Origin of the sequence: Amycolatopsis rubida (genome assembly GCF_900115345.1) — a bacterium.
Classification (GTDB): Bacteria; Actinomycetota; Actinomycetes; order Mycobacteriales; family Pseudonocardiaceae; genus Amycolatopsis; species Amycolatopsis rubida.
In genome coordinates this window covers 1-56,270 of the sequence record NZ_FOWC01000004.1, presented here as the reverse complement: position 1 = coordinate 56,270, position 56,270 = coordinate 1, and the positions used below count along the sequence as shown (strand labels likewise).

General features: G+C 67.7%; 57 protein-coding genes, 1 pseudogene and 1 riboswitch (1 of these 59 running past the window's edge). Of the genes and pseudogenes, 33 read left to right on the top strand and 25 right to left on the bottom strand.

The features are described 5' to 3' along the window. Positions 1-2,520, top strand: the 3' portion of a protein-coding gene (locus BM362_RS17910; RefSeq protein WP_093573913.1) for a pyruvate carboxylase. Its footprint begins 858 nt before the window's first position; the window shows 2,520 of its 3,378 coding nt (coding positions 859-3,378); its start codon lies off the left edge, out of view; the stop codon is at positions 2,518-2,520. Between the two features lie 119 nt (positions 2,521-2,639). Next, positions 2,640-3,437, top strand: coding sequence for an arginase family protein (locus BM362_RS17905; RefSeq protein WP_093573912.1), 798 nt, complete (start codon positions 2,640-2,642; stop codon positions 3,435-3,437). A 146-nt stretch (positions 3,438-3,583) separates the two neighbouring features. Here BM362_RS17905 and BM362_RS17900 read toward each other — a convergent pair whose 3' ends face one another. Further along, the gene (locus BM362_RS17900; protein WP_093573911.1) at positions 3,584-3,970 is read right to left on the bottom strand and encodes a GntR family transcriptional regulator; all 387 of its coding nucleotides are present in this window, start codon (positions 3,968-3,970) and stop codon (positions 3,584-3,586) included. Then, the gene (locus BM362_RS17895; RefSeq protein WP_093573910.1) at positions 3,971-4,696 is read right to left on the bottom strand and encodes a hypothetical protein; all 726 of its coding nucleotides are present in this window, start codon (positions 4,694-4,696) and stop codon (positions 3,971-3,973) included. Positions 4,697-5,046: 350 nt separating this feature from the next. Here BM362_RS17895 and BM362_RS17890 point away from each other — a divergent pair, with 350 nt between their 5' ends. After that, a complete protein-coding gene (locus tag BM362_RS17890; RefSeq protein ID WP_093573909.1) occupies positions 5,047-6,345 on the top strand; it encodes a PucR family transcriptional regulator in 1,299 nt (432 codons plus the stop codon). A gap of 461 nt (positions 6,346-6,806) precedes the next feature. Here the strand turns inward: BM362_RS17890 and BM362_RS17885 are convergent, their stop codons facing one another. Beyond that, on the bottom strand, positions 6,807-8,255 hold the full coding sequence (locus tag BM362_RS17885; protein ID WP_093573908.1) for a DUF6801 domain-containing protein: 1,449 nt from the start codon (positions 8,253-8,255) through the stop codon (positions 6,807-6,809). Between the two features lie 243 nt (positions 8,256-8,498). On the opposite strand from BM362_RS17885, the gene BM362_RS17880 reads away from it, so the two are divergent. After that, positions 8,499-9,524, top strand: coding sequence for an RCC1 domain-containing protein (locus BM362_RS17880; RefSeq protein WP_093573907.1), 1,026 nt, complete (start codon positions 8,499-8,501; stop codon positions 9,522-9,524). Positions 9,525-10,057: 533 nt separating this feature from the next. Here BM362_RS17880 and BM362_RS17875 read toward each other — a convergent pair. The 13 genes from BM362_RS17875 to BM362_RS17815 all read right to left on the bottom strand — a co-directional run bounded on the left by BM362_RS17875 (position 10,058) and on the right by BM362_RS17815 (position 22,183). Beyond that, a complete protein-coding gene (locus BM362_RS17875) occupies positions 10,058-10,669 on the bottom strand; it encodes a DUF6801 domain-containing protein (protein ID WP_093573906.1) in 612 nt (203 codons plus the stop codon). 331 nt (positions 10,670-11,000) lie between these two features. Further along, positions 11,001-11,636, bottom strand: coding sequence for a hypothetical protein (locus tag BM362_RS17870; protein ID WP_093573905.1), 636 nt, complete (start codon positions 11,634-11,636; stop codon positions 11,001-11,003). Positions 11,637-11,670: 34 nt separating this feature from the next. Beyond that, complete coding sequence (locus BM362_RS49025) at positions 11,671-12,693, bottom strand: hypothetical protein (RefSeq protein WP_244287196.1); 1,023 nt, start codon at positions 12,691-12,693, stop codon at positions 11,671-11,673. Further along, positions 12,690-13,628 (bottom strand): hypothetical protein, encoded by a 939-nt coding sequence (locus BM362_RS49020; protein WP_244287195.1) that lies wholly within the window; start codon positions 13,626-13,628, stop codon positions 12,690-12,692. The genes BM362_RS49025 and BM362_RS49020 overlap by 4 nt, the downstream gene beginning before the upstream one ends. Beyond that, positions 13,607-14,812 (bottom strand): MCE family protein, encoded by a 1,206-nt coding sequence (locus BM362_RS17855; RefSeq protein ID WP_067589483.1) that lies wholly within the window; start codon positions 14,810-14,812, stop codon positions 13,607-13,609. Before BM362_RS17855 ends, BM362_RS49020 begins: the two co-directional genes overlap by 22 nt. Next, a complete protein-coding gene (locus tag BM362_RS17850) occupies positions 14,812-15,864 on the bottom strand; it encodes an MCE family protein (RefSeq protein ID WP_067589480.1) in 1,053 nt (350 codons plus the stop codon). Before BM362_RS17850 ends, BM362_RS17855 begins: the two co-directional genes overlap by 1 nt. Beyond that, positions 15,861-16,859: an MCE family protein gene (locus BM362_RS17845; protein ID WP_093573904.1), complete on the bottom strand. Its 999-nt coding sequence runs from the start codon at positions 16,857-16,859 to the stop codon at positions 15,861-15,863. The genes BM362_RS17850 and BM362_RS17845 overlap by 4 nt, the downstream gene beginning before the upstream one ends. Further along, complete coding sequence (locus BM362_RS17840; protein ID WP_093574203.1) at positions 16,856-17,839, bottom strand: MCE family protein; 984 nt, start codon at positions 17,837-17,839, stop codon at positions 16,856-16,858. The genes BM362_RS17845 and BM362_RS17840 overlap by 4 nt, the downstream gene beginning before the upstream one ends. Continuing rightward, positions 17,836-18,837 (bottom strand): MCE family protein, encoded by a 1,002-nt coding sequence (locus BM362_RS17835; RefSeq protein WP_067589474.1) that lies wholly within the window; start codon positions 18,835-18,837, stop codon positions 17,836-17,838. Before BM362_RS17835 ends, BM362_RS17840 begins: the two co-directional genes overlap by 4 nt. Beyond that, entirely contained in the window at positions 18,834-20,075 is a 1,242-nt protein-coding gene (locus BM362_RS17830) for an MCE family protein (RefSeq protein ID WP_093573903.1), read from the bottom strand. Before BM362_RS17830 ends, BM362_RS17835 begins: the two co-directional genes overlap by 4 nt. Next, entirely contained in the window at positions 20,072-20,914 is an 843-nt protein-coding gene (locus BM362_RS17825; protein WP_067589468.1) for an MlaE family ABC transporter permease, read from the bottom strand. The genes BM362_RS17830 and BM362_RS17825 overlap by 4 nt, the downstream gene beginning before the upstream one ends. Continuing rightward, positions 20,914-21,687, bottom strand: coding sequence for an MlaE family ABC transporter permease (locus BM362_RS17820; RefSeq protein WP_037811666.1), 774 nt, complete (start codon positions 21,685-21,687; stop codon positions 20,914-20,916). The genes BM362_RS17825 and BM362_RS17820 overlap by 1 nt, the downstream gene beginning before the upstream one ends. Before the next feature lie 289 nt (positions 21,688-21,976). Then, complete coding sequence (locus tag BM362_RS17815) at positions 21,977-22,183, bottom strand: alpha/beta fold hydrolase (protein ID WP_280142736.1); 207 nt, start codon at positions 22,181-22,183, stop codon at positions 21,977-21,979. A gap of 72 nt (positions 22,184-22,255) precedes the next feature. Between BM362_RS17815 and BM362_RS47515 the strand changes: the two genes are divergently transcribed. The 9 genes from BM362_RS47515 to BM362_RS17780 all read left to right on the top strand — a co-directional run bounded on the left by BM362_RS47515 (position 22,256) and on the right by BM362_RS17780 (position 27,111). Then, positions 22,256-22,420 (top strand): hypothetical protein, encoded by a 165-nt coding sequence (locus BM362_RS47515; RefSeq protein ID WP_167545357.1) that lies wholly within the window; start codon positions 22,256-22,258, stop codon positions 22,418-22,420. After that, positions 22,417-22,668, top strand: a complete 252-nt coding sequence (locus tag BM362_RS17810; RefSeq protein ID WP_093573902.1) for a hypothetical protein — start codon at positions 22,417-22,419, stop codon at positions 22,666-22,668. The genes BM362_RS47515 and BM362_RS17810 overlap by 4 nt, the downstream gene beginning before the upstream one ends. Continuing rightward, positions 22,665-22,946: a hypothetical protein gene (locus BM362_RS17805; protein ID WP_093573901.1), complete on the top strand. Its 282-nt coding sequence runs from the start codon at positions 22,665-22,667 to the stop codon at positions 22,944-22,946. The genes BM362_RS17810 and BM362_RS17805 overlap by 4 nt, the downstream gene beginning before the upstream one ends. Positions 22,947-23,323: 377 nt before the next feature. Further along, positions 23,324-23,506: a helix-turn-helix domain-containing protein gene (locus tag BM362_RS46870; protein ID WP_143132448.1), complete on the top strand. Its 183-nt coding sequence runs from the start codon at positions 23,324-23,326 to the stop codon at positions 23,504-23,506. A gap of 195 nt (positions 23,507-23,701) precedes the next feature. Continuing rightward, positions 23,702-24,556 (top strand): hypothetical protein, encoded by an 855-nt coding sequence (locus tag BM362_RS17800; protein ID WP_093573900.1) that lies wholly within the window; start codon positions 23,702-23,704, stop codon positions 24,554-24,556. Position 24,557: 1 nt separating this feature from the next. After that, entirely contained in the window at positions 24,558-24,737 is a 180-nt protein-coding gene (locus BM362_RS17795) for a hypothetical protein (RefSeq protein WP_093573899.1), read from the top strand. A gap of 22 nt (positions 24,738-24,759) precedes the next feature. Further along, a complete protein-coding gene (locus BM362_RS47510; protein WP_167545356.1) occupies positions 24,760-24,933 on the top strand; it encodes a hypothetical protein in 174 nt (57 codons plus the stop codon). Positions 24,934-25,067: 134 nt separating this feature from the next. Continuing rightward, complete coding sequence (locus BM362_RS46865; protein WP_143132447.1) at positions 25,068-25,340, top strand: hypothetical protein; 273 nt, start codon at positions 25,068-25,070, stop codon at positions 25,338-25,340. Between the two features lie 760 nt (positions 25,341-26,100). Continuing rightward, positions 26,101-27,111 carry an AAA family ATPase gene (locus BM362_RS17780; protein ID WP_093573896.1) on the top strand — a complete coding sequence of 337 codons (1,011 nt, stop codon included), beginning with the start codon at positions 26,101-26,103 and terminating at the stop codon, positions 27,109-27,111. Between the two features lie 688 nt (positions 27,112-27,799). Here BM362_RS17780 and BM362_RS17775 read toward each other — a convergent pair. Continuing rightward, positions 27,800-28,030, bottom strand: coding sequence for a hypothetical protein (locus BM362_RS17775; RefSeq protein WP_143132445.1), 231 nt, complete (start codon positions 28,028-28,030; stop codon positions 27,800-27,802). 212 nt (positions 28,031-28,242) lie between these two features. Beyond that, positions 28,243-28,434 carry a hypothetical protein gene (locus BM362_RS17770; protein WP_093573894.1) on the bottom strand — a complete coding sequence of 64 codons (192 nt, stop codon included), beginning with the start codon at positions 28,432-28,434 and terminating at the stop codon, positions 28,243-28,245. A 521-nt stretch (positions 28,435-28,955) separates the two neighbouring features. Between BM362_RS17770 and BM362_RS17765 the strand changes: the two genes are divergently transcribed. Continuing rightward, positions 28,956-29,990: an NsdA family TPR-like regulatory protein gene (locus BM362_RS17765; RefSeq protein ID WP_244287193.1), complete on the top strand. Its 1,035-nt coding sequence runs from the start codon at positions 28,956-28,958 to the stop codon at positions 29,988-29,990. Here BM362_RS17765 and BM362_RS17760 read toward each other — a convergent pair. The 4 genes from BM362_RS17760 to BM362_RS17745 all read right to left on the bottom strand — a co-directional run bounded on the left by BM362_RS17760 (position 29,987) and on the right by BM362_RS17745 (position 35,535). Beyond that, entirely contained in the window at positions 29,987-31,732 is a 1,746-nt protein-coding gene (locus BM362_RS17760) for a recombinase family protein (RefSeq protein WP_167545354.1), read from the bottom strand. The two genes, BM362_RS17765 and BM362_RS17760, sit on opposite strands and share 4 nt — an antisense overlap. Next, a complete protein-coding gene (locus BM362_RS17755; protein ID WP_244287192.1) occupies positions 31,717-32,334 on the bottom strand; it encodes an alpha/beta fold hydrolase in 618 nt (205 codons plus the stop codon). The genes BM362_RS17760 and BM362_RS17755 overlap by 16 nt, the downstream gene beginning before the upstream one ends. Beyond that, the gene (locus BM362_RS17750) at positions 32,334-33,329 is read right to left on the bottom strand and encodes an LLM class flavin-dependent oxidoreductase (protein WP_208865248.1); all 996 of its coding nucleotides are present in this window, start codon (positions 33,327-33,329) and stop codon (positions 32,334-32,336) included. Before BM362_RS17750 ends, BM362_RS17755 begins: the two co-directional genes overlap by 1 nt. Before the next feature lie 82 nt (positions 33,330-33,411). Next, positions 33,412-35,535 carry a HelD family protein gene (locus BM362_RS17745; RefSeq protein ID WP_093573892.1) on the bottom strand — a complete coding sequence of 708 codons (2,124 nt, stop codon included), beginning with the start codon at positions 35,533-35,535 and terminating at the stop codon, positions 33,412-33,414. Positions 35,536-35,660: 125 nt separating this feature from the next. On the opposite strand from BM362_RS17745, the gene rsmD reads away from it, so the two are divergent. The 8 genes from rsmD (at position 35,661) to mutM (ending at position 41,352) form a co-directional block, all read left to right on the top strand. Further along, positions 35,661-36,227, top strand: coding sequence for a 16S rRNA (guanine(966)-N(2))-methyltransferase RsmD (rsmD, locus tag BM362_RS17740; protein WP_198545531.1), 567 nt, complete (start codon positions 35,661-35,663; stop codon positions 36,225-36,227). 52 nt (positions 36,228-36,279) lie between these two features. After that, entirely contained in the window at positions 36,280-36,762 is a 483-nt protein-coding gene (gene coaD / locus BM362_RS17735) for a pantetheine-phosphate adenylyltransferase (RefSeq protein ID WP_067589456.1), read from the top strand. A gap of 141 nt (positions 36,763-36,903) precedes the next feature. Next, complete coding sequence (locus BM362_RS17730) at positions 36,904-37,623, top strand: ribonuclease domain-containing protein (protein ID WP_093573891.1); 720 nt, start codon at positions 36,904-36,906, stop codon at positions 37,621-37,623. Between the two features lie 155 nt (positions 37,624-37,778). Continuing rightward, the gene (locus BM362_RS17725; protein WP_067589532.1) at positions 37,779-38,504 is read left to right on the top strand and encodes a DivIVA domain-containing protein; all 726 of its coding nucleotides are present in this window, start codon (positions 37,779-37,781) and stop codon (positions 38,502-38,504) included. A 128-nt stretch (positions 38,505-38,632) separates the two neighbouring features. Beyond that, entirely contained in the window at positions 38,633-39,250 is a 618-nt protein-coding gene (locus BM362_RS17720; protein WP_093573890.1) for a YceD family protein, read from the top strand. Positions 39,251-39,324: 74 nt separating this feature from the next. Further along, complete coding sequence (gene rpmF / locus BM362_RS17715) at positions 39,325-39,507, top strand: 50S ribosomal protein L32 (protein ID WP_009074209.1); 183 nt, start codon at positions 39,325-39,327, stop codon at positions 39,505-39,507. Between the two features lie 14 nt (positions 39,508-39,521). Continuing rightward, positions 39,522-40,262, top strand: a complete 741-nt coding sequence (gene rnc, locus BM362_RS17710) for a ribonuclease III (protein ID WP_182892148.1) — start codon at positions 39,522-39,524, stop codon at positions 40,260-40,262. A 229-nt stretch (positions 40,263-40,491) separates the two neighbouring features. Next, positions 40,492-41,352 carry a bifunctional DNA-formamidopyrimidine glycosylase/DNA-(apurinic or apyrimidinic site) lyase gene (gene mutM, locus BM362_RS17705; protein ID WP_093573889.1) on the top strand — a complete coding sequence of 287 codons (861 nt, stop codon included), beginning with the start codon at positions 40,492-40,494 and terminating at the stop codon, positions 41,350-41,352. On the opposite strand, the gene BM362_RS17700 is transcribed toward mutM, so the two are convergent. Further along, positions 41,294-42,784, bottom strand: a complete 1,491-nt coding sequence (locus BM362_RS17700) for a nitrilase-related carbon-nitrogen hydrolase (RefSeq protein ID WP_093573888.1) — start codon at positions 42,782-42,784, stop codon at positions 41,294-41,296. The genes mutM and BM362_RS17700 overlap by 59 nt on opposite strands. After that, on the bottom strand, positions 42,768-43,349 hold the full coding sequence (locus BM362_RS17695) for a TetR/AcrR family transcriptional regulator (RefSeq protein ID WP_067589439.1): 582 nt from the start codon (positions 43,347-43,349) through the stop codon (positions 42,768-42,770). Before BM362_RS17695 ends, BM362_RS17700 begins: the two co-directional genes overlap by 17 nt. A 160-nt stretch (positions 43,350-43,509) precedes the next feature. On the opposite strand from BM362_RS17695, the gene BM362_RS17690 reads away from it, so the two are divergent. Beyond that, a complete protein-coding gene (locus tag BM362_RS17690) occupies positions 43,510-43,833 on the top strand; it encodes a PadR family transcriptional regulator (protein ID WP_037811647.1) in 324 nt (107 codons plus the stop codon). Positions 43,834-43,878: 45 nt separating this feature from the next. Continuing rightward, positions 43,879-45,075 (top strand): DUF1700 domain-containing protein, encoded by a 1,197-nt coding sequence (locus tag BM362_RS17685; protein WP_093573887.1) that lies wholly within the window; start codon positions 43,879-43,881, stop codon positions 45,073-45,075. Between the two features lie 123 nt (positions 45,076-45,198). On the opposite strand, the gene BM362_RS17680 is transcribed toward BM362_RS17685, so the two are convergent. Then, complete coding sequence (locus BM362_RS17680) at positions 45,199-45,720, bottom strand: YflT domain-containing protein (RefSeq protein ID WP_067589432.1); 522 nt, start codon at positions 45,718-45,720, stop codon at positions 45,199-45,201. Between the two features lie 238 nt (positions 45,721-45,958). On the opposite strand from BM362_RS17680, the gene BM362_RS17675 reads away from it, so the two are divergent. The 9 genes and pseudogenes from BM362_RS17675 to BM362_RS46275 form a co-directional block, all read left to right on the top strand. Next, positions 45,959-47,323, top strand: a complete 1,365-nt coding sequence (locus tag BM362_RS17675; RefSeq protein ID WP_208865247.1) for a glutamine synthetase family protein — start codon at positions 45,959-45,961, stop codon at positions 47,321-47,323. Further along, positions 47,304-48,017, top strand: a complete 714-nt coding sequence (locus BM362_RS17670; protein WP_093573885.1) for a gamma-glutamyl-gamma-aminobutyrate hydrolase family protein — start codon at positions 47,304-47,306, stop codon at positions 48,015-48,017. The genes BM362_RS17675 and BM362_RS17670 overlap by 20 nt, the downstream gene beginning before the upstream one ends. Further along, the gene (locus tag BM362_RS17665; RefSeq protein ID WP_067589424.1) at positions 48,014-49,387 is read left to right on the top strand and encodes an aldehyde dehydrogenase family protein; all 1,374 of its coding nucleotides are present in this window, start codon (positions 48,014-48,016) and stop codon (positions 49,385-49,387) included. The genes BM362_RS17670 and BM362_RS17665 overlap by 4 nt, the downstream gene beginning before the upstream one ends. After that, positions 49,388-50,155, top strand: a complete 768-nt coding sequence (locus BM362_RS17660; RefSeq protein WP_093573884.1) for a 3-oxoacyl-ACP reductase — start codon at positions 49,388-49,390, stop codon at positions 50,153-50,155. Positions 50,156-50,397: 242 nt separating this feature from the next. After that, positions 50,398-50,499: riboswitch (glycine riboswitch) on the top strand. Between the two features lie 43 nt (positions 50,500-50,542). Beyond that, positions 50,543-53,374, top strand: a complete 2,832-nt coding sequence (gcvP, locus tag BM362_RS17655) for an aminomethyl-transferring glycine dehydrogenase (RefSeq protein WP_093574200.1) — start codon at positions 50,543-50,545, stop codon at positions 53,372-53,374. A gap of 35 nt (positions 53,375-53,409) precedes the next feature. After that, on the top strand, positions 53,410-54,498 hold the full coding sequence (gene gcvT, locus BM362_RS17650; protein WP_093573883.1) for a glycine cleavage system aminomethyltransferase GcvT: 1,089 nt from the start codon (positions 53,410-53,412) through the stop codon (positions 54,496-54,498). Positions 54,499-54,512: 14 nt separating this feature from the next. Next, positions 54,513-54,890: a glycine cleavage system protein GcvH gene (gene gcvH / locus BM362_RS17645; RefSeq protein ID WP_067589411.1), complete on the top strand. Its 378-nt coding sequence runs from the start codon at positions 54,513-54,515 to the stop codon at positions 54,888-54,890. Then, on the top strand, positions 54,890-56,167 hold the full coding sequence (glyA, locus tag BM362_RS17640; RefSeq protein ID WP_093573882.1) for a serine hydroxymethyltransferase: 1,278 nt from the start codon (positions 54,890-54,892) through the stop codon (positions 56,165-56,167). The genes gcvH and glyA overlap by 1 nt, the downstream gene beginning before the upstream one ends. After that, positions 56,164-56,270: pseudogene (locus tag BM362_RS46275) on the top strand (lipoyl synthase); the annotation flags it as partial. The gene glyA and the pseudogene BM362_RS46275, both read left to right, overlap by 4 nt.

Below are 56,270 nucleotides of genomic sequence, written 5' to 3'. Positions count from 1 at the left end.
ATCGAGATGAACCCGCGCATCCAGGTCGAGCACACGGTCACCGAAGAGGTCACCGACGTCGACCTCGTGCAGTCCCAGCTGCGGATCGCCTCCGGGGAAACCCTCGCCGACCTCGGCCTGTCGCAGGACAAGATCTACCTGCGCGGCGCCGCACTCCAGTGCCGCATCACGACCGAGGACCCGGCCAACGGTTTCCGGCCGGACATCGGCATGATCAGCGCCTACCGCTCGCCGGGCGGGTCGGGGATCCGGCTCGACGGCGGAACCGCGTTCTCCGGCACCGAGATCAGCGCCCACTTCGACTCGCTGCTGGTGAAACTCACCTGCCGCGGCCGCGATTTCCGCACCGCGGTCGGCCGCGCCCGCCGCGCGGTCGCCGAGTTCCGGATCCGCGGCGTGGCGACGAACATCCCGTTCCTCCAGGCAGTGCTGGACGACCCGGACTTCCGGCAGGGCAACGTCACCACCTCATTCATTGAGGAACGGCCGCACCTGCTGACCGCACGGCACTCCGCCGACCGCGGCACGCGCCTGCTGACCTACCTCGCCGACCAGACGGTGAACCGGCCGAACGGCGAGCGTCCGCGCACGCCCGAGGCCGTGACGAAGCTGCCGAAGCTGCCCGCGGATCTCACTCCTCCGGACGGCTCCAAGCAGAAGCTGACCGAACTCGGCCCGGAGGGATTCGCGCGCTGGCTGCGGGAAACTCCGCAGCTCGGCGTTACCGACACCACCTTCCGCGACGCGCACCAGTCGCTGCTCGCGACGCGCGTCCGGACGAAGGACCTGCTCGCCGTCGCCCCGGTCGTCGCCGCGACGGTGCCGCAGCTGCTGTCCCTTGAGTGCTGGGGCGGCGCGACCTACGACGTCGCGCTGCGGTTCCTCGCCGAGGACCCGTGGGAACGGCTGGAGCAGCTGCGCAAGGCCGTGCCGAACATCTGTCTGCAGATGCTTTTGCGCGGGCGCAACACCGTGGGCTACACGCCTTACCCGACCGAGGTCACCACGGCCTTCGTCGAGGAGGCCACCGCGACCGGCATCGACATCTTCCGCATCTTCGACGCCCTCAACGACGTCGAGCAGATGCGGCCTGCCATCGAAGCCGTTCGCGCCACCGGCACCGCGGTCGCCGAAGTCGCACTCTGCTACACCTCCGATCTGTCGGATCCGAACGAAAAGCTCTACACGCTCGACTACTACCTCAAGCTCGCCGAACAGATCGTCGGAGCAGGGGCGCACGTCCTGGCCATCAAGGACATGGCCGGTCTGCTCCGCGCGCCCGCCGCGGCTCGCCTGGTGACCGCACTGCGCAAGGAATTCGACCTTCCGGTGCACATCCACACGCACGACACCGCCGGCGGTCAGCTCGCCACCTACCTGGCCGCCATCCAGGCGGGCGCCGACGCAGTGGACGGTGCCGTGTCGTCGATGGCGGGCACCACGTCGCAGCCGTCGCTCGGTTCGATCGTCGCGGCCACTGACCACTCGGACCGCAGCACCGGCCTCGACCTGCACGCGATCGGCGACCTGGAGCCGTACTGGGAGAGCGTCCGCAAGATCTACGCCCCGTTCGAGGCTGGTCTCGCGTCGCCCACCGGGCGCGTCTACGACCACGAGATCCCCGGCGGCCAGCTCTCCAACCTGCGCACGCAAGCGATCGCTCTGGGCCTCGGCGACCGGTTCGAGGACATCGAGGCCATGTACGCCGCGGCGGACAAGATCCTCGGCCACCTCGTGAAGGTCACGCCTTCGTCCAAAGTGGTCGGCGACCTCGCGCTGCACCTCGTCGGAGCCGGCGTTTCCCCGGCTGACTTCGAGGCGGAGCCGAACAAGTTCGACATCCCGGACTCGGTGATCGGCTTCCTGCGCGGCGAACTGGGCGACCCGCCCGGCGGCTGGCCGGAACCGTTCCGCACCAAGGCGCTCGAAGGCCGTTCGGCGGCCAAACCGGTCGCCGAACTGTCCGAAGAGGACCACAAGGAACTCGCCGACAACCGCCGCGGCGCGCTGAACCGGCTGCTGTTCCCCGGTCCCACCAAGGAATTCCTCGCCCACCGCGACGCCTACGGCGACACCAGCGTGCTCCCGAGCAAGGACTTCTTCTACGGTCTGCGCCCGGGCGAGGAGTACTCGGTGGACCTCGAGCCCGGCGTCCGGCTGCTCATTGAGCTGGAAGCCATCGGCGAGGCCGACGAACGCGGCATGCGGACCGTCATGTCCACCCTCAACGGCCAGCTCCGGCCGATCCAGATCCGGGACCGGGCCATCGCCTCGGACATCCCGGCCACCGAAAAGGCCGAGAAGGGCAACCCGAAGCAGATCGCCGCGCCGTTCGCGGGCGTGGTGACGCTGCAAGTGGCCGAAGGCGACCAGGTGGCGGCAGGATCGACCGTGGCGACGATCGAGGCCATGAAGATGGAAGCGTCGATCACCGCTTCGGCGGCGGGCAAAGTCGGTCGGCTGGCAATCACCTCCGTTCAGCAGGTCGAGGGCGGAGACCTTCTCATCGTGCTCGAATAACCCGCTCTCGCGCCACTTTTTCCCGTGCGAGGGGTCCCTTCGCTCCAAAACGGAGCGAGGGGACCCCTCGCGCCATTTACGGCTCGCTTTTTCCGGGGTGTTCGCGCTAGCGTCGAAGCATGCTGATCAACGCGGTGCCGCAATGGCAGGGCGCGATCAGTCCCAGAGCCAAGGGGCTGGTCGAGGGCTGCCGCGCACTTTCCGAACTGGCCGGGCACGTGCTCGGCAAGCCGGTGCACCACGTACGTCAGGACGCAGCGACGTCCGACGTCGTCGCCGGGATAGCCAACCGGTCCGTGCTCACGGGCACGAACCGGCAGTTGCAGCTCGCCGCGCTCGAAGCGCCGGAAGGCCCGGTGCTCACGATCGGCGGCGACTGCGGCGTCGAGCTGGTCCCGGTCGGTGTCGCGCGTTTCCGTTACGGCGCAACGCTTGGCGTCGCGTGGTTCGACGCGCACGCGGACTTGAACACGGCGGATTCCTCGCCTTCGGGCGCGTATCACGGCATGGTGCTGCGGTCGTTGCTCGGCGAGGGCGACAAGGAGTTCGCCGCGAGCCCGGCGATCGAACGAGGCCGGGCAGCGCTGTTCGGCACTCGCTCGCTCGATTCCGCGGAAGAGGAAGCCATTGCCAGCGGACTCGCCGTGCGCTCCGGCGATGTCGCCGGAGCGCTGAACGCCGCCGGTGCCGACCGCGTTTATCTGCATGTGGATGTGGACATTCTTGATCCCGAAGAGTTCCCCGGAGTGAATTATCCGGAGCCCAGCGGGATCACGATCGCTGAATTGGCCGAAGCAATCGACGGGCTTTCCGGAATGGAGGTCGTCGGTGCGGGCATCACGGAATGTGTCGGCACGGAAGTCGCCGCGCTGGAACCCGTGCTGGCCGCGGTGGGGAGGGTGCTGATGGAGGGCTGAACCTCCGCGCCGAGGCGGTGAGATCCGCGCCTCGTCCGGTGAGTGGACCACAGGAACGCACGGGCAAGAAGGAGGTGTGCCCGAGACCGTGCGGAAGACGGTTCACCGAACGGCGAAAACCGCGCCGGCCGGACGATCCCCCGGATTCACTGCCACGGTGCGTCCAGGCTCGCCAATGCCACGCGCACGGCGTCGACGGCTTCGTCCGGCGCGACCCCGAGTTCCCGGCTGTACCGGGCGTATTCGGCGGCCGCGTTGCGAAGCGTCGCGCCCGGATCCGGTCGCTCGACCGGGCCGGTCACGACGGTTCCGCGTGCTCGTGCGGTGGTGACCCAGCCGGTGGCCTCGAGCTCGCGGTACACGCGGGCGACGGTCCCGGAGGCGAGCCCGAGGTCCCTCGAAAGCTGACGGATCGGCGGCAGACGGGCATCCCGGGCGAGGGAGCCGGTCGTGATCGCGCGGACTATCTGGTCGTGCACCTGGCGCCAGGGCGGAACCCCGTTTCCGGCGTCGACCACAACTCGCAGCGGCATCTACCGCGCTGCCGTGATCTTCGCGCGCTGTTTCGGCGGCGGGCCGACGATCGCGAGAAACGCGGCGACGGTGACCACGAACGCGAGGAACGAGGTGAAGTCGCCGACCGTCCAGCCGAGCGTGGCAGCCGTTCCGGTGCCGAGCCCGAGAGCGACGCGAGCGCTGCGCACGCGCAGTGCCTGGTCGACTTCCGGGTCGCCGGCGGCCGGACGCCGCACCGCGAGGAGCACGATGATCCACGACACCGCCGCCGCGCCGACAGTCACCGCCAGCGGGCCCCATTGCCGCAAAACGGCGAGATGCACGAGAGCGGCGAGAGTAGCCAGCCCGGAGACGATGATCGTCCACAACGGAGCGAAATCGAGCACGCCGCGGGGTGCCAGCACGGCTTCCCTGCGGGGTTCCCGCGAGGGACGCTGAGCGAGGATTTCGGCGGCGAGCCCGCCGAGCAGCACCACGAACACCAGCGAGTTCGCGGTCCGTTCTCCGACGAGATTCGTCGCGCCCGGGATGAGGGGCAGGCCGAGGAACAGCCACGGATACCAGAATCGCCGACGGCGCAGATAGCGCACGGCCACCGGCACCTGGTCGGCGGTCGGGTTCCGCACGCCCCATTTCGCGAGCAGCCGCGCGCCTTGTTTCTCGCCTGGCCACAACACGACGAGGATGATCAGCCCGAACAGGCCGGTAATGCCCGCGACGGCGAGAGCCGAGTCGAGTTGCATCGTGGATCCCTCCCTCTTGTATCAAGCACATGCTACAAGAGGGCCGCGTGGCCTGCCGGGTGACGCTTTGTGGTCGCTTTCGCTGCCCGCTGCGTCGCCGCTGAAGGCAGGCGCCCGGGTTCGCCCGTTTGTACGCACGGGATGGCGCGCCTGGTGGTGTGTTGTCGCTATGTGCCCCGCTGACCTCGTGAACTTGTCACAAACGTGACAAGAAATCGGTTTCTTCGGCGAGCGGTGACACGTTTGGCGTTGCTTTTTCGATGTGTCGGGTGTCACCCCTCAACGGTTGCGGGGGCATCCGGCGGCGCTGCGGCGCGGCCGGGGAGCCGGGGCGGAGCGAAGGAGCTGCGATGTCGGTGGAGCGCGGACTCGATCACGCTGTGCCGTCGGTTGCGCTGCCGCGCAAACTCGCCGAGATCCTGCGGCCCGAGCTGGCGAGCCTGTCCGCCGAGATCGTCGACGAAATCCGCGCGACGATTCCCGCCTATGCGCGGCCGCTCGACGGCCCGTACGGGAGATCGATCCGCGCGGGCGTCGAGTATGCGATCACGCTGTTCGTCGCGCAGATCGCCGATCCGCGGGCGTCGAAGGAACAGTCGCACGAGGTGCACCATCGGCTCGGGCAGAACGAGATGCGGGAAGGGCGGAGCCTCGACACTCTGCAGTCGGCCTACCGGGTCGGCGCGCGCGTGTCGTGGCGCCGGATCATGCGCGTCGGACGGCGAGCTGGCCTTTCGTCGGCGGTGATGTCGCAGCTGGCCGATGCGATGTTGGCGTTCATGGACGAATTGGCGTCGGTCGCGCTGGATGGCTATTTAGAGGCGAAAGCCCGCACCGCCGGCGCATTGGACACTTGGCGGCGACGGCTGCTCGGCGTCCTGCTGGAGGTCCCCGCCGCTCCGCCGAAGGCGATCGCGGAGCTGGCCCAGTTGACCGGTTGGGCCGTGCCGGAGCAGGCGTCGCCGATTGCCGTCCAATCGCCGCTGAACGGCAGGGCCCGCCGGCACGCGACGTTGGACTCGGACGTCCTGGCGGAACTGGACTCCGCCGAGCCGTGCATCGTCGTACCCGGCGCGGTCAATGGTGCCCGGCTGGCGACGCTTCAGGCAGCGCTGCCGAACTGCCGGCTGTCCGTCGGGCCGTGTGTCCCGTTGGCCAGCCTCGCCGATTCCCTGCGCTGGGCACGTCGGACACTGGTTCTCGCCGATCGGGGGCGAATCCCTGGTGAGCGGGTCCTCCGCGCGGAGGAACATCTCGCTGCCTTGCTGGTGCATTCGGACGGCGCACTCACCGAACTCCTCCGCACCCGCCTTTTCGCCCCCTTGGCGGACATGACCGACAAGCAGCAGGATCGCCTGCTCGAAACGCTGCGCGCCTGGCTCGACAGCCAGGGGAACGTGGTCGAAATCGCCGAGCGACTGCAAGTCCATCCGCAGACGGTGCGGTACCGCATGCGCCAATTGCAGGCGACATTCGGCGAACTGCTGCGCGATCCGGCCGCGCGGTTCGAAATGGAACTGGTCTTGCGTGCGGCCGCGGACGACCGGCCACGTTCGGGACAGTCTTGGCCGCCTCCTCTCAACGCGGCGAACATGGTGCCCGCCAGCCGTAGACCGACTTCGCTCGAGGATTCGCGAAGTCGCCGCTGAGCGGCAGAAGGTCGTGGTCCGTCGGGGGTTAGACCTGCGCGCAACGAATGCCAGCGCGTGTTTGCGCGCAAGGTGGTCGACACCTCCTGGGTGCCGGCCGTCCCGCGCCCCTTCCCGGCGTTATGAGACGGTCATGTTCGGAGAAAAGCCGGGTACTTCGCTCGACGAATTGCACTAGACGACAAGAGGTCGCCAGCCGAACTCTTTGTGATGACTTTCTAAAGCCAAGGGTAAGGCTGGAATATTTAGTGTCGCTCTTGCTGATGGAAAACGAGACGCTTCCTGAGGTTGCGGGGGCGGTGCAGGAGATGACTGACAAAGGTGTCGCATCGACCGCGGGCGGGGCCGGGTTTGTGGGCCAGGTCGGAGACCGCAGCGTGACAGGGCGGGGCGAAGCTCGTCCGCCGGTGATGGTCCGTCGCCAGCTGCTGCCAGGGGCTGAACTGGCGCGGTGGTCGCATTCACTGGGGAAACGGCGTGTCCGGGATCGGCGGGCACTTCGTGTGGTCCGGGTACTTGGTCGAGGCGCATTCGGCGAAGTTGACGTTGACGACCTTGGCCTGGTTGACGTTCGTCGTGGTGGAGGCCATGCCGGTGAGCAACGGGCTGAGCGGTTCAGCGGTGCCGCAATGGACGAACGGCGGCAAGGCGAAACCGCGGTAGTCGGGGTCGGGCGAATTCGGGTCCGTGCTGAGGATGCCGCCCGTCGTGGCCTTGTACTTGCCGGACAGGTTGAGGGAGATCGGCTTGGCGGTGACGCAGTCCGGGCCGAGGTCTAGCGGCACGCCGTTGACTTTCGCGTTGCTCATCCGGGCCATGACCTGGATGTGCGTAGTCAGGAAATCGCCGGTGAGGACGAGCTTGCCGTTGAACTCGATCAGCTTGGTGTGGTGGTAGTCGACGGGCAGGAACTCGACGGTCGCGGTCACCGGCACGAAGCCGAAGCCGAGAAAAGTCGCGGCGGTCGGGCGGAAGCCAACGGTTCCGCTGATCGTGCTCGGGTCGTGCTGAACGTAGTCCGGGGGGACCAGCATGATCGTCCAGGTTCCGTTGAGCACCCCGGTCGGGGAACTCGCGACGGTCGCGCCCAGCCGGTAGACCGATGAAGTCGCCGCGACCTGGATGTAGTTGAGCGGGGTGATCAGCGGGAAGTCGGGGTCGGCCTTCGGCGAGACCGCGTCGGGGCGGGCCGCGGGCGGCGGCGGTGCCGGGGGAGTGTCCGGCTTGTCCGGCCTCGGGACGGCAGTGGGCGCCCCGGTGGCGATGACCGACGCCAGGGTGGTGGTCTGGTCCGGGAGAAGGGTGCAGGCGACCGGGGCGGGCCCGGCAGCGCCGTCGGCAGCCGGTTTCACGGCGATGGCCGGGGCTCCGATGTCGAAACTGACCTTGCCGGGCACGGTGATCGCCTGCTCCGGCAGGTCCGCGGTCGCGGTGAGCCGGACGTCGCCGGTTGGCGGCAACGGTGTCTCGGCGATGGTGAACGGCACCGGGATGGCGGTGCTCTTGCTGCCTTGCCGCGCGGTCAGGTCGAGGGTCAGCCCGCCGCGGATGCTGTCCGCGGGGGCTGGCGCGAGTTGGTCAGCGACGGCACGGGGAAGCGCGAAAGACGCCGTCAGGGAGCGGAATTTCAGTCCGGACCCGACCTGCACCGTCGCGGGTACGGTCGCGGAGGCGGTAAGGGTGATCTGCTGGGGGCCGGCGGGGGCCGCGAACGGACAGTCGAGGACGACGTCCTTGCTGACCTGCCGTTCGCCGGCTGACAGCGGAGGCGGAGCGGTGGGGGTGGGCGTCTCGGTCGAGGCGGAGCTGACGCCGGTGAGCGCACCAGTGCCGATCGAGAGGGCACCGAGGATTGCGAGGGCGGCGAAAGCCGGACGGCGGCGGGCGGAGCGTCCGCGTGATCGCGGCATCGTGCGCCTCCTCGCCCGGCGGTCCGGAAAATGGGTTCCGAGCGAAGTTACCGGTGGGTTTCACCGGTGCGCAAGCATTGGCGAGAGCCAGCGAATTTCGTTTGGCACAAAAGGGTTTTCTTATGTTCGAGAGCTAGTTCGGAGATGGTTTTTCATCGGATTCTGACAAAGAATCCGCGCCTTCGCCGCAGCGGCCGCCGAGCTGGGAACATCGCTGCAGGACCTTCGGAGGAGGGAGCTGCGATGGCGGCCGGACACCGGCGATGGGGCAAGGTCGCGGCGGCGGTCGGCGCGGTCGTCGTGGTGGGGGCTGGGGTCGCGTCGAGCGGTCCGGCCGTCGCGGTGAATTCGCTGCCGCCGAGGACAGGGGATCTGCTGAGAGAAGCGGGAAGTGCGGCTGGTGCGGCGAGCGTGCCGCAGCTGACGGCGGCGGGAGGCCTTTACGAGTGGGGGACCCGGGGCATGCCGTCGCCAGTGCCGCCGGCTCTCACTTCGGGTCTCTCCGTGGTTTCGGCCGGAGGATTGTTCGGGCTGGCGCTCAAGGACGGTGCCGTGCTCGCGTGGGGCGACAACAACTTCGGCGAAAGCGAGGTGCCTGCGGATCTCTCGTCCGGTACCGCCCAGATCGCCGCCGGCTGGACCCATGGCCTTGGCCTCAAGAACGGCAGGGTGTACGCGTGGGGAAACGATTGGTACGGCCAAACGGAACTTCCGGCATCGGTGTCCAGCGGGGTCACGGCGATCGCGACCAGCGCGGTGCACAATCTCGCGTTGCTGTCGAACGGCCAGGTGGTGAGCTGGGGCAGCCGGGCAGACGTTCCGGACTTCGCGCAGTCCGGCGTCAGCGCGATCTCGGCGGGCGGGGACTACAACTTGGTGCTGAAGAACGGCACCGTGCTCGCTTGGGGCAGCAACACCTACGGCCAGACGACGGTGCCCGCGGCGGCGCAGTCCGGGGTGACGGCGATTTCGGCCGGGTATGAGCACGGCCTCGCGCTGAAAGACGGCGGAGTGCTCGCCTGGGGGCACGACAACGACGGCCAGACCGAGGTGCCCGCGGCGGCCAAGAGCGGGGTCGTGGCCATCGACGCGGGATGGAACCACAACCTGGCGGTCAAGGCGGACGGGTCGCTGGTCGCTTGGGGCAACAACACCTACAGCCAGGCGACGGTGCCGAAGCCGCCGGTGTGCGGACCGGTCACCGATGCGTCGGCGGGCTACGAGTTCAACCTGGTGATCACGGACCGGTCGGTGCCCTGCCAGCACTGACGCCGGTTCCTGGGGCGGAAGGGTTGGCTGCCCGGCGTCTGTCGGGGGTGATTCCCGGAGGTGTTGAACCGGGGCCGTGGGTGTTGAGGTTCTCCTGTGACGCCGGTTTCTTGTCCGCGAGCGAACTTCGGCATGGCCGCATCGTTCGCCGGGCGGCCTGTGCGTGAGCGCTTCGGCTGCTGAAGCCGGGTGACGGTTCGCGAGCGTTGACCGTGACGCTTGCCTGGTTCGGTTTGTGGGCATTGAAAAGGATCGGCAGCTGCCGATCCGGCCGCATCGAACTGAGGCCCGGTTCTCTGTCGCTGGGCGGGGAATCAGGTCGTCGGTACCGGGCCGGAGCTGGTTCGGGGCGCTGACTTCCGGCTGTCTGGACCGAGAGATGCTGGGCCGGACGCTGATGCCTGCGTCTCGCAAAGCCGAATACGCACTGCTTGCCGCTTGGCCGGGTGCTGACGGTGAGAACTCCGCGGCCGTTCCGATCCCGGAAACGACAACGGAGGGGCGGCATTCGACCGCCCCTCCGTCAGTCAGGGTCAGGAAATGGTGCCCGACGGGCTGAAGCTGGTGCCCGACGGTGCGGTGCAGGTCATGGTCCACGGGGTCCAGCTGTCGTCCGACGGCTTGTGGAACTCGAGCTGGGCGGAGAGCGTCGTGTCGAGACCGAACGTCACCGTGCCGGCGCTGCTCGGTGCGGTGTAGGTCGGGATGGACGACGTCGACGTCTGCGCGATGTTCACCGTGATCGCGCCGCCCGCCGGGTAAATCTGTTCCGGGATCTGCAGGCCGGAGGCGTCCGACGGAGAGAGGGAGCCGTTGTCGACGGTGATCGGGACGTCGGCGGTACCGCGGATTCCGTCGTATCCCGCAGCGGTGAGCAGCGCGTGGACCAGCGCGGTGATGGTCGCGGTGCCGGAAACGTTGGCCGGTGTCGTGGTGCCGTTGACGGGGATCGTGTCCGGGCCGTCGAACTGCGCGGTGACCGCCACGTTCTGCGGCGGGATGGCCGGGAACGTGCAGCTGTAGTTCGCGGGGCCGGCCTGGTAGGTCGCGGTGGCGGCCGAGGCCGTGCCTGCGGTGAGGACCGCGATCGCGCCTACCGCGACGCCGGTCACCACGCCCGTGGACAGTTTGCTGAGCCGGGGCATACCATTCTCCTTAGATCGGACTGCAGTTCTCGCGGCGATCCTGCGCAGTGGGGACGGAGGTTTCCGCGGATTCCGTTCCGGACCAGGTTTTCGGGAACGGGGATCGGCTCGGTGAGCAATACCGGCCGCGAGCCCAAGGTTACCCGTGAGTTCAGTCGGCAACAACCCCGGTCTGCTCCTGGTTAGCGAGACGGCGACTGGACCGATTCTTTTGTCGTCGGCCGCGTAAACCGTATCGGCGTTTCGTGTGAGGGTGCTAATTCGATGAAGCTCAGGCATGCGAAAACGGGGTGCCTGAACAGTTTCCGGCACCCCGTTTTCGCATTGTGGATCAGTTCTTGGCGGTCAGGGTAAGCGAGATCGTGTTGTCCGGTCCGGACACCAGTGCGCCGAGTGCGAGGTCGGCGATGAAGCAGTTCTTGAAGTCCGGGATGGCGTAATTTCCGGCGAGTGTGATCGGCTGGGTGATGTCGACGTTCGCCGCGGTCAGGGTCAGGTCGATCGGCTTGACGGTCGTGCAGCTGCCGGGCACGGTCGGCACCGGGAAGACTGGCACGATCGGACCCGCCCAGATGTCGCTGATCTCCATGTTCGCGGTTTCGTGGGTGGTGAGCGTGCCGTTCGCGAGGGTGCCGGTCGCGGGTGCGGTCGGGGTGACGGTGACCTTCGCCTTGATCTTGAATCCGCCCGCGAGCAGCGAAATGTGCGCGGTGGCCGGCGGCAATTGCAGATTGGCGTTGAGGCCGACGGCCCCGGTTTGATCGTCGACCAGGAGATTTCCGGCGAGACTTCCGGGGCCGAGGTCGAGAGTGCTGCCGGTCTTCTTCACGACCGTGCTGCCCGTTACCGAGTAAGAGATCGGAATGGGGATTTCAGTCGCTGCCGCGGGCACAGCGGAGGCGAGGCTGACCGCGGTCGCGGCGGCCGCTGCGAGCACGCCGGTTCGGGCGATCCGGGAAATGGGCATGACGGTACTCCTTCGGCGGTGAGGAAACAGAATTTCATCGGGGAGCAAGATCGGTTATGAACCAGTTTCCGTCAATTCGATCAGCGGTGACGGCCAGTTGTGCCGCGGCTGTCTCCGGAGTGGTGGAATTCCCCCTAGCGGCGGACTGGTCGAGGAAAACGAGCAACTGTGCGTGATCGTTCGTGAGTTGCTGGACGGAGGTGGCGGAGACGCGCGAGGTGAGGGTCAGGCGCTGGCTTGGGGCCATCGTGCGGACTTGGGCGAAGAGCTTTTCGTAGGAATCGCGGGCGTGGCCGCGGAGCAGGGTGGCGGCGGCGTTCTCGGTGACGTCGGTTTTGTCGTAGGTGTAGGAGAAGATCTTGTTGAGGGTGAGGCTGATGGCGGACGTGACCTCGGCGGTGGCCGGCTGATCGGTCAGCGCGTGGTTCGAGGCGGCGGCGGACGCGCTGGTCGAGCGGGCCTCGATGGTGCACCAGACGCCGGCGGCGGTGAGGAGGATGGTCAGGGCGAAGAGGAGAGCGGGGAGGCGGGACGTGGAGAGGATGGGAGTTTGGGCGGTGCCAGCGGGATCGGCGGTGGCGGGGCGGGTGTCTTCGGATGTGGAGACGATGGGTTGGGCTGGCTCGGGGTCGGAGCCTGAATTGGCGGTGGCGGGTCGGGCGTCTTTGGATGTGGAGACGGTGGGTTGGGCTGGCTGGGAGTCGGAGCCTGAATTGGCGGTGGCGGGTCGGGCGTCTTTGGATGTGGAGACGGTGGGTTGGGCTGGCTCGGGGTCGGAGCCTGAATTGGCGGTGGCGGGTCCGGTGTCTTCGGATGTCGAGATGGTGGGTTGGGCTGGCTGGGAGTCGGAGGTTGTCGTGATCTGCTGAGTGCTTGAGCCGAGGGGTGATGGGTCGGCTGGTTGAGCGGTTGTGGTGGCTGGCTGGGCGGCTTCCGTCGTGGTGGTTCGCTTGGCGGAGGCGGAGACCTCGGAGAGACCGGCTGCGGCGGGTGCATCGCTGAGTACGGAATCGAGCGGCTCGGTGCGTGACTTCGACCAGCGCTGAGTGAACTTCATGATCCCGCCACCCCCAGCTGCTCCAGCGAGCTGAGCTTCCAGCCGGAGGCCGTGCGGGTCATCGCCGCTGCTAGGCGTGTGCGGCGGATGGGCTGGGCGGCGCCGTCCTTGGTGACCGTGATCTCCACGGAGGCCAGGAGTTTCGCGGTGCCTGCTTCGGCGTCTAGATCAGAAAGCCCGGCGTCGAGGACGCGGCCTGCGGTGGCGGATCCGTCGGACGGGACGTTGCTGGGCAGGGACGTCTGAAGGGCGCCGGTCGTCGCGGATTGCCAGTGGGCTAGGGCTTGGTCGCGGTGGTGGGGGTCGAAGGTGGTGACTGTGGTGATCAGAGTGCGGCCGGAGGTGACGGCCTCGTCTCTGGTCGCGCCTGCGGTTGAGGCGGGGGCGGTCGCGGCGTCGTGCCATGACCAGGCTGACCAGGCGGCGAAAGTGGCGGCTGCGGTCAGGGCGATTCCGGCGGCCCACGCCCACCTGCGGTGGGATTTGGCGGTGTTCGGGGACGCAGTGGAGGGAGCGGCAGGGGAAGGATCGGATGGAGCAGCGGCCTCGGCGGCGGGAACCTCGGGGCGGGATGTAGCGGGGTTGCTGGCGGGAACCTCGGGGCGGGATGCGGCGGGGTTGCTGGCGGGTACCTCGGGGTGGGATGCAGCGGCCTCGGCGGCGGGAACCTCGGGGCGGGATGCGGCGGGGTTGCTGGCGGGTACCTCGGGGCGGGATGCAGCGGCCTCGGTGGCGGGAACCTCGGGGCGGGATGCAGCGGCCTCGGTGGCGGGAACCTCGGGGCGGAATGCGGCGGGGTCGCTGGCGGGACGGGAAGCGTCAGGTTCGGTCGCGGAGTCGTCGGCGACGTGTGAAGACGCCGCGTCAGGCAGCGACGCGTTGTCACCGGAGGGAGCTTCGTCCGGTGAGACCGTCAGTTTCCCCGGCGTAGCCACAGCATCTCCTCCAGATTGGTCGACGTCGGAAGTCCGGCAGCCGCCCCGGGGAGGCCGCCTGGTTGGGCGGGCTCCGGGACCCCGGGGTGCGGAGCGTGTTGGGAGCCGCGCACCGAGGAGGGGTCGCCGGCGGGCAGGGTGCAGGCTGCGGAGGTGTTGAACGGGAGCACCGGCAGCTCGGCGCTGCTGCGGATCTTCGTGCTTTCGTACCCTTTCCGGCACGGCGGCGGGTCGAAGAACGTCAAGGCCAGTGACAGCCGCCCGCTGTCGGGGGTGATGGCTGACGACGTCGCGGCTACGGTTTTCGGCAACGTCACCAGCAGTTGCTCCAGGCCGTCGGTTCGGGCGCTGAAGACGTCGGCTGTCGTCAAGAGGTTGGCCATCAGGATCGGCAGTCCGGGGCTGTTGTCGCGCAGCAAGCCCGTCACCTGGGAAGCGGCCGGCGGGGCGGTGGCGATCAGCTGGCGCAGGTCACCGTCCGAGGAGGCCAGCTGAGCGGCGAACAGGTGGGCGTTTCGGCTGAAGTCGCGCCACGCGGTCGAGGACGCGGCTTGCGTTTTCAGGACTGTCGAGCCGTCGTCGATGAGTTTTGTTGTTTGGGGCAGGTGGGCGGAGGCGGAATTGGTGAACGACCTTGCGGTGTCCATCAGCAGTTGCAGGTCTGGCCCGCTGCCTTGCAAAGCGTTGTCCAGTTCGTTGACCACGGTGCGCAGGTCCTCGGTCGGCACCGAGGCGGTCAGCGAGTCCACATCGGAGAGGAAGGTTTGCACGGGGAGCGGCAGGGTGGTGGAGCTGCGCGGGATTACGCTGCCGTCCTCAAGGTAGGGGCCCTGGTCGGTGGCCGGTTGCAGGTCGACGTATTGCTCGCCGACGGCGGAGCGGTTCGCGACGACCGCACGGGCCTTCGATGGGATCTGCGGGGCGGAGCTGTCCAGCAGCAGATCCGCTTCCATGCCGTGTTCGGTCAGGCGCAGCTGGCCGATCCGGCCGACCGCCACGCCTCGGTAGGTGACCTCTCCGTTGGTGAAGATGCCGCCGCCTTCGGAAAGTTCGAGGTGCACGGTGTAGGTTCCGGCACCGAAGAGGCGTGCGATTCCGGCGTATTTCGCGCCGACGAACGAGGTCGCGGCCAGTGCGACGACCACGAAGGCGATGACCTGGATCCGGATCCGTCTGGTGAGCATCAGCGGCCCCCTGAAGGGGGAGGCAGCGTCGGAAGACCGGGCGGGACGCCTTGGCCCGGCGGAGGCAGCGGGACGCCGGCACCGGGAGTGACCGTGGCGTAGACGTTGAGGTAATCGCCCTTGATCGCGTCCAGGACGGGGTCGGTGAAGGGGAACGAGGGCAGGATTTCCAACGCCTTCGGCAGGTTCTGACCCGCATCGGCCAGGCGGCGCAGGATGGGAGCGAGTGCGCGCAGGTCGGCGGCCAGGTCGTCGCGGCTCTTGTTCGTGACCTCGGTGGCCACTGTGGACAGTTGGTCCAGCGATTGCAGCATCGTCACCAGCTGCGGTCGCTGGTCGGTGAGGGTTTTCAACCCTGGGGTCAGGTCGGTGAGGGCGTCGGCGATCTGCTGGTTCCGGTCGGCCAGCGACGCCGACAGGTGGTTGAGGCCGTCCAGCGCGGCGGTGATGTCGCGGCGGTGCGCGTCGAGGTTCGTCATCAGCTGGTTGACCCCGGAGAGGAAGCTGCGGATCTCCTCCTCGTTGCCGTCCATCGCCTTCGTCAGTTCGCGGTTGATCGTTTGCAGCTGACCGATTCCACCGCCGTTGAGCAGCAGTGACAGCGCGCCGAAGATCTCCTCGAACTCCGGGTTGCGGTTGGTTCGCGATACCGGGATGACGGCTTTGTCGCCCAGCTGTCCGGAGGGGGACGCGACCGGCGCGGCCAGTTCCACGAATTTCTCGCCCAGCAGCGACGATTGGCGCAGCCGGGCGACGGCGTTCGCGGGCAGGTGGACGTCGCCGTTGACCGCCAGGACGGTTTCGGCGGTCCAGCCGTCGGCGCCAAGGCGGATCGATTGGACGCGACCGACGGGGACGTCGTCCACCTTGACCGCGGCCTGCGGGACCAGGTCCAGGACGTCGGCGAACTGGACGGTGACCTCGTACGGATGCGCGCCGAGGTCCGCGCCGCCGGGCAGCGGGAGGTCGTAGACGCCCTGGAAGCCGCCGGGTGCGGCGCAGCCGGCCAGCGTGCTCACCGCCAGTGCGAGGAAAAGTCTTCGTGCCTTCATCGGCCGCCTCCCGTCACGGCCGCGTCCGTCGCCGGGAACGGCAGGTAGTCCAGCAGGTCAGCGCGGCCTTGCAGACGTCCGGTTTCCGGATCGATCGCGTTCAGCACGTTCTGCGCGGCCAGCGGCGCGACGTCCAGCGTTTCGGCCAGTGACGCGCGTTGGTCGACCAGCGTCCGCGTCGTCTTGGCCAGTTTGTCCACATTGGACTTGATCGCGGCCCGGTTGTCCCGGATGAAGCCCTGGACGGAAGCCAGCGCGCTGCCGAGCGAGCGCAAGGCGCCGGACAGTTCGCCGCGGTTCGCCGCCAACGTGGCTGACACCTTGGCCAGTTGCTGGTTCACGTCCGCGACCTGGCGGTCGTTCGTGGCGAGCATGGTGGTGAACTTCTGCAGTTCGTCGACGGTTCCGAACAGGTCCTGCGAGTTGCCCGCCAGTGTGCGGGCGAGGCGGGCGAAGTCGCGGACGGAGGTGTTGAACGCCTTGCCGTTGCCGTCCAGGTTCGCCGCGCCGGTGCGGAGGAGATCGGACAGCGCGCCGGTGGAGTTCGCGCCGTTCGGGCCGAGCGCTTTGCTCAGCGTGTCGAGGCTCGAATACAGCTGGTCCAGCTCCACCGGTGTGCCCGTGCGATCGGCGCCGATCACCGCGCCGTCGGCCAACCGCGGGCCGCCGCGGGCGAGTTTGCCCAGTTGGACGTAGCGGTCGGCGACCACGCTCGGGGCGATGACCAGCGCGGTGGTGTCGGCGGCGACGGGAATGTGCGGATCTACCGATAAGTCGACCCGAACCTGGCTGCCCTGCGGAAGGACCGCGGTGACCTCGCCGACCTTCACTCCGAGCACCCGGACGTCGGATCCGCTGTAGACGCCGACGGCTCGCGGAAAGTACGCCGTGACGCGGTATCGGCCGGAGCCGGAGAACACCCACCACAGGACGCCGCAGATCACCAAGGCCATCACCAGCAGGAAGACGACGAAACGGGATGCGCGCGTGGTCATTTCGCGCCTCCCTTCGGCGGGGTGCACGGATCGCGGTTCTCCGGGAGAAGGCCGCACAGGTAGCTGTCGATCCAGCGGCCGTTGCCCGCGGTGTTGTTCAGCACGCGGAAGTACGGTCCGGCGAGTTTGAGGCTTTGCGCGAGGTTCTCGTCCTGCCGTTGGAGGAGGTCGGTCACGCGGTTGAGCTGCTGCAACGCCGGAGCGAGCTGCGCGGTGTGGTCCGAAACGAGCCCGGACAGCTGCTTGGCGAGCTGCTGGGTTCCGACGAGCAGCTGGTGGATCGCGTCGCGGCGGTGGTCCAGTTCGGTGAGCAGCAGGTCGCCGTCCTTGACGAGTTTCTCGAAGTCGTCGTTCGAGTTGGCGATCGTGGTGGTCAGCTTGCGTGCGTTGGCCAGCAGTTCGGCGATCTCGTTGTCGCGCGAGGAGACCGTTTTCGACAGCGCGCTGAGCCCGTCCAGTGCGGTGCGGACGTGCTGCGGCGAGTTGCGGAAGGTGTCGCTGATCGTGGAGAAGCTGGTCGCGAGCTGCTTCGTGTCGATCGCGCCCGCGGTGTCGGCGAGGCCGTTGAACGCGTCGGTCACGTCGTACGGGGTCACCGTGCGGTCGCGCGGGATCGGCCGGTCCGGGTTCTGCTCCGCCCGCCCGGCCGGGTCGAGGGCAAGGAACTTGCGGCCCAGCAACGTTTTGATCTTGATCTGCGCCGACGTCCGGTCGCCGATCCAGGCGTTCTTGACCCGGAAGCTGACCAGCACGTGATCGTCGTCCAGGTCCACTTGGGACACTTCGCCGACCTTGATCCCGGCGATCCGCACCTCGTCGTCCGCCTGCAGCCCGGCGGCCTCGGTGAACTCGGCCTGGTAGGTGGTACCGCCGAGGAAGGGCAGGCGGTTGTAGTTCAGCGTGCCGGTGAGCACCGCGGCCAGCGCGACGCTGCCGACGATCCCCAGCACGAGCGGATTGCGCTCCCGGAACGACTTCACGCGCCACACCTCGCCGCGGTCTCCGCCACGCCGCGCGGCGGAGACGTCTCCAGGACGGCTTCGCACAGGTAGAAGTTCATCCACGAGCCGTACGACCCGAGCGTGCCGATGCCGTTCATCTTCTTGGGCAGCGTGGTCAGTGCCTTGTCCACGTCGGCCTCCCCCTTGTTCAGGTTCCGGGTCAGCGCGTCGAGACCGGAGATGCTGTCCTTCAGCCCTGGCCGGATCTCGGTGAGCAGCCCGCTCGTGGACTGCGTCAGCTCGGCCAGGCCGGACACCGCGTCGCCGATCGCCGTGCGGTCCCCGGCGAGCCCGGACACGAGCTGACGCAGGGTCGACACCAGCGTCGCGAGCGAATCTCCCTTGCCGTTCACGGTTTTCAGCACCGAGTTCAGATTGCCGATCACCTCGCCGATGACCTGGTCGCGGCTGGCGAGCGTGCTGGTGAGCGATCCGGTGTGCTGGAGCAGTTCGGTCACCGTGCCGCCTTCTCCTTGCAGCACTTGGACGATCTCGCCGGACAGGTCGTTGACGTCCTGGGGCGAGAGCGCCTGGAAGAGCGGTTTGAATCCGTTGAACAGGTCGGTCAGGTCGAGCGCCGGAGTCGTGCGGTCCAGTGGGATTTCGCCGCCGGACGGCAGCACCCCGGCAGCGTTGCGAGGGCGTTCCAGTGCGAGATAGCGCTGGCCGACCATGTTGCGGTACTTGATCACCGCGGTCACGTTGGCGGGTACCGTGCGGCCGTTCTCCAGCGAGAAGCTGACATGCGCGCGGTTCTGGCCGACGACGTCGAGGCCTTCGATCTGCCCGACCTTCACCCCGGAAATCCGCACGTCATCGCCGACGTTCACCGCGGTGGCGTCGACGAACGTGGCCCCGTACCGCTGGCTTCCGCCGACCGAGCCGCCGGTGATCGACAAGGCGAGAACGACTGTCGCGAGGACGGTGACCAGGATGAAGATCAGGCTTTTGACCAGGGGATCGGCAAGGTTTCTCACTTCGCCGTCACCTCCGTTCCGCGGTACAGCGGGCCGACGAGCACGCTGCTCCACATCGGCACGTCAGCGGTCGAAACGCCCAGCGAAGGCGCGAGCAGCGGGGCCAGGAACTGCTGCTCCTGCGGGGAATTCGCGATGCCGAGGTCGCCGGTCGACGGCACGCTCGCCGGAGTGCCCGCGGCCGGTGTCACCCCGCTTGGGTAGCAGCGCGGGCCGGTTTTCCCGGTGTAGGCCGGATCGTCCTTGCCCGGGACGTACTTCCCGCGCGACGTGGACACGGTGACCTCGACGTGCAGCCCGGGTTCCTTCGTTCCCGCGCCGAGGACCTTGTCCATCGACGGTTTTAAGTCGGTGAGCGCCTGTAGAGTGCAAGGGAAGCTGGGGGAGTACTTAGCGCCGATTTCGAGCGGACGGCGGCTGTCCGCGGACAACGCGATGATGTTGTGCCGGTTCTGCCGCAGGAACGTCGTCAGGTCCCGCGACGACGTGGTGACCTGCTGATAGAGCGAGCCGAGGTCGGTTCGCTTGGCGTTGATCGTGCCGAGGGTGACCGACGAATCGGTGAGCGCGTCGAGCAGATCGGGTGCGATGTCGCCGTACATCTGGGTGACGGTGGCGAGGTCGCGCACGTTTTGGTCCAGCTGCGGCAGGTTCGGGTTGAACCGCCGCAGGTAGTCCGAGGCGGTCGCCAGCGTCTGGCCCAGCTGTGCGCCGCGGCCTTGCAGTGCCGTGGAAACCGCGGTCAGCGTGGTGGACAGCTTCTGCGGCTGCACGGCCTTCAGCACCGGGAGCAGGTTGTCGAAGACGCGCTCCAGCTCGATCGCGTTCGCCGACCGGTCCTGCGAGATCACGTCTCCGGCCCGCAAGGGGCGCTTCCGGCCGGTGTCCGGAATGGACAGCTGGACGTACCGTTCGCCGAACAGGGTCTTGGGCACCAGCAACGCGGACACGTTGACCGGCAGCCATTTCACCTGCTCCGGCTCCAGCGCCAGCGAGATCTCCGCGCCGCCGCGGATCGCGCGCACGCCCCGGATCTCGCCGACCACGACGCCGCGCGCCTTCACCTGCCCACCCGTGCGCAGCTGGTTGCCGACTCGGTCGGCCTGCAGCGTCACCGGGACTGTGGTGATGAAGTCCTTGTTGTAGATCTTCACCGTGAGCAGCACGAACGCCGACAGCGCCGCCAGGAACAGCACCCCGGCGGTGCGGACTCCGGTCTTGTGCCAGCGCCGCTTCATCCGGCCACCTGCACGGTCGTGGTGGCACCCCAGATCGCGAGGCTGAGGAAGAAGTCCAGCACGCTGATCGCGACGATCGCCGTCCGCACCGCCCGGCCCACCGCGACACCGACACCAGCCGGTCCGCCGCTCGCGCGGAAGCCGTAGTAGCAATGCGCGAGCACCACGACGACGCTGAAGATCAGCACCTTCCCGAACGACCACAGCACGTCGCCAGGCGGCAGGAACAGCAGGAAGTAATGGTCGTAGGTGCCGGCCGATTGCCCGAAGCCCCACACCGTGACCTGCCGCGACGCGAGATACGACGACAACAGGCCCACGGCGTACAGCGGGATCACCGCGATGAACCCGGCGATCACCCGCGTGGTCACCAGATACGGCACGCTCGGGATGCCCATCACCTCGAGCGCGTCGATCTCCTCCGAGATCCGCATCGCGCCCAGTTGCGCGGTGAACCCGCAGCCGACCGTCGCCGACAATGCCAGCCCGGCCACGAGCGGCGCGATCTCACGCGTGTTGAAGTACGCGGAAATGAACCCGGCGAACGCCGACGTCCCCACCTGGTTCAGCGCCGAATACCCTTGCAGCCCCACGACAGTCCCGGTCGCGACCGTCATCCCGACCATCACGCCGATGGTCCCGCCGATCACCGCCAGCGCGCCGCTGCCGAAGCTCACCTCGGCCAGCAGGCGGACGATCTCGCGCAGGTACCGGCGTACGGCGCGCGGCACCCAGCCGAGCGCGCGCAGGAAGAACAGGATCTGGTCGCCGAGAGTGTCGAGGAAGCCCAGCCTGCGGTCGACGGCCTCAAGCACGCGCGTCGGAGTCGGGGTGGCCATCAGCTTCCCTTCGGCGGCACGAGCTGGAGGTAGACCGTGGTGAGGACCAGGTTCAGCACGAACAGCAGCAGGAACGTGATCACGACGGACTGGTTCACCGCGTCGCCGACGCCCTTCGGCCCGCCGCGCGGGTTCAGGCCGCGATACGACGCGACGACCGCGGCGACGAATCCGAACAGCAATGCCTTGATCTCGCTGATCCACAGGTCCGGCAGCTGCGCCAGCGCGGAGAAACTCGCCAGGTACGCACCCGGGGTGCCGCCCTGCATGATCACGTTGAAGAAGTAGCCGCCGAGGACGCCGACCACGCTGACCATGCCGTTGAGGAACACCGCCACGCCCATCGCGGCCAGCACCCGCGGCACGATCAGCCGCTGGATCGGCGAAACCCCCAGCACCTCCATCGCGTCGATCTCCTCGCGGATGGTGCGCGAACCGAGATCGGCGCACATCGCGCTGCCGCCCGCGCCCGCGATCAGCAGCGCGGTCACGATCGGGCTGGCCTGCTGGATGATCGCGAGCACGCTCGCCGCGCCGGTGAACGACTGCGCGCCGATCTGCGTGGTCAGCGACCCGATGTGCAGCGCGATCACCGCGCCGAACGGGATCGAGACCAGCGCGGTCGGCAGGATCGACACGCTCGCGATGAACCAGAACTGCTGCACGAGTTCACGGAACTGGAACGGACGGCGGAACGTCAGCCGGACGACGTCGAGCCCCAGCGCGTAAAGCCGGCCGGTCTGGTGCAGCGCCGCGGCGCCGGGAAACGCCATCGCCCGACCTCCCAGCAATTTCCGGGCACGGCGGAATGCCCGCCGAACGTCCGTTCCGGTGCTGGTCCGAATGGTGGATCGGACCGGTCCGGAAAAGTCGGCGGGGTTACCGTGCGGTTTCGTTACTGGTCAGTACGCTAACGAGAGCCCTGCCCGCAGACAAGAACTTGCCCCGTACCGCGGGGTCACGGCGTCGTAACCGCCGAATTCTTGTACGGTTGTGACAACTGCCGGGAATGCGGTTGTCAGTGCCGGAAAATAAATACCGGTGCGGCGGTTTCCGGATATTTCAGCGGGCGAGCCAGCGGTGCAGCGAAGCGGTCAGCGCCTCGGGCGCGTCCAGGTGGATGAGATGCCCGGCCGAACGGACCAATTCCAGTCCGGCGCCCGGGATCGTCCCGGCGAGCCGGTGCGCGCGGTCGACCGGGATCCAGGTGTCCTCGGTGCCCCACACCACGAGCGTGGGCACGCTGACGTCGCGGTAGCGCGGCTCGATTTCGTCGGTGTACCGCTGATCGGCCTGCGCGGATCTGGCTCATAGTAAACCAGAGTCCTGAGAGGCCGGAACATGATCAACGAAGAGCAAGTGAAGGCGTTCACCGAGGTGGTCGAGGCACTGGGCCTGGATGAGGCCACAGAGCTGGTCCACGTGGTCTCGGGTGGGAACGAGACCCTGGCCGCTGACCTCCGGCACGCCTGGATCCGGAACCAGCAGGAGGGCTCGGACCGATGAGCGCGCCGATCATCATCACCGAAGGTCAGATCTGGGAACGGTACCTCGACCACAACCGCACTGTCCGGATGGTCGTCAACGAGTACGTCGGCGGCGACAAGTGGGAAGTCCTCTTCCTGAGCGGGCGCAGCAAGGGTCGCTGCGAAACCCTCAGCGAAAGCGGGATCCGACTGTGCTATTCCCTCGGCAAGCCCGCGCACAGCGTCAGGAAGAACAAGCCTCTCCCGAAGGTGCGGGTTCAGCGATGACGGGGCCGAGGGACCGCAGTCTGACGGCGATCATCGTTCTGTGCGCCGGGGTCCTCGCCGTCGCGGTGGGCATGGTCATGGTGATAACGGCCGGGTGGCTCGACTCGACGCCTGAGCCCGCAGACCTGACCGTGCCCGCGTGCCTGTCCGAAGACTGGGTGCCCGACTCCGGCGTCTGCCTGTGGGACGCGAGGGTTCAGGGCAACGGCCAGGGAACCAGCTTCATGCGCGATGCCCAGGGCGGTGTCTGGCACCGAGATCCCCAGGTCAAGGGCTGATTCGTGTCACCTGTCGCGGCAGACATCCCGCTCACACAACGCTGGCTCGCGTACTGTCCGCTGCCGCCAACCAGATCGACAAGAGAGAAGGATCGAAATGAGCACCACAGTCAAGAACCCGGCAGCACCGGCGAGGTGTCGGTCTTGCCCTCGGTGATCGGATAACCCGCCACGGTGAGACCGACACGCCATACCTTGGAGCGCGTGTTCACTTGAACCCCGTTTGCTAGAATCGAACTACCGGATTCGGAGCGGGAAGACCGCGCTCTCCGGGCTGATTCACCCAAACCCTTGGCCGATCGTGGCCTTGGTCCGCAACACCCAAATTCGGGCCGTCATCCTGGCTGCCCTTTTTCAAGCTCATTGGAGGTGTACGAATGAAGTACAACAACGCTCAAGAACTCGTGATCGCGGCTATCAACCGTCGAAGTTCGAGGGCTGAACTCGCCAGGGAGTTGGCAATCAGCCCGGAGACCCTGACCAGCTACGCGGTAGGCAGACGCAAACCCTCGTACGACGTGACCATGAAGCTTCTTCGGATCACGAGCGAGCACGAATGACCTACCGGCCGATCACTCATGCCACATGCCGAGGATGCCGGAAGCTCGTCCTCATCGAATACGCCGAGAGCTGGAAACTCGACCCGAGCGAAAAGGCCCTGCCCGTGCGCACGGGGATGTGGGTCGGGGGCACCTGCCCCGAATGCCAGAAATCCGGGAATCCGTCCCGGTCAACCGAAAGGAATCACTGAAACCATGTCCTATGACATTTTGCTCGGCGAGGCCCACGCTCTCGGGCTGAGCGACGGAGTGCCGGTCAAGGAAACCACCGCTCGGGACCTGGTGGCCAAGGCTGCGAAGGCTCCGACTCCGATCCCGGACAAGCTCAAGGAACGCGCGGCGAAGGTCAAGACCCCGGAGGAGGCGTCCACGGTCGTGGCCGAGTACCGCTCGCTGAGGGCTGGCGACGCGATCGATTACACGGAGCTGTTGTCGGCGGCTCAGGCTGCGGAACGCGCTGCCAAGGCCAAACATTATAAGGAACTCGTCTCGGCGCTGTGGGCCGAACTCCAGGCCACCTGGTCCCGGTTGGTGACCGGGGTCGAAGGCTTCGAGCTGGTGGACCTGGGCGAGGAATCTGTGCTCCGGGGCGACAAGGCTCGCAACATCGTGGGCTTGCGCGAGGACTTCGAGCGGCTTCCCCGGCTGGTCAAGGCAGTCCTGAACTACGCCCGTCCCGCGATCGTGAGCCTGCCGGACTCCATGCGCGGATTCAGCGAGGCGTGGGTCCACACGGCCTTGTTCACCTCGATCCCGGGCGACGAGCCTGACGCGTACCGGGCCGCCTGGTACACGAACGTAGATTGGGCCTCGCTCAAGGGCATCAAGAAGGCCGTGGCGTACGCCGAGGAACACGGATTCGAGTTGGTCGTCCGGAGCCCGGAAGCGGTTCAGGCGGCCTTGGACGGCTGGTCGACCTTGAAGGAATGGTTCTGGGTGGATCAGCGCGGCGGCCTGAACAAGCTCGAACGTCCGGGCACGCGGATCGGTCACCGCGTTCCGCAGTCCAAGATCGAACAGGCCATCTTGCGCCAGGAACTGGGGAACTGAAATGACGGACCCGATCGCCAAGGCGTTCGCCGACGCCGGACTCATGCCCGAGCCGGAGCCCGAATCCCCGGAAGTCGATCCCGGTCCTCCGGGTGCGCCCCGGAACCCGGCGGCTGGCACCACGGACCCGCTCGAACGAACCGACCCGCTCCTGAGGGCTCTCGATGACATCGGAATCTGATCGGAGGCTGCGGATCGGGACCGTGATCGACCGGGAGATCTTCTTGAAGATCAAGAAAAACTGGCGACAAGCCGCCCGGTACCGGATCGAACGAAACGAAGCCCTGATACGGGTTCAAGAGCTGGAAGATCAAGTGGCTGACCTCGAAGGCGAGATCGAAGAACTCGAAACAGAGCTGCGCCTGATGAGCTTCTAGCCGCCCCGTACCAAGCCTGAGAAGCCCGTACGCGGGCTCTGAAGTCCAGTCCTGCCAAGGACATGGGATCGATGATCTACGTCCACGGACGGGCCTCTCAGGCCCCTTTTACTACCGTACAAGGAGATTATCAGATGACAGACACCGAAGACGCACGACCCCAGGCCAAGAAATCGTGGAACCGCAAGCCATGGGAATGCCCGTCATGCGGGTTCAGGCGCGCGGGGAAGGACGAGAAGCCGGGCCCTGGCGTCCTCGCCCGGGGAGCTGTGCACCTGACCGTAGGGACCGTGGTGGACGGCTGGAAAGTCCGCCCCGAGAAGCCTGGGGACGTATGCAGGGCATGGCCCTCGCTCGACGCCTACAAGAACTGGCTTTCGTTCGTGCGCAAGGAGGTCTCCGCATGAAGTCTCGGATCTGGCTGGACCTCGTGCTGATCCTCGGGACCCTGGCCGCGTTCGCGTGGTGGGCCGTGCTTCTGGTCCAGGCGGTGGGCCGATGAGCACCCGGTACATCCCCGATCCGGTCCAGGTCCCGAGCGTGGTCCCGGTCCTGGGCCACAGGTGCACGAGGAAGCACCGGACAGCGGTCTCCTGGGCCAGATGCGCATTCCCGGGCTCCAGGCCGATCCAGGGACGCACGGGCCGGTTGCTGGTGGTCCATCCCTGCCGCCTGCTCTCGTGCGTGGTCGTGGACTCCGAGGCCGAGGCCGAGAAGGTGCTCAACTGGGATTGCTGCGGATCCTGCTACCGAGACACCCACGTCCTGTACGCCGTGACCCGGAAACCCTTGCCGGACAAGTTGATCCCCGGACCCGAAGAGCTTCCTCCGATCGATCCGAACACCGAATCCCTGTAAACCCAACGAAAGGACGAGAATCATGAAGGTACGCCGTGAGCACCACTGCACGAAGAATCACCGGACCGGGTTCGCGATGGCGCGGTGCGTCTGGGGCACCCGTGCGGACATCAAGGGTCGCGGACAGTACGCCGTGGTCCACTGGCTTAAGATCGGGTGGTCTTCCTCGTATCCGGACGTATACCTGTTCGATGACGAAGTCAGGGCCCGAGCGAAGTTACGGCAGATGTCGGATCCCTTCTACTGTGGGGGAAGTTGCCGGAACGCGGGTGCACGCCACGAACTGATCCGCTTCGAGCTGGGGGCCAAGTGACCATCGACGTAGTGACGCGGTTCCCGTACACCTCCCTCAAACAGGCGTGGGAGCGGGCGCAGGCCACAGAACCGTGGGTCTTCCCCGAGACCGTGTGTTCGTCCGTGACCATGATCTACGGCCGCAGCAAGGTGGGTAAGTCGTACCTTGTGGCCAGTATGGTCCTGTCGCTCATGCTCAAGGGCCGGAAGTTCCTCGGCATGGAGCCCGTTGACCGGTCGAAGCTCTGGCGACCGGCGATCCTGTGCACGGACCCGGGTTCTGAGGAAGAGTACGGGGAGCGCATCTACCCGTACGCGGAGTCAGACGATCTCGGGTTCTACTACATCGGCCGCACCGCGCGGCCGGAGGAATGGGAGGCGCTGACCGAACACCTCATCGCCGAGGGCCGGAACTTCGTGGTGTTGGACAACCTCATGGGCGCGACCGGGGACACGAACGCGGCAGAAGCCATGACCACGGTGTTCGACGGCTTGACCCGGCTCACGCGGATAGGCATCCCGGTCGTAGTGCTGCATCACGAGACGGAGAAGGGCGCTTACGTCACCGGGGCCCCGCCGATGGGGCTCTCGAACTCGGTCCAGAAGTCCCGCGTCTGGATTCAGGTCCGACAGACGAACCGCCGGAAGTTCCGGGGCGGAAACCTCGCCATGATCATCCGGGGCAATCGCCTGGACCAAGATCAGGAACTCATCGCGTCGCCGGGGCCTGGCACCGATCAACAGGTGATCAGTCGCGGACCGTGGGATTCCAAGGATGATCAGGACGAAGGCAAGACGGCCAAGAAGCGGAAGCGCGCTCAGGACACCCAGGATGCCCGCTTGGCTCAGGCCGAGTGGGTGGTGGCGAACTGTCAGGGAATGGGGCTCAGCGACACGGCCCAGGCGCTCGCAGACCAGTTCGGGAAGACCAAGGCGTCGGCACGGGAGGCGTTGATGCGGGGCGCTCTGTCCGGGCTGGTGTCCCGAACCGGCGACGGAGCCGAGGCAGCCTGGTCGAGGAAGTAGCGTCGGTGGGGTGGTGGTGGTGAGCCCCCTATAGGTGTTCGTTCCTCACACCACACCCCCACGTTCAAGATCCTCATTCCCTTCACGGGGATCAGACCAAGATCAGAATCTCAGGCCGGTTCTAGCCACCCCTATTCCCGCTTCGCTAGGGGTGGACTAGCCCGGCTACCCAGGCCATTGAGTACAAGATCCACATGCCCAGATCAGATCATCCGGCCCCCGCCGAAGGCGGGCAGTACGGGAACCCTGGTCCGGGTGTGTGGATCTTGTGCGTTCGGACCTCGTGCCCAGGCAGTGGAGAGGCTGGTCCGGGGGAGTGGAGACGAAGTCTCCCCCGGCCAGATCTCGGAGCGATCAGAGTCCATGATCCATACAGGCCGAGGCCCTTGCGCCTGGAGTGCCCGGGGCCGGAGCGCAGCGGAGGCCGAGAAGGGCCGGGCACACGAGGGCTCAGACCGAGGACCACACACTCTCGACCTAGACCAATCATGCTCCGCGGCCAAACGCCGGCGATCTGTTCTACCAGGTCAAAGCCTTGATCAAGTCGAGAACGAGTAGACCAATGATGCGAGTGACCAGTATTCGATCAAGAACTGTGGATCATGGTCTCTGCACCCCTGGGGGGTGTACCCTCCCTCCCCGGTTCAGCCCTTGGACGCGGGGTTTACCTTCCACGTACCTGCTCGGTTCAGAAGTGATACAATCCTTGGTACAAATATTCGGCACGGACCGCATCCGAATCCCGAAGGCTGAACGTCTGGAGGCTGTGGAGCAGCTGCGTGCTGCGGGGATGAGTCAGCGCGATGTCGGGGACCTTTGTGTCCTGACCGGGTGCTAGTTCCTTGCGGTCTTCGACCGTCCCGGCTTCCGCCATGTGGTCCCAGACGGCCAGGTACTTGGCGATCGTGTTCCGAGACAACCCGGACACCTCAGAATACTCTCTGTAACTGGCGCATTTTGAGCCAGTCCGGGGGCCTCCAGAACCCTCCTCGACACTCCGGGCAATCAGCATCGCGACGTACGGCTTAGGCTTCTTGTGCACGGAGCTTGCAAGCTCCGCATCCTGCTTCCAATCGGTCATGAGAAGGCCCCCGATCCGAGGGGGATGAGACCGGGGGCCGGGAATGAGGGTTAGGCAATGTGTTCGAGCACAGGGCGGGCGATCTCAGGCGCGGGTTCCAGAGTTCGCTCTTGCTCCGTGCGCCAGGCCCTCATCGCTTTGAGCTGGTCCATGGTCATCGGGATCTCGCACCCGTTCCGCTCGATCAGCTTCCCCTCTCCGTCCTCGTACACCTCGTTGTGGTCAGTGATCAGCCATCCCATTTCTTCTCCCTTGAAAACAGTTGTCACAACGTCCGTCCCCGGGTTTCCGAGTCGATCTCAGATCCGAGATCCTGTGTCTGTGCGGGTAAGGCTCTTTCTCCGTGCACCAGGTGTCCGCCCATTCGGCCTCCGGATCGTTGAGAACTGAAACTCGGTAGTAGTGGGCCACGGGCTGGAAATTACCGTGAACCCGGATCGCGTAGTCGCTCATCGCATCGGTTTCTGAATGCAGGCCCTGCACCATTCGGCATCCCGGAACCCGGTGGCCGTGATCTCCCATCGCGGATGACGGACCGGGTTTTCGGAACCCTCGGAGCACCAGGGGACCAGCCAAGGCAGGGTTCGGTCTCTGATTTCGCTTTTCCGGTATTGGTGGGCTTCGTGCTTGAAGATCCGGAGTGCGAACTCGGATGACCTGCCTGCGTAGCGCGGACCCGTACTCATGACCTGAGCGTCTAAGGGAGGTGACTCACCGTGAAGGGAAGATCCAGGGGAAGACCGGGGAAGATAGACTCAGGGCCATGGTCCCGGACCCGAACAACCAGCTCCGGCAGGCACGGGAGGCGATGTCGTCGCGCCTGTACCCGGGCACTCCGATGGGCCGGGATGAGCTGTCAGCCTTGGTCCGGGACTGGATCACCGCCCAGGACCCCAAGGGAAGACTCTCGGCCTTCGACTCCAACCACCTGGGCAAGCTCGAACGGGGCCTGGTCCGCAGGCCCTCGGCTCTGGTCCGGGCGGCTCTGTGCTCGATCCTGGGAGGCTCGGAGAGGGATCTTGGCCTGGTGAGCGCCAAGGACCGGGAACGGGTCTCCCAGGCCCTCTCGGGGCTTGTGAAGACCGATTCCAAGGCCCTCGCCGCGATAGCGGATGTCCTGGCCTCGGTCCGGAGGCTGGAGGACGCGACCAGCGCCGGGGAAGTGGTCTCCACAATCGAAGCTCAGCGGTCCATGGTCGAGAAACTGGCCCGGAATTCTCAGGGTCCAGTCCGGGCCGAAGCCGTTGGGCTTCTGAGCGAATTGGAACAGTATCTCGGGTGGCTGAGCATTCCCCTGGGGCTTTGGACTGACTCTCAAAGGCATTTGGACCGGGCCCAGAGTCTCGCACTTCAGGTCGATGACGCCGAGCGCCTGTCCTTGGCCCTCTCGTTCGCCGCGTACTGGAGCCTGAGGAAGGACGACCTCCGGAGTGCCGAGTCCCTGAACGAAGCTGCGGGCAGGGATCACAGGGTGAATATCGGCCTGAGGACGTACAACGAATTCCAGCGGGCCGAAGTCCTCGCCAAGGACGGGCTTAAAACCGAAGCTCTCCAGTCCCTGAGCCACGCGGATGAACTCATGGACCGGCTTCCCGATGATCCGGACGAACTCCCGTCCTCGGGATACTGGTACGTGCCGAGTTTCTTTCACGGACAACGGGCGTTCGTCCTTCATGCGCTGGGCGAGAACAAAGAAGCGGCCCGGATCGCACGGGAAGCAATCCGGTCCATGCCTGAATCCTGGCGCGAGGCCGAATGGGCGGGCCGAAGGAAGAAACTCGCGGAACTCGATTCCTAGCGAAGCCCCCATCCTGTGAGCTTCACGAATTCGTCCCTCACTGCGGCTCGCTCGTCCTCGGTTCCGGAGAACATAGCCTTGATTACCGCTTGCTCAGCATCGGTGAACGGTGTGGGTTTCGGTCCCGATCCTTCGTGGTGGAATCCGGGCATCCGCTTCAGGATGTTCAGCATCGGGAACGCGTTCTCTATCGGTCCGTTAACCGGAAGCCCCAGCCTCTCCCTCATGTCATGGGGGACCTGGAGATCGAGATTGAAGCTCCAATTCCTGTTCGATCCCTTGGGGTGAACAGCTACCGTTATGCCGGATTCCAGGATCAGATTCCGTCGCTCGGATTCGTCCATGGAATTCCAAGCCTGGAAGTAGCTCCGGCCCTTGGGTATGTACTCGTACCGGGCTTCCGATTTCGGGGTCTTCTCCAGTTCGGCGAGTCGGGTATCCTGGAACCGGATAGCCGCCTTGATGGCTTCCTTCGCAGTCTCGGACTTGACCTCCGCCCGCTCCGTGTACAACTCATCCAGGGCTTTCCGGGAATTTTCGATCTCAAGTGTGTTGTCGGATGCGGGGATGAACACTCGTTCTACCTGTTGCAAAGGTCCCAGAGCCATGAGGAACAGTGCGTGAACTTCCTCTTCCAGTTCTTCTGCCCGGAGTATCGGACCGTGCTTGCAATAGAACTTGTAGTACAGATATTCGGTCTCCGATCCGTCAGCGAGTACCTTGCGCTGGGTCCGGTAGTGGAGATTGGTTCCGCACTCTGGGCATACGGCGATTCGGAGCAAGGGTCCGGCGTTCGCCTCTCGTTCGGTGACCCCGTTGTCCCGGAGTGCGGCTCTGCGGTCGCGTTCGGCCATGATCTGCTCGAATTCGGATGGGGTTATCAGGGCCTCGCCGACCGGGATAGGGTTTCCGTTCTCGTCCCGGACCATCCTCCCCTCATGTTCCTGGAATCCGAGCAAAGCGGGGCTGAAGAGAAGTTCGCGGATTGACTGCGGGTTCCATACCGCCCCTGTGATGGGCCTCCGGCTCTCGGGGTAGTCCATGTCTTCGAGATCCAGGCTCCGGCATTTACGGTGCCTGAGGTATTCGGCTGGGGTGAGGTATCCGCCGCCCGGGTTGTCGGGATCGATGCTCAGCGAACGGGCTATCGAATCGATCGGGTTGTGTGCGAGGTACTGCCGGATGATCTCCCGCATGACTGGCGAGGTTTCAGGGTCAAGGGTCAGCCAATAACCCTTGCCTCGGCGCTTGGGCTTCAGCCAGTAATTGGCCCTGCCTCCGCGCCAACGCCCGTCCTTGCGAAGCTTGGCTGCTGAGCCCGCATTCCGATCCCTGATCAATTCCCATTCGCCCTCGGCTACGGCCGCGATATTCTGAGCGATCATCCGCCCGATCCACGTGCTAAGGTCGAATGATTCGGTCACCGAGACGAGGTTCTTACGGTACGTGTTACAGAACTCGATCATCTTGGACAGGTAGACCGAACCGATAGCCACCCGGTCCAGCTTCCAGGAAGCCACCAGGTCCCATGAGTCGATCTTGAGGGGATCGGTGAGCCAGGGACCCAGCTCCGGAGCCTCGAACGGGTTCACTGACCGGGAGACGTCAAGATCAATCGCCCAGCCTGTGATCTCGTGATCGTTCATGGCCGCGTAGTTTTCGATGTGCTCAATCTGGCGTTCCGGGCTAGTGCTCTCGTCCGTGTCCCGGGAGAGCCGGACCCTACCTAGTAGCCTCGCCACAGTGTTAATATACCTTCCACCAGGTTCGCGTGTGCGATCTGCCGGTAAAAGGCGGCCTGCCCCGCCGGACCGAGCCAAGGCGCGACGAGCATGTCGTGTGCTTCGGCGGACAACGGACGGTGGGCGGCACCGGCGATGTACTCCCGCACCAGCGCCTCGTGCAGATTCGGCGGCAGTTGCGCGAACACCCCCGCGTTCTCCGCCACCAGGCGGAAGAACTCCGAACCCCACGGGGCCAGCGCGACGACGTCCACCAGCGCCAGCGACCGGTAAGCCGCGCCGTGCAACAGAAACGCGCGCAGGCTGACCGCGCCGCCGTAGTCGTGTGCCACCACGTCCGGCTCGTCGAGGCCCCAGTGGTCCAGCAGCGCGGCGAACGTCTCGCCCTGCGCGGCCAGCGAGACGTCCTGTCCCTCGGCCATGGTGGAACTGCCGTAGCCCGGCATGTCCCACAGGTACACGGTGAAGTCCGGCGCGAATGTCGACGCGATCGGCTCCCACAGCTTCGACGACCACGGCGTCCCGTGGCAGAACACCAGCGGCGGCCCCGAACCCTGCCGGGACCACCGCACCTGCTGCCCGTGCCAGTCGAAGACCTCCATCAGCGCTTCAGGTCCGCGACGATCTCGTACGAACGCACGCGTTCCTCATGGCCGTGCACCATCGTGGTGATCATCAGCTCGTTCGCGTCGGTGTCGGCCAGCAGCTGGTCCAGTCCCTTCCGGACACTCTCCGGCCCGCCGACGATGCTCGACCCGAACCGCTCGGCGAGGAACGCGCGGTCCATTTCGGTGTACGGGTACTCGGCGGCGTCCTCCGGCGTCGGCAGCGCGATCGGACGACCGCGGCGCAGGCTGAGGAAGGTCAGCCCGCTCGGCCCGGCCAGGTACTCCGCGCGCTCGTCGGTCTCGGCGGCGATCACCTGCACACCCAGCATCACGTAGGGCTCGGAAAGCACCTCGGACGGACGGAAGTTCTCGCGGTACAGCCGTACCGCCGGAATCGTGTTCTCGGCGGCGAAGTGGTGCGCGAAGGAGAACGGCAGCCCGAGCCGTCCGGCCAGCTGCGCGCTGAAGCCGGAAGAGCCGAGCAGCCACACCGGCGGCTTGTTGCCCTCGGCGGTGACCGCGTTGACGCCGCGCGCCGCGTCCGGCTCGAAGTAGCTGATGAGCTCCATCAGGTGCTCGGGGAAGTTCTCCGCGGACAGCCCGCCCGGCCCGCGCAGCGCGAGCGCGGTGCGCTGGTCGGTGCCCGGCGCGCGGCCGATGCCCAGGTCGATCCGGCCCGGGTGGAACGCCTCCAGCGTGCCGAACTGCTCAGCCACCACGAGCGGCGCGTGGTTCGGCAGCATGATCCCGCCGGACCCGACGCGGATGCTCTCGGTGGCGTCCGCGACCTGCCCGATCAGCACCGCTGTGGCCGAGCTGGCGATGCCCGGCATGTTGTGGTGCTCGGCGAGCCAGTACCGGTGATAGCCCAGCCGCTCGGCGTTGCGGGCGAGATCGAGCGTGTTGCGCAGCGCCTCGCCGACCCCCTTCCCTTCGGAAACGGGGGACAGGTCGAGCACGGACAGCGGCACGTCAGGCAGGGAGGTCACAGAGGGAGTAACGCGCGAGGCGGGCGTTCCCTTCCCGTCGCGCCTCGTGAGTGGCGATCACGGTGCTGACCGTGATCGCCACTCACGAGTCCGGCAGCCAGTCCGGGTTGGACGCCAGCACGATCAGCTGCTGCGTCGCCCGGGTGAGCGCGACATACAGCACGCGCCGCCCAGTCGAGGACTCGGTGACCAGGTCCATCGGCTCGACCAGCACGACCGCGTCGTACTCAAGGCCCTTCGAATCGAGGCTGCCGACGACCTTGAGCCGCTCGTCGGCCTGCCCGGCGAGCCAGCCTTCGGCCTCTTCTACGCGGTCCATGGCGGTGATCACCCCGACCGTGCCCTCGACCGCGCCGAGCAGTTCCTTCGCCGCGCTCTGCGTCGCCGTCGCCAGCGCCGCCTGGTCGACCGGCCGGACCTCCGGCTCGATTCCGGTGGTGCGCACGGCCTTGGGCAGTTCGTCGGCCTTCGCATGGCCCGCCACAACCTTCGCCGCCAGGTCGAAGATCTCCGCCGAGTTCCGGTAGTTCGTGCGGAGCGTGAAGCGCCGTCGCGTGGTCTTCACACCGAACGCCTGGTCGCGCGCCTGCGCCGCCTCGCCAGGATCCGGCCACGAACTCTGCACCGGGTCGCCCACGACGGTCCAGCTCGCGTACTTGCCGCGACGGCCGATCATCCGCCACTGCATCGGCGAAAGGTCCTGTGATTCGTCGACGACCACGTGCGAGTACTCGTCGTAGTGCTCCGGACGGTGCGGCGCGCCTCCGGAACTGCCGCGCTCCGGGGCCACCTCGACCACGGTCTGGCGACGGCGGCGCTTCGGCTCCGGCCCGACCAGCACGCGCAACTCGTCCAGCAACGCGACGTCGGCGACCGACCAGCCGCGCGAACGGTCCGCGAAATCAGCCGACAGCAGGCTGATCTCGTTGCGGTTCAGAATGCCCTTCGCCGCCGCGGCCATCCGCTTCTCGGCACCGAGCCACTTAAGCACCTGCGCCGGGTACAGCACCGGCCACCACACCACGAGGAAGCGGTGGAAGTCGATGCGCTCGCCGAGATCATTGATCAGCTCCGCGCGGTCGATCTCCTTGCCGTCCGCCTTCGCGTACTCCTCGGCCTTGTCCGCCAACGCGGCCAGCAGCAGCTCTGCCACGCGTACGCGCGACCGGTTCGGCGGCGCGCCCTGCGTGTGCGCCTTGCGCCGTACCTTGTCTAACTCGCGCGCAGTGAGCTTCAGTACTTCGCCGCGATAGACGATCTTCAGCTCCGCCGGCGCTTCGGGAGGAGTTTCGCGCAACGCGCGCAGAAGCACCTTTCGCATCCGAAGCGAACCCTTGATCGCGGCCAGCGCGGCTGTGTCCTGTCGCGTCGCTTCGAGACCGTCGAGGACTTCGCCGAGCGCGCGCAGCTCTACGTTCGTTTCGCCCATCGACGGCAACACGCGCGAGATGTACGTAGTGAAGACGCCCGAAGGGCCGATCACGAGAACGCCCGCGCCGCCGAGCTGACGACGGTGCCGGTACAACAGGTACGCGGCACGGTGCAGCGCGACGGCCGTCTTGCCGGTGCCCGGACCGCCGGTGATCTCGGTGACCCCGCGCCACGGCGCGCGGATGACCTCGTCCTGTTCCTTCTGGATCGTGGCCACGATGTCGCGCATCTTCTCGCCGCGCGAGCGGCCGAGCGCGGCCATCAGCGCGCCCTCTCCGACGATCTGCATGTCCTCGGGCACGGCGTCGGCGATCAGCACGTCGTCGTCCACGTCCAGCACTGTCTGCCCGGAGCAGCGGATCACCCGGCGACGCACGACGTCCATCGGCTCTTCGGCGGTCGCTTGGTAGAACGCGGCGGCCGCGGGCGCGCGCCAGTCGGTGACCAGGTTGTCGAACTCGGTGTCGCGGATGCCGAGGCGGCCCACGTAGATGTGCTCGCGGTCGAGGTGGTCGAGCCTGCCGAAGACCAGGCCTTCGTACTCGGCGTCGAGCGTCTGCAGGGTCTGGTTCGCGTGGTAGACCATCATGTCGCGCTCGAACAGCATCGACGCCTGCTCGAAGATCGCTTCGCGCTGTGCGCCCTGGCCCAGTTCGTAGCCCTTGGCCCGCATCGCCTCGGCCTGGGTCCGCAGCTCGGCGAGCCGCGTGTAGACCCGGTCGACGTGTGCCTGCTCGACGGCGATCTCAGCCCGTCTCACCCGGGGTTCCGACACGCAACGCTCCCTTGAACTCCATCAACGCGCCTCTGGAGGGCGAAGAACGACTCTACGCGCCCGCGCGCGCGGGTTCGGCAAGTCCTGCCCAACGCCACATCGCGACCTTGGGCGAAGATGGCCGGGTGACGAGGATCGTGGCGGGGAAGGCGGGCGGACGGCGGCTGAAGGTGCCGCCCAAAGGCACCCGCCCGACGTCGGAGCGGGTGCGGGAAGCACTCTTCAACGCCCTCGAAGTGGCCGGTGAGCTGGACGGAGCCCGTGTGCTCGACCTCTACGCCGGCTCGGGCGCGCTCGGCCTCGAAGCGCTTTCGCGCGGTGCTGCGGACGCGTGGTTCGTGGAGGCCGACCGCCGGGCGGCAGACGTGCTTCGCGGCAACGTCGCGGAGTTGCGGCTAGGCGGCACGGTGCGCGCTGGCCAAGTAGAGACAGTGGTCGCTGCGCCTGCGACGGTGCAGTTCGACGTGGTGCTCGCAGATCCGCCGTACGTGGTCGACGCTGCTTCGCTGGGCGCAGTGCTCGCTTCGCTACACAGCGGTGGCTGGCTCACCGAAGGCGCGTTGACAGTGATCGAACGGGCTGCGCGCGACGGTGCTCCGGACTGGCCGTCGACGTTCAAGCCGCTTCGCGACAAGCGCTACGGCGATACGGCGCTGTACTGGGCTGAGTACGACAGCTCATCTGAGGTGTGACGCAGTCGTCACGAGAGCGCGCGTGGCGGCGCGGCTTGATAGCGTCCGCGCCATGCGGCGTGCGGTCTGTCCCGGTTCTTACGATCCGGCCACCAACGGACATCTCGACATCATCGAGCGGGCTTCGGCGCTCTTCGACGAGGTTGTCGTCGCGGTGGGGGTGAACAAGAGCAAGAAGGGCCTCTTCAGCGTCGAGGAACGCATGGAGATCCTGCGCGAGATCACCGCGAAACTGCCGAACGTGCGCGTCGATTCGTGGCAGGGCCTGCTCGTGGACTACTGCCGCGACAACGACATCGCCGCGGTCGCGAAGGGCCTGCGCTCGGTCAGCGACTTCGACTACGAGCTGCAGATGGCGCAGATGAACCGCGAGCTCACCGGCCTCGAAACGCTGCTGATGGCCAACAACCCGGCGTACGGCTTCGTGTCCAGCTCGCTGGTCAAGGAGATCGCGGCGCTCGGCGGCGACATCGAGAACCTGGTGCCGCCGGTGGTGTACGAACGCCTCGTCGCGGTCTACGCCAAGCGGGACTGAGCACCGCGTCCGGCCGAAAGGCCAGCCCAGCGGCCGATTTAGCCTGAACGGATTACTGCCTTCGTCGGGATTTCGGCCGCGGCCCGAAGCTGTTCACCTCGCGTCATTCTTCAGACCACCCGACCGGGTTACCGTCCGAAAATGACCAACAACCGCAGCCGCATAGTCGGTGTCCTTTTCGCACTGCTGGTCGGTTTCCTGGGGTTCGGCACCGCCGCAGCGGCCGTGCCGCTGTCCCCGGCGGCTCCGGCGTCCGTGCAGCCGAAGCAGAACTCCTGTGGGGATCTGTCCGGTTTCACGCACGTCAAGCTGTCCGCGCTGCCCGCGCAGGCGACTGACACCTACAAGCTCATCCAGACGAACGGACCGTTCCCGTACCCGAAGAACGACGGCGTCGTCTTCACCAACCGCGAGGGGATCCTGCCCTCCTGCGCGTCGAGCTACTACCACGAGTACACCGTGCCCACGCCCGGTTCGAGCAACCGCGGCACCCGCCGGATCGTGACCGGCCAGGGCGGCGAGTACTTCTACACCGGCGACCACTACAAGTCGTTCCAGGTCATCGACATCGACGGCGGCACCACCCCGACGAAGTGCGGCGACCTCTCGAAGCTGAGCCCGGTCGGCTACTCGACGCTGTCCGCCGACGCCAGGCAGGTCGTCGACGGCGTGCGCCAGGGCACCCTCGACGACGGCACGACCTACGAGAACCGCGAGGGCGTCCTGCCCGCGTGCGACGCCGGCTACTACACGCTGTACGACGTCGGCTCGGAAGACCGCGTGATCTCCGGCAAGGGCGGCGAGCTCGTGTACACGCCGGACCACTACGCCACCTTCCAGAAGATCGATCTCAACGGCTGATGCCAGTGCGCGAGGGGCGGCCCCACCGGCGGGTGAGGCCGCTCCTTCCGCGCGGGGGCCAGGACACGCCCGGTCGGGTGCTCGTTCACCGGTTCAGGCTGCGAAGCGGGCAGACTGGAAGCCAGTGATCGGGGAAACTGCTTGAGGGAGTGGCCGTGTACCGGGTTTTCGAGGCACTCGACGAGCTCGTCACGATCGTCGAAGAGGCCCGTGGGGTTCCCATGACGTCCAGCTGCGTGGTGCCCCGCGGCGACGTCCTCGAGCTGCTCGACGACGTCCGCGACGCGCTTCCCGGCGAAGTGGACGACGCGCAGGACGTGCTCGACAAGCGCGACGACCTGCTGCTCGCCGCGCGCAAGGAGGCGGGGGAGACCGTCTCGGGCGCGAACGAGGAAGCCGAGCGGACCGTGTCGGACGCCACGTCCGAGGCCGAGCGCATCCTCGCCGACGCGCGCGCCCGCGCGGAACAGATGCTGGGCGACGCGCACAACGAGGCCGAGCGCATGGTCGCGGGCGGGCAGGCCGAGTACCAGAACCTCACCGAACGGTCCCGCGCCGAATCCGAGCGGATGGTCCAGGCCGGCCGCGACGCCTACGACCGCGCGATCGAGGACGCCCGCGCCGAACAGGCCCGGCTCGTCTCGCAGACCGAGGTCGTGCAGGCCGCGCACGCCGAATCCGCGCGCATCGTCGACGAGGCGCACGCCGAAGCCGACCGCCAGCGCGCCGACTGCGACGCGTACGTGGACGGCAAACTGGCCGAGTTCTCCGAGCTGCTGGCCACCACGCTGCGCACCGTCGATTCGGGCCGCAACCACCTGCGTTCGCCCTCGACCGGCCACGGCGGCGGCCGCTCGACGCTGTACGACTACCAGGTTTGAGACCTTGTGAGGCAGGCTTCGGGCGGCGGGGGTCTCGTGAGTGCTGATCCCGGTTGGAACCGGGATCAGCACTCACGAGACCTGGCCTCCTCTAACGAGGTTGCGGGGGCTGCGTACGCTGGTAGGCGATGTCCGAAAACCCTGCCCAGAACCCCCGCCCCGCGCAGCTCGGCGACCGCAGCCCGTGGGTCGTCGACACCCGTGAACTCGGCCGCCGCGCGGGACTCAGCCGGGAGCTGCGCCGCAGCGCGCCCGTGCCGGTCTCGCTCGGCGTCCCCGGCGTGCTCGAAATCCGCGAAGGCGAGCCGGTCGAGCTCGACCTGATGCTCGAATCCGTCGTCGAGGGCGTCCTCGTCACCGGCACCGCCGCGGCCGTGGCGACCGGCGAGTGCTCGCGCTGCCTCGACCCGGTCACCGAGAACGTCGAGGCCGACCTCACCGAGCTGTTCGCCTATCCGGGCTCGGCCACCGAGGAGACCACCGACGAGGACGAGATCCCTCGCCTGGTCGACGACCGGATCGACCTCGAGCCGACCGTCCGCGACGCCGTGGTGCTGGCGCTTCCGCTCGCCCCGCTGTGCCGCGAGGACTGCCCGGGACTGTGCATCGAATGCGGCGTCAAGTGGGCCGATCTCGAGCCCGGACACGGGCATGAGAAGATAGACCCTCGGTGGGCCGCGCTGGTCGAGCGATTCGACGAGAACGCGGGCGAAAAGCCTGCGCACGGCTCCGGAGAGCAAGCCTGACGAGCGTCCAGCTCGATCCGGGAGAAGTAAGTTCGCTCGCATCCGCGAGCAGACCGTTTGAAGGAGATCTACTCGTGGCCGTCCCGAAGCGGAAGATGTCGCGATCCAACACGCGCTCCCGCCGCAGCCAGTGGAAGGCGGCTCCGGTTCAGCTGGTGCCTTGCTCCAACCGCGCCTGCCGCCAGCCGAAAATCCAGCACGTCGCTTGCCCGGCTTGCGGCCAGCACAACGGCCGCCAGGTCGTCGAGCCCGCCTGAGCGGGCAGCCGACCATGGGGGGTAAGCCCGTCGGAGGACCCGCGGCCGATCCCGCATCGTTGCTCGAGGCGCTCGGGGTCGTTCTCGACCCCGAGCTGCTCCGTCTTTCGCTCACCCACCGCTCGTACGCGTACGAGCACGGCGGCCTGCCGCCGAACGAGCGACTGGAGTTCCTCGGAGACGCGGTGCTCGGCCTCGTCGTCACCGACCACCTCTACACCACCCACCCCGACCTGCCCGAGGGGCAGCTCGCGAAGCTGCGCGCCAGCGTCGTCAACATGCACGCGCTGGCCGGCGTCGCGCGCGGGCTCGGCGAGGGCGGGCTCGGGGCGCATCTGCTGCTGGGCAAGGGCGAAGAGCTCACCGGCGGCCGGGACAAGGCGAGCATCCTCGCCGACGGTCTCGAAGCCGTCATCGGCGCCACGTACCTCGCGCACGGCATCGAGGTCGCGCGCAAGCTCGTGCACCACCTCTTCGACGGGTTGCTGGCCGAGGCTCCGCTGCGCGGGGCAGGCCTCGACTGGAAGACCAGTCTGCAGGAGCTGACCGCCTCCGGGGGACTCGGCGTGCCCGAGTACCGCGTCGAGGACAGCGGTCCCGACCACCGCAAGGAATTCACCGCCACCGTGCTGGTGGCGGGCCGCGCGCTGGGCGAAGGCAACGGCACCACGAAGAAGGAAGCCGAGCAGAAGGCCGCGGAGACCGCCTGGCGGGCCCTGTCGGAGGAACTCGGCACGGGCGACGACGCGAGCTGACGCGTTTTCTCTTCCCGGGGCTGGTCGGCGAGGTTCGCTGACCAGCCCCGTTTTCGTGCGGCGGGACCGGTGCCGGTTTCGGCTGTGCCCGCTCGCGCCGCGCCGCCCCGGCCCAGGTTTTCGATGCCGGAGAACTGGTCCCCGCGGTGTGCAAGCTCTCGGGTCCTCGTCGTGGTTCCGCAGCGGCACCGGCCCCGAAATTGTCGGGGGTGCCAGGCAGAATGAGCGCATGCCCGAACTACCCGAGGTCGAGACCGTCCGCGCCGGTCTCGAAGCGCACGTCGCCGGCCGTACCGTCCGGGCGGTCGAGGTGCTGCACGAGCGCGCCATCCGGCGGCACGCGCAAGGAGCCGCCGACTTCACCGGACGGCTCGCCGGAGTCACGATCGAAGCGGCCCGGCGGCGCGGCAAATACCTGTGGCTGGACCTGTCCGACGGCGAGGCGGTGCTGGCGCATCTCGGCATGAGCGGCCAGATGCTGGTGCAGCCCGAGGACGCGCCGGACGAGAAACATCTGCGCGTCCGGGTCCGGTTCGCCGACGCCGGACCGGAACTGCGCTTCGTCGACCAGCGGACGTTCGGCGGGCTGGCCCTGGACGACCTGGTCGAGGTGGACGGGGACAGCCTGCCCGGCACGATCGCGCACATCGCCCGGGACCCGATGGATCCGAAGTTCGACCCGGAGGCGGCGGTGCGTGCGCTGCGGTCGCGGCGGACTGAGGTGAAGCGTGCGCTGCTGGACCAGACGCTGGTGTCCGGGGTGGGCAACATCTATGCCGACGAGGCGTTGTGGCGGTCCAAACTGCATTGGTCTCGGCCGACCGAGAAACTCACTGCCGCGCAGGGGCGAACGCTGCTGTCCGCGGCTAGTGACGTGATGTCGGCGGCGTTGCTGGCGGGCGGGACGTCGTTTGATGCGCTCTATGTGAATGTGAACGGACAGTCGGGGTACTTCGAGCGCTCGCTCGATGCGTACGGCCAGGAAGGGATGCCGTGCCGTCGGTGCGGGTCGCCAATCCGGAGGGAGCCGTTCATGAACCGGTCGTCGTTTTCGTGCCCGAGGTGTCAACGGCGGGCGCGGGCCGCGTAGTCGACCGGAGTCGCGTGAAGACCAAGCCGGCGACGGTAATCACCAGGGAGAGCCAAGCGAACCAGTCGCCGAAGCGAGTGTGGAACGTCTGGCCGGGACCCGCTGGGACGTCGGCGACGACTGACGTGAACGGGGCCGGGCCGCCGGTGCGGGCTTCGCCGAGGACGCGGCCGTAGCCGTCGGACAGGATCAGGCTGCCGTTCGCGTCGGAGAGGGCTATCGACTGTCCGCTTTCGACACCCCGCAGCAGCGCGTTGCGGGTGTGCTGCCAGCCGCCCTCGTCGTTGCTGCCCGGCGGGACCGCCAGTTCCGCCGGGACGGCGAGGACTCGCGAACCGGCGGCGGCGTAGTCGCGGCTGGGGGAGGCGAACGTCGTGTCGCCGCAGATCACCAAGCCGGTCGACCCGGCCGCGCCGGGGACGAACACCAGGTTCCGGCCGGGCGGGCTCACCAGGTCGTGCTGCTTCAGGTAGCGAACGGGTGCCGAGCCGTCGGCGGGAAAGGCCAGTGCGTAGTCGTAGTTGTGCTTGCCGGGACGGTCGTAGTACTCGAAGCCGACCACGATCGCGGTGCCGCGGGCCTTGGCCGCGCGTCGCATCGGCTCGACCAGAGCGGCGGGCCATTCTTCTTCGGCGCTGAAAGCGGCTTCGGGCAATACAACGAGCTGCACGCCGTCGGGCATGGCGGAGATCCGGTCGAGGTAGTCCTGCACCAGGGCGCGGCCGTGAGCGGTGCCGAGTTCAGGACCCCAGTGGTAGCCAGCGTTTTGCGTGATCGCGGCCATCCGCGCTGTCGGGCCGCTCGTGCCGGAAAGCCGTAGGGCACCGCCGCCAAGCGACAAAGCCACAATGACTCCGGCGACGACCCCGGTGGGCAGCCGAGAAGCTCCGGGCGCGCACATCGCGGCGACCGCACAGGCGGGCAGCAGCACCAAAAACTCGACGCCCCCCGTTCCGGCCCACGAAGCGGTTTGCAGCACGAGCGGTGCGTCGCCCTGGCAGTTGGAGAGCGAACCCATCATTCCCATCGGGTTCGACGTCGCGATCAGGTACAAGAGGGCGGTCCACGCCGCCGGGGCGGCCAGGCTGGCCAGCAGCGTTCGGCGGCGGCGCACCAAAGCCCGGAAAAGCCAGACCGCGAACGTGAACGCCAGCGACATCCCGACGTCGATGGCGGCACCGAACGGCCACAGCGGCTCGTCGCCGGAATGTGCTTGATAGGCCCACATATTCGCGGTGCTGAGCAGGAAAGCGCCGAACGCGGCGCCTGCGGCAGTCCAGCCGCCGACGCGGGTTGCCAGCAGCAGTACCGGAAACGGCGCGAGCCAGGTCAACGCGGCGATCGGCGCGAGGCCGGTGCCGAAGTAGAAGAGCACTGCCGAAGACAGCAGCGCGGCCGGGATCTGCCAGCGGGCACTACGGTCTGAGGCCATTGAAAATCCTCCGGGAAGTACGCCGGCACAGCGCGCGGAACTCGGGTTCCGCCGCCCCCATCCGTCCGGCGAGATAGTGCAGCACCATGCCTTGCGTCTGCGTGCTCACAGTCAGCGCGGCTTCCAGCGGATCGTCGTCGCGCAGCACGCCCTCGCGCATGCCTTCTTCGATCAGCCGGACCAGCGCGGTGAACGGTGGTGACCCGGGTTCGCGGAAACCGTCCGGATACAGCCGGGCCCGCGGCCAGCCGTCGGTCATCAGGAAGCGGTACAGATGCGGCTGGCCGAGCGCGAAATCCAGGAACCGGTCCAGCAGCGCGTCGAAGCGATCGAGCCATTCGCCGTCCGGGGCCGGGTCCTTCCACGCCGCGCCCAGTTCGCGGCCGGCGGCGTCGGCGACCGCGCGCAGCAGGACCTCGCGGTTCTCGTAATGCCGGTAGATCGCCATCGCGGTGACTCCGGCGGCTTCGGCGACCCGGCGCATGCTGACCGCCGCCGCGCCCTCGGCGGCGATGATCTCGCGCGCCGCCGCCGCGAGCCGTTCGGCTGTCGGAATCTCGACCATGTCTACAGCGTAGACCAGGATGTCTACACTGTAGACCCGGCCGTTTGTCTCCCGCTGACCTGGCCGGATGGGCAGCGATACCGCCGGACGGCCGCTCGCTGGGCACACTACTGCGCTATGCGTGGTACCTTCTCTCGCGCAGGACCGGGGAAGGAACGCCGTGGAGATCAGTCAGCTGCTCAAGGGAGTGCTGGACCTGGCGGTCCTCGCGGTGCTGCGCGACGACGACGGGTACGGCTACGACGTGCTGCGAAGACTTCGCGTCGCCGGCCTGGACGAGGTCGGGGACGCCTCGGTGTACGGCACGCTGCGGCGGCTGTACAAGGCGGGGTTGCTGACGTCCTACGTGGTTCCGAGCGAAGAGGGCCCGCACCGCAAGTACTACAGCTTGAACGACCGGGGCCGGGCGCGGCTCGCCGAATCGGCGCGCACGTGGCGCAGCTTCGCGTCCACTATGGACAGTTTGGTGAAAGAGCGGGCCTGACCGCGCGGACAGGCGGAACGCGGCACGAATCGGGGAGAGGCAAGCATGAGCACGGACAAGCCGACGGCCGCGCGGGCGTACCTGGCGAGGGTGCGCACCGCGCTCGCGGATCTGCCCGCGAACGAGATCGAGGAACTGCTTGAGGACGTCCGGCCGCAGCTGGCCGAGATGGAGACGGAACTCGGGGCGGCTGCGCGGGTCGAGGATCTCGTCGCTCGGCTCGGCACTCCGGAGTGCTACGCGGCCGAACTGCGGGTGTCCGGCGGCTACCCGCCCGCCCCGGAGGCTCCGCAGACGGCGGCCGAAGTGCTCCCGGCGGCGAAGCCGGGCCGGGTCGGGCCGCGGCTTGCCCTGTGGGGCTTGCTGTTCTGTGCGGCGGGGACGGCGCTGGTCGCGTTCTCCACCGCGGTGCGCTTCGACGTCGAGATGCTGGTCGGGATGCTCGTGCTGGCTCCGGTGTTCGCGGTGAGCGTGGCGTTCCTGCTGCTCCGCGGCGTGGATGCGATGCGGGGACTGCCGGAGGTGGTCCGCGCCAAGGCGATGGTGAAGTCGATGCGGGACGACCGGTCGGCCGACCGCGCGCTCACGTATCTCAATTCGCTGAAGCCGGCGTGGTGGGTGGTCTGCGGGTTCGCGCTGCTGGCGTTCGGGCTGCTGCTGATGATCCGCAACCTGCACGCGGTCCTGCTGCTGCCGGTACTGCTCGTCGGCGCGGGCCTGGTGATGTGGGCCGGCCCGCGGACCAAGGCCGACGGGCGGATGCTGTGGATCGCGGTGCCGGTGTCGGCGTTCGTGGTGGGCAGCGCGTTCGGCGGCCTCGGCGCGGCGGTCAACCTCGTCCGGGACCGCACGTACTCCTCGAATTCCGCCCCGATGTACGCCTCGTCGACGTACGAGGACGTCCACGGCAACGAGGCGCTGCGCTACGGCACGCACGAACTGAGCAACCTCTACGTCTTCGACGCGAACGGCAAGCCGCTGGAGGACGTCTACCTGTACGACGACCGGGGCCGTCCGCTCGCGATCACCCGCTACGGCTGTGAGAAGGACACCGGCACGAGCCAGATGACCGGGCAGGACAACCATTTCCCGCGCCCGAAGGTCGTCGAGGGAGTGCAGGACGACCACGGGAACGTCAACGGCTACAACGGCTATCGCGGCTATTGCCGGGAGGACGCGGGGGTGCCGTTCGCGGCGGTGATCCCGAAGCCCCCCGCGACGTCGGTCCCGCCGCCGCGGTGAGAGGGGTCGTGAGTGTTGATCCCGGTGAGAACCGGCACAGGCGTTCACGAGCCCCCGCCCCCTCGCGAAACCGGGCGCCCAGGCCGCGAACGGCCCGGGCGCCCGGGAGGCGAGTAGCGGAACTCAGTGGTTGAACGCGGAGCGCGCGGCCAGGTCCGCCAGCAGCTGGCGGCCCTTCTCGGCGTTGCGCGGCTGCGACAGCACGTCGTAGCGCTGCGCGACCAGCTGGCTCTGCGAGATGAATCCGCGCTTGTTGCGGTTCGCCGCGTAGCCCAGTGCGCCGAAGGCCACGTTGAACACGACACCCGCGGCAAGGCCGAGCACGATCGAGAGCAGCCCGGCGGCCGGGTTGAGCATGCTCAGCACCAGGCCGAGGAACAGCCCGAACACCGCGCCGGACATGGCCGCGCTGCTGAGCATCCGGCTCCAGCTCATCTTGCCCGCGATGCGCTCCACCAGCATCGGCTGGACCCCGACGATCGTGACGTCGGTGACCGGGAAATCAGCGTGCGCGAGGTGGTCGACGGCCTGCTGGGCCTGTTCGTAGGACTCGTACGACCCGATCGGCCACCCGGTGGGCAGCGTCGGGAACTGCGGCCGCGCCTGCTGCTGGCTGAACGTGGTCTGCGTGAATGCTTCAGTCATCCCTCTCACCTCTCTTGCCCGGTCCAACGCACGAGGCGGCGGATTTGGTCCCGGACGCACCCGATTCACAGTATCTTCTCAGCCGGGCAACCCGGACATAGCAGGCGCCGCGCGGGTGCGGCCGGGTGAGCACGCGTTTAAAGGTATAAGAAAATACCTTTCAGTAGATTGACCAGGGCACCGCGGCCCGGTAGGAAGAAGCCGCAAAGGACCTGATCCGAACCTTTGGGGCGATGCGATGGCGGCCAGGCGAGGAATGCTCACGCTCGAAGAACTCCGCGAACGGGTGACGGCGGGCACGATCGACACGGTGCTCGTCGCGCTCACCGACATGCAGGGGCGGCTCCAGGGCAAGCGCTGTTCGGCGGAGTATTTCCTCGAAGAGGTGGTCGGCCACGCGACCGAGGCGTGCAACTACCTGCTCGCCGTCGACGTTGACATGAACACCGTCGACGGCTACGCCATCTCGTCCTGGCAGAGCGGCTACGGCGACTTCGTGCTCCGGCCGGATTTCGCGACGCTGCGGGAGATCCCGTGGCAGGAGGGCACCGCGCTGGTGCTCGCGGACGTCGAGCACGTGCAGGGCGGCCCGGTTTCCGTTTCGCCGCGCCAGGTGCTGCGCCGTCAGCTCGACCGGCTCGCCGAACACGGCCTGAAGGCGTACGTGGGCACCGAACTGGAGTTCATCGTGTTCGACGACTCCTACGAGTCCGCGTGGGACAAGCGCTACCACGACCTCAAACCGTCCAATCAGTACAACGTCGACTACTCCATGCTCGGCACCGCGCGCATCGAGCCGCTGCTGCGCCGGATCCGCAACGGGATGGCGGGCGCGGGCCTGTACCCGGAGTCGGCGAAGGGCGAGTGCAACCCGGGTCAGCACGAGATCGCCTTCCGTTACGCCGAAGCGCTCGCGACCTGCGACAACCACGGCATCTACAAAAATGGTGCGAAGGAGATCGCCGCGCAGGAGGGCAAGAGCCTCACGTTCATGGCGAAGTACAACGAACGCGAAGGCAACTCCTGTCACATCCACCTGAGCCTTCGCGGCAAGTCCGGCGAAGCGGTGCTTCCCGGCGACAGCGACCACGGCTTCTCGAAGCTGATGCAGCACTTCCTCGCCGGACAGCTGGAAGCGTTGCGCGAGCTGACGTACTTCTTCGCTCCAAACATCAACTCCTATAAGCGTTACGTCTCTGGCAGCTTCGCGCCGACAGCGATCGCGTGGGGCACGGACAACCGTACGTGCGCGTTGCGCGTTGTCGGGCACGGTGACGGGTTGCGCGTCGAGAACCGCGTACCCGGCGGAGACGTCAACCCGTACCTCGCTGTCGCCGCGATGGTCGCTGCGGGGCTGCACGGCATCGAGAACGAGCTGCCGTTGGAGCCTGAGTTCGTCGGCAACGCGTACGCGTCCGACAAGCCCACTGTGCCCGTCACGCTTGCTGAAGCAGCTGAAGTCCTCGAAGGCAGCCGTATCGCGCGAGATGCCTTCGGTGCCGATGTAGTCGACCATTACCTCAACGCCGCGCGGATCGAGCGCGAAGCGTACGAGCGAGCTGTGACCGATTGGGAGCGCATCCGTGGTTTCGAACGACTCTGACCCGCCTGTCATCGGGCTCAGCACCTATTCGGAACAGGCGAAGTTCTTGGCCTGGGACACCGAAGCGACGCTGCTGCACCGGGTGTACGCGGACTGTGTGGTCAAGGCGGGCGGGATCCCAGTGCTGCTGCCGCCGGTAAGCACGAATTACGACGCGCTCGTGGGACGCATCGACGGTCTCGTCCTCACCGGCGGCGCGGACGTCGAACCCAGCCGATACGACCAGGAGCCGCACCCGGCGACGTACATCCGCCCCGAGCGCGACGCGTTCGAGTTCGGCCTGTTCGAGGCGGCGCGCGCGGCTGGGAAGCCGGTGCTCGGCGTGTGCCGCGGGCTGCAGGTGATGAGCGTTGCGCTCGGCGGCACGCTCTCGCAGCATCTGCCGGAAACCCTGGGCGACGCAACGCATCAGCCCGCCCCGGCGACCTTCGGCACCAGCATAGTCAACCTGGTCGACGGCACGCGGGCGGCCGCGATTCTGGGCCGGGAAAAGAAAGTCCAGTGTTACCACCATCAGGCGATCGACCGGCTCGGCTCCGGCTTGGTCGCGTCCGGCCGCGCGGCGGACGGGACGGTCGAGGCCGCCGAGATGCCGGGGGAGTTCGTACTCGGCGTGCAGTGGCATCCAGAGCAGGACGGCGACGACGTCCGGCTGTTCGCCGCGCTGGTGAACGCCGCGCAGGAGGGGAAATGACGACGTTCGAGGTGCGCAACCCGGCGACCGCGGAAGTGGTGCGCCAGGTCGAGCTGACCACCGAGGCGGAGACCGGTGCCGCGATCGCCCGCGCGCACGCCGCGTTCCCGGCCTGGCGGGCGGTCGCCCCTGGCGATCGGGCGAGGCTGCTGCGCCGGTTCGCGGACGCGGTCGACGCCGACCGCGAAAACCTCGCCCGCCTGGAGGTCGAGAACTCCGGGCACACGATCGGCAACGCGCGCTGGGAAGCGGGCAACGTGCGCGACCTGCTCGAATACTCCGCGGGCGCGCCGGAACGGTTGCTGGGCAGCCAGATCCCGGTCGACGGCGGCGTCAACGTGACCTTCCACGAGCCGCTGGGCGTCGTCGGCGTGATCGTGCCGTGGAACTTCCCGATGCCGATCGCGGGCTGGGGCTTCGCGCCGGCGCTCGCGGCGGGCAACACGGTCGTGCTCAAACCGGCCGAGCTGACCCCGCTCACCGCGCTGCGGCTGGCCGAACTCGCCCGCGAGGCGGGCATCCCCGACGACGTCTTCCAGGTGCTCCCGGGCAAGGGATCGGTTGTCGGGCAACGGTTTGTCACGCATCCGGCGGTGCGCAAGGTCGTGTTCACCGGCTCCACCGAGGTCGGCAAGCAGGTCATGGCCGGCTGCGCGGCGCAGGTGAAACGGGTGACGCTGGAGCTGGGCGGCAAGAACGCCAATATCGTGTTCGCCGATGCCGACCTGGAGAAGGCCGCCGCGACCGCGCCGTACGGGGTGTTCGACAACGCCGGGCAGGACTGCTGCGCGCGGTCGCTGATCCTGGTGCAGGACACCGTTTACGACCGGTTCCTCGAACTGCTGGAACCCGCGGTGCGGGGCGTGGTCGTCGGCGATCCGGGCGACGAGGCGACCGAGATGGGCCCGCTGATTTCCGCGGCCCACCACGCGAAAGTCTCCTCCTACGTCACCGAACAGACGCCGGTCGCCTTCCGCGGCAGCGCTCCGTCCGGGCCGGGTTACTGGTTCGCGCCGACCGTCGTGCTCCCGCCGGGATTGGACGATCCGCTGGCCCGCGACGAGATCTTCGGCCCGGTCGTCGCGGTGGTCCGCTTCCGCGACGAAGCCGAAGCCGTGCGGATGGCCAACGACACCGAATACGGCTTGTCCGGTTCGATCTGGACTCGCGACGTCGGCCGCGCCTTCCGGGTCGCGCGCGGTGTCGAATCCGGGAACCTGTCGGTGAATTCGCACGCCTCGGTCCGGTACTGGACGCCCTTCGGCGGCTTCAAGCAGTCCGGCCTCGGCCGCGAACTGGGCCCGGACGCCGCGGCCGCCTTCACCGAGACGAAGAACGTTTTCCTCAGCACGGAAAGCACGGAGGAATAGATGGTGCAGCGTTTTGACGGCCGCGTCGCGGTGATCACCGGCGGCGCGAGCGGCATCGGCCTCGCCACCGCCAAGCGGCTGGCGAGCGAAGGCGCGAAGGTGGTGATCGGCGACGTCGCGCCGGAGCCGGGCAAGGCGGCCGCCGACGCGGTGGGCGGGGCCTTCGTCCAGGTCGACGTCACCGACGCGGACCAGGTCGAAGCCCTTTTCCAGACGACGGTCGACGAGTTCGGCGCGGTCGACGTCGCGTTCAACAACGCGGGCATCTCGCCGCCGGAGGACGACTCGATCCTCACCACCGGCATCGAAGCCTGGGAGAAGGTGCAGCGGGTCAACCTGACCTCGGTGTACCTGTGCTGCAAGGCCGTCCTGCCGCACATGCAGCGCCAGGGCCGCGGTTCGATCGTGAACACCGCGTCGTTCGTGGCTGTGCTGGGAGCCGCGACGTCGCAGATTTCTTACACCGCTTCGAAAGGCGGCGTGCTCGCCATGACGCGCGAGCTGGGCGTGCAGTTCGCGCGCGAGAACATCCGGGTCAACGCACTGTGCCCGGGGCCGGTCAACACGCCGCTGCTGAAGGAACTGTTCGCGAAGGACCCGGAGCGCGCGGCTCGCCGTTTGGTGCACGTTCCGGTCGGCCGCTTCGCCGAACCCGAGGAGATCGCCGCCGCGGTGGCCTTCCTCGCGAGCGACGATGCCAGCTTCATCACCGCCGCGCAGTTCCTGGTCGATGGCGGCATCTCCGGCGCTTACGTGACCCCGTTGTAACCGTCGGTGAAGGGCTCCTTGCGGGAATCTGATTCCGGCAAGGAGCCCTTCACGGACCTTTGGCGGGGGGTGTGGTGTAGGCCGGGAGAGGTAGACTGGCGCGTGAAGCGGCAGGTAGGGTGGCCGCACCCACAATTGAACACAGGGCCGTTCGAGCCGGAGCGGGAGAGTCCCATGCCAGCAGTGGGACACCGAAGGAGCAAACTCCCCGGAATCTCTCAGGTAACCGCTACCGCTTTTGGCGAGGCCACTCTGGAAAGCAGGCGCACCCGCGCCTCACCCAAGGTGAAAGCCGCGCCGAGCGCGCGGTGAAACTCTCAGGTGCCCATGACAGAGGGGGAGTTCCCAGTGCACCGCCGCGCCCGGTGCCCGTCCCGAGGAGCTCCCATCACCTCCACCCCCTTCGACACCCGCCATATCGGTCCCGGCGAGGCCGAGCGGGCGAAGATGCTCGCCGAATGCGGTTACGGAAGCCTGGACGCCCTCGTGGAAGCGGCGGTGCCCTCCGCCATCCGCACGGCCGGTGACCTGGCGCTTCCCGCGCCCGCGTCCGAGGAAGAGGCCACCGCCGAGCTGCGGGCGCTCGCCGCGCGCAACCGGCCGATGACGCAGATGATCGGCCTCGGCTACTCCGACACCGTCACGCCGGGCGTGATCCGCCGCACCGTGCTGGAGAACCCGGCCTGGTACACCGCGTACACGCCGTACCAGCCGGAGATCTCGCAGGGCAGGCTCGAAGCGCTGCTGAATTTCCAGACCGCGGTGTCCGACCTGACCGGGCTGGCGATCGCCAACGCCTCGATGCTCGACGAGTCCACCGCGGCCGCCGAGGCGATGACGCTGATGCGCCGCGCGTCGAAGTCGAAGTCCACTGTGGTCGTTCTCGACTCCGAATGCCTTCCGCAGACCATCGAGGTCGTGCGGACGCGCGCCGCCGGCCTCGGCATCGACGTGCAGGTGCGCGACCTGCTCACCGGGCTGCCCGAGGAGTTCTTCGGCGTCATCGTGCAGTACCCCGGCGCGTCCGGCGTGCTGCGCGGCCGCGGTTTCTACCACGCGGTTTCCGAAGCGGCGAAGGCCGCGGGCGCGCTGTACACGGTCGCCGCCGACCTGCTGGCGCTTACCTTGATCGCCGCGCCTGGCGAGTTCGGCGCGGACGTCGCTGTTGGTTCTACGCAGCGCTTCGGCGTCCCGCTGGGCTACGGCGGTCCGCACGCCGGGTACATGGCGGTCCGCGCTGGTCTGGAGCGGTCGCTGCCCGGCCGTCTTGTGGGCGTGTCCGTGGACGCGGACGGGAACACCGCGTACCGCCTCGCGCTGCAGACGCGTGAGCAGCACATCCGTCGCGAGAAGGCGACCTCCAACATCTGTACCGCGCAGGTGCTGCCCGCGGTGCTCGCGGCGATGTACGCGGTCTACCACGGTCCCGAGGGGCTGAAGGCGATCGCGACGCGGGTTCACGAGCTCGCGGCCGGTCTCGCGAACGCGCTGCGCGCCGGTGGCGTTGAAGTCGTGCACGAGGCCTTCTTTGACACTGTCGTCGCGAAGGTGCCTGGCCGTGCGGCTGAGGTGCACGCGGCTGCGCGTGAGGTGGGGATCAACCTCGGCCACATCGACGCCGACCACGTCCGCATCGCCTCCGACGAGGTCACGCGTCCCGACACCCTCGCGAAGGTGCTTCGCGCCTTCGGTATCGACGGTGCGTGGGAAGCCGCGCAAGCGCTCCCGAACGGTCTCGCCCGCGAGAGCGGCTACCTGACGCACGAGGTGTTCAGCACGCACCGGTCCGAGACGTCGATGCTGCGTTACCTGCGCCGCCTCGCCGACCAGGACTTCGCGCTCGACCGCGGGATGATCCCGCTCGGGTCCTGCACGATGAAGCTCAACGCCACCACCGAAATGGAGCCGATCAGCTGGCGCGAGTTCGCGGGCATCCACCCGTTCGCGCCGGCCGGGGACGCCGAGGGCTACCACGAGCTGGTCCGCCAGCTGTCCGGCTGGCTGGCCGAGGTCACCGGCTACGACCAGGTGTCGCTGCAGCCGAACGCGGGCAGCCAGGGCGAGCTCGCCGGGCTGCTGGCGATTCGCGCCTACCACCGGGCGAACGGCCAGCCCGAGCGCGACGTCTGCCTGATCCCGTCGTCCGCGCACGGCACCAACGCCGCGTCCGCGGTGCTCGCCGGGATGCGCGTGGTCGTGGTCAAGTGCACCGACGAGGGCAACGTCGACCTCGAAGACCTGCAGTCCAAAGTGGACAGCCACAGCGGTGATCTCGCCGCGATCATGGTCACCTACCCGTCCACGCACGGCGTTTACGAGCACGGCATCGAGCGGCTCGCCAAGATCGTGCACGACGGCGGCGGCCAGGTGTACGTCGACGGCGCGAACCTCAACGCCCTGCTGGGCCTGGCGAAGCCGGGCGAGTTCGGCGGCGACGTCTCGCACCTGAACCTGCACAAGACCTTCTGCATCCCGCACGGCGGCGGCGGTCCCGGCGTCGGCCCGGTCGCGGCGCGCGAACACCTCGCGCCGTACCTGCCGAACCACCCGCTGCTCGCGCAGGCCGGACCGGACACCGGCGTCGGCCCGATCAGCGGCGCGCCCTACGGTTCGGCGTCGATCCTGCCGATCTCCTGGGCGTACGTGCGGATGATGGGCGCGCCCGGGCTCACCGAGGCGACCAAGGTCGCGGTGCTCGCGGCCAACTACATCGCCGCCCGGCTCGCGCCGCACTACCCGGTGCTCTACACCGGGCAGGACGGCCTGGTCGCGCACGAGTGCATCCTCGACCTGCGCGGCATCACCAAGGAAACCGGCGTGACCGTGGACGACGTCGCGAAGCGGCTCATCGACTACGGCTTCCACGCGCCGACCATGTCCTTCCCGGTCGCGGGCACGCTCATGGTCGAGCCCACCGAGAGCGAGGACCTCGCCGAGATCGACCGGTTCTGCGAGGCGATGATCGCCATCCGGCGCGAGATCGACGAGGTCGCGGCCGGTCGCTGGACCGCCGAGACGAGCCCGCTGCGCGGCGCGCCGCACACCGCGTCGTCGATCGCCGGCGAGTGGACCGCGGACTACGACCGCGAGCTGGCGGTGTACCCGGCCGGCGTGGCGCGCAAGACCAAGTACTGGCCGCCGGTGCGGCGGATCGACGGGGCGCGCGGCGACCGCAACCTCGTCTGCTCCTGCCCGCCCCTCGACGCGTACGACGCGTGAGCGTGTCCTCCGCTCGCGACAACGAAAGGCTTCCTGTGACGGAAACCCCTCTGCACCAGGTCCACAAGGACCTCGGCGCGCTGTTCACCGATTTCGCCGGCTGGTCGATGCCGGTGCGCTACGCCAGCGAACTGGCCGAGCACAAGGCGGTGCGCGAGGCGGTCGGGCTGTTCGACCTGTCGCACATGGCCGAGATCCACGTCCGCGGCGCGCAGGCCGCCGACGTGCTCGACTACGCGCTGGTCGGCAACCTGACCGGCGTGAAGCCGGGCCGCGCCCGCTACACGATGATCTGCGACGCGGACGGCGGCGTGCTGGACGACCTGGTCGTCTACCGGCTCGCCGACGAGGAGTACCTGGTGGTGGCCAACGCGGGCAACGCCGTTGTGGTCGCGGACGCGCTGGCCGAGCGCGTCGCCGGGTTCGACGCGGTGGTGGAGAACCGGTCTGTGGACACCGCGCTGATCGCGGTCCAGGGCCCGAAGGCGGTCGACGTGCTCGCCGCGGTGACCGACGCCGACCTGGCGTCGCTGAAGTACTACGCGAGCGTGCCCGCCGTCGTGAAGGGCATCGACGTGCTGCTGGCCCGCACCGGCTACACCGGCGAGGACGGCTTCGAGCTGTTCGTGCCCGCGGCGCAGGCTCCGGCGTTGTGGCAGCTGCTGACCGAGGCCGGCCAGGAACACGATCTGGTCCCGTGTGGGCTCGCCTGCCGCGACACGCTGCGGCTGGAAGCCGGAATGCCGTTGTACGGCAACGAACTCAGCCGCGAGCTGAACCCGTTCGCCGCCGGTCTCGGCCGGGTCGTGAAGTTCGAGAAGCCGGGCGACTTCGTGGGCCGCGCGGCCCTGGAGGAGCTGAAGAAGGCCGACGTCCCGCGTGTGCGGGTCGGCCTGCGCGGCACCGGCCGCCGCGCCCCGCGGCACGGGTACGCCGTGCTGTCCGGGGATGCCACTATCGGGGAGATCACCAGCGGCGCGCTGGCGCCGACGCTGGGCTACCCGATCGCGATGGCGTATGTAGACCGGGAGCACGCCGAGCCCGGCACCGCGCTGTCCGTCGACATCCGGGGCCGCGTCGAGCCGGTCGAGGTCGTCGCCCTGCCCTTCTACTCCCGAGCCTGAGAGGCCCTAGAACCGTGAGCATCCCCCAGAACCTGTCCTACACGAAGGAACACGAGTGGCTGTCGGTCTCCGACGGCGTCGCGACGGTGGGCATCACCGCGTTCGCGGCCGGCTCGCTCGGCGACATCGTGTTCGTGCAGCTGCCCGGCGTCGGCGACACCGTCACCGCGGGCGAGGTGTTCGGCGAGGTCGAGTCGACCAAGTCGGTCAGCGAGCTGTACTCGCCAGTGAGCGGCGAGGTGGTGGCGGTGAACGAGGCCACATCGGACACCCCCGAGGTCATCAACTCCGACCCCTACACCGAAGGATGGCTGCTGCAGGTGCGGCTCTCGGGCGACGTCCCGGAGCTGCTCGACGCGTCCGCGTACGCCGAGCTGACCCAGGAGAACTGATGGTTTCCCCGTTCGACGCCCACCTGTCCGAAGCGGACCCCGAGGTCGCCGCCGCGGTGGCCGCGGAGCTGGACCGCCAGCAGTCGACGCTCGAAATGATCGCCTCGGAGAACTTCGCCCCGGTCGGCGTGCTTGAGGCGCAGGGCTCGGTGCTGACCAACAAGTACGCCGAGGGCTACCCGGGCCGCCGCTACTACGGCGGGTGCGAGCACGTCGACGTCGTCGAGCAGCTCGCGATCGACCGGGCCAAGGCGCTGTTCGGCGCGGAGCACGCGAACGTGCAGCCGCACTCGGGCGCGCAGGCCAACGCGGCGGCGATGTTCGCGGTGCTGAAGCCGGGGGACACCATCCTCGGCCTCGATCTCGCGCACGGCGGCCACCTGACGCACGGGATGAAGATCAACTTCTCCGGCAAGCTGTACACCGTGGTCGCCTACCACGTCGACAAGGAGACCGGGATCGTCGACGTCGCCGAGATCGAGCGGCTGGCGATCGAGCACAAGCCGAAGCTGATCGTCGCCGGCTGGTCGGCCTACCCGCGTCAGCTCGACTTCGCCGAGTTCCGCCGGATCGCCGACCTGGTCGACGCCAAGCTGATGGTCGACATGGCGCACTTCGCCGGCCTCGTGGCTGCCGGGCTGCACCCGTCGCCGGTGCCGCACGCGGACATCGTCACGACCACCACGCACAAGACCCTCGGCGGCCCGCGCGGCGGCCTGATCCTCTCCCGTCAGGAACTGGCGAAGAAGATCAACTCGGCGGTGTTCCCCGGTCAGCAGGGCGGTCCGCTGGAGCACGTGATCGCGGCCAAGGCCGTGGCGCTGAAGATCGCCGCGACCGACGGGTTCCGCGAGCGCCAGGAGCGCACCCTGGAAGGCGCGAAGATCCTCGCCGACCGGCTGTCGCGCACCGATTGCGCCGAGGCGGGCGTCCGCGTCCTCACCGGCGGCACCGACGTGCACCTGGTGCTCGTCGACCTGGTGAACTCCCAGCTCAACGGCCAGGAGGCGGAGGACCGGCTGCACTCGGCCGGGATCACCGTCAACCGCAACGCGGTGCCGTTCGACCCGCGTCCGCCGATGGTCACCTCGGGACTGCGGATCGGCACCCCGGCGCTGGCCACCCGCGGTTTCGACGCCGACGACTTCACCGAGGTCGCCGACATCATCGCCGAGACGCTGAAGCCGGACTTCGACGAGGCCGCGCAGCAGGCGCTGCGCAACCGGGTCGAACTGCTGGCCAAGAAGCACCCGCTGTACGCGGACCTGAGCCGATGAGCGCGCAGCCGGAGGGGCGGAAGTTGTTGCGGCTTGAGGTGCGCAACAGTGAGACGCCGGTTGAGCGGAAGCCGTCGTGGATCAGGACGCGGGTGCGGATGGG

Coding starts and splice junctions, on each gene's coding strand:
- glyA (WP_093573882.1), top strand. CDS start 54,890: ATGGTTTCCCCGTTCGACGCCCACCTGTCCGAAGCGGACCCCGAGGTC.
- BM362_RS17855 (WP_067589483.1), bottom strand. CDS start 14,812: ATGCTCACCAGACGGATCCGGATCCAGGTCATCGCCTTCGTGGTCGTC.
- coaD (WP_067589456.1), top strand. CDS start 36,280: ATGCGGCGTGCGGTCTGTCCCGGTTCTTACGATCCGGCCACCAACGGA.
- BM362_RS17765 (WP_244287193.1), top strand. CDS start 28,956: ATGGTCCCGGACCCGAACAACCAGCTCCGGCAGGCACGGGAGGCGATG.
- BM362_RS17870 (WP_093573905.1), bottom strand. CDS start 11,636: ATGCCCATTTCCCGGATCGCCCGAACCGGCGTGCTCGCAGCGGCCGCC.
- BM362_RS17825 (WP_067589468.1), bottom strand. CDS start 20,914: ATGGCCACCCCGACTCCGACGCGCGTGCTTGAGGCCGTCGACCGCAGG.
- BM362_RS17685 (WP_093573887.1), top strand. CDS start 43,879: ATGAGCACGGACAAGCCGACGGCCGCGCGGGCGTACCTGGCGAGGGTG.
- BM362_RS17695 (WP_067589439.1), bottom strand. CDS start 43,349: ATGGTCGAGATTCCGACAGCCGAACGGCTCGCGGCGGCGGCGCGCGAG.
- BM362_RS17800 (WP_093573900.1), top strand. CDS start 23,702: ATGTCCTATGACATTTTGCTCGGCGAGGCCCACGCTCTCGGGCTGAGC.
- BM362_RS17680 (WP_067589432.1), bottom strand. CDS start 45,720: ATGACTGAAGCATTCACGCAGACCACGTTCAGCCAGCAGCAGGCGCGG.
- BM362_RS17850 (WP_067589480.1), bottom strand. CDS start 15,864: ATGAAGGCACGAAGACTTTTCCTCGCACTGGCGGTGAGCACGCTGGCC.
- BM362_RS17665 (WP_067589424.1), top strand. CDS start 48,014: ATGACGACGTTCGAGGTGCGCAACCCGGCGACCGCGGAAGTGGTGCGC.
- BM362_RS17755 (WP_244287192.1), bottom strand. CDS start 32,334: ATGGAGGTCTTCGACTGGCACGGGCAGCAGGTGCGGTGGTCCCGGCAG.
- BM362_RS17830 (WP_093573903.1), bottom strand. CDS start 20,075: ATGAAGCGGCGCTGGCACAAGACCGGAGTCCGCACCGCCGGGGTGCTG.
- BM362_RS17770 (WP_093573894.1), bottom strand. CDS start 28,434: ATGGGATGGCTGATCACTGACCACAACGAGGTGTACGAGGACGGAGAG.
- BM362_RS17845 (WP_093573904.1), bottom strand. CDS start 16,859: ATGACCACGCGCGCATCCCGTTTCGTCGTCTTCCTGCTGGTGATGGCC.
- mutM (WP_093573889.1), top strand. CDS start 40,492: ATGCCCGAACTACCCGAGGTCGAGACCGTCCGCGCCGGTCTCGAAGCG.
- BM362_RS17700 (WP_093573888.1), bottom strand. CDS start 42,784: ATGGCCTCAGACCGTAGTGCCCGCTGGCAGATCCCGGCCGCGCTGCTG.
- BM362_RS17890 (WP_093573909.1), top strand. CDS start 5,047: ATGTCGGTGGAGCGCGGACTCGATCACGCTGTGCCGTCGGTTGCGCTG.
- BM362_RS17875 (WP_093573906.1), bottom strand. CDS start 10,669: ATGCCCCGGCTCAGCAAACTGTCCACGGGCGTGGTGACCGGCGTCGCG.
- BM362_RS17805 (WP_093573901.1), top strand. CDS start 22,665: ATGACGGGGCCGAGGGACCGCAGTCTGACGGCGATCATCGTTCTGTGC.
- BM362_RS47515 (WP_167545357.1), top strand. CDS start 22,256: ATGATCAACGAAGAGCAAGTGAAGGCGTTCACCGAGGTGGTCGAGGCA.
- BM362_RS17730 (WP_093573891.1), top strand. CDS start 36,904: ATGACCAACAACCGCAGCCGCATAGTCGGTGTCCTTTTCGCACTGCTG.
- BM362_RS17880 (WP_093573907.1), top strand. CDS start 8,499: ATGGCGGCCGGACACCGGCGATGGGGCAAGGTCGCGGCGGCGGTCGGC.
- BM362_RS17895 (WP_093573910.1), bottom strand. CDS start 4,696: ATGCAACTCGACTCGGCTCTCGCCGTCGCGGGCATTACCGGCCTGTTC.
- BM362_RS17660 (WP_093573884.1), top strand. CDS start 49,388: ATGGTGCAGCGTTTTGACGGCCGCGTCGCGGTGATCACCGGCGGCGCG.
- BM362_RS17795 (WP_093573899.1), top strand. CDS start 24,558: ATGACGGACCCGATCGCCAAGGCGTTCGCCGACGCCGGACTCATGCCC.
- BM362_RS17885 (WP_093573908.1), bottom strand. CDS start 8,255: ATGCCGCGATCACGCGGACGCTCCGCCCGCCGCCGTCCGGCTTTCGCC.
- BM362_RS17905 (WP_093573912.1), top strand. CDS start 2,640: ATGCTGATCAACGCGGTGCCGCAATGGCAGGGCGCGATCAGTCCCAGA.
- rnc (WP_182892148.1), top strand. CDS start 39,522: ATGGGGGGTAAGCCCGTCGGAGGACCCGCGGCCGATCCCGCATCGTTG.
- BM362_RS17675 (WP_208865247.1), top strand. CDS start 45,959: ATGGCGGCCAGGCGAGGAATGCTCACGCTCGAAGAACTCCGCGAACGG.
- BM362_RS17720 (WP_093573890.1), top strand. CDS start 38,633: ATGTCCGAAAACCCTGCCCAGAACCCCCGCCCCGCGCAGCTCGGCGAC.
- BM362_RS17810 (WP_093573902.1), top strand. CDS start 22,417: ATGAGCGCGCCGATCATCATCACCGAAGGTCAGATCTGGGAACGGTAC.
- BM362_RS46870 (WP_143132448.1), top strand. CDS start 23,324: ATGAAGTACAACAACGCTCAAGAACTCGTGATCGCGGCTATCAACCGT.
- BM362_RS17900 (WP_093573911.1), bottom strand. CDS start 3,970: ATGCCGCTGCGAGTTGTGGTCGACGCCGGAAACGGGGTTCCGCCCTGG.
- BM362_RS17820 (WP_037811666.1), bottom strand. CDS start 21,687: ATGGCGTTTCCCGGCGCCGCGGCGCTGCACCAGACCGGCCGGCTTTAC.
- BM362_RS46865 (WP_143132447.1), top strand. CDS start 25,068: ATGACAGACACCGAAGACGCACGACCCCAGGCCAAGAAATCGTGGAAC.
- BM362_RS49025 (WP_244287196.1), bottom strand. CDS start 12,693: ATGAAGTTCACTCAGCGCTGGTCGAAGTCACGCACCGAGCCGCTCGAT.